Raw genomic sequence first — 55,443 nt, forward strand, 5'->3', positions numbered from 1 at the left:
TGTCCCGGCGCGGTGACCTCGCCGAGAATGAAGAACGGACGGTAGGCCTCGACCTCGACGGCGACATAGGGTTCGCGGATGTAGCCGGCGCGCAGCTTGCCGGTGACGGCGCGGGCGAGCTCGGCGGGCGTGAGGCCGCGGGCATGCACCGTGCCGATCAGCGGCATGGTGATGGCGCCGCCGGCATCGACCGCATAGGAATTGGTGAGGCCGTCCTGGCCGTAGACCACAATGCGCAGGCGATCACCGGCATCGAGGCGGTAGTCGGCGCCGGGGGCAAAGGCGATCGGCGTCACGGCGACATTCGGCGCGCCATAGGCGGGCTGGTCGAAGCCGGCGACCGGCGGCGGCACAGTCATGCACCCCGACAGCGTGATCGCGACAAGCCAACTGAGGATGAAAGCGCGGGCGGCGCGCATCGGAGAATCCATTGCGAAAAATACGCGCCGATTAAGGGCTTCCATGGTTAACAAAGCATGACCTTGCGGTGTCCTTGCACCAAAATCGGCCGCACCGCGCAGCTTCCGTCCGCTTGCGGCCCAACGGCGCCCGGCGCGATGCCGCACGACGCAAATTAACGCGCCAGCAACCTTAATGGACTGTAATCGCCGCCGTCGGGGTGAGTCTGACAGTGCTGCGCGAGTGGGAGTCTGCAATGCGTTTGGCGTTCTGGCGTCGTCGTGAGATCGGTGCTGCGCCCATCGAGGCCGCAACCGCATCCGGACCGGGGCTGTCTCAGTTGGGCTTCACGCCGGGACGTGAGCTGCCCGCCGCCGCGGAGCCGGACGGTCTTGACCTGCGCGTGATCGGCCAGGCCCTGATGCGGCGCAAATTCTGGATTCTCGGGCCGACGCTGCTGGCGGCGGGCCTGTCGATCGTAGCTGTCAACCTGGTGACGCCGCGCTACAAGTCGGAAGCCCGGATCCTGATCGACGGCCGGGAAAACGTCTTCCTGCGCCCGAACGGCGAGCGCGCCGAAGAGCGCACGGCGCTCGATCCCGAGGCCGTGACCAGCCAGGTGCAGCTCGTGTTGTCGCGCGATCTTGCGCGCGACGTGATCAAGGAGAACAAGCTCGCCGAGCGGCCGGAGTTCGATCCGGTGCTGAAGGGCGTCTCGCCGCTGAAGTCGCTGCTCGCGCTGTTCGGCATCATCCGCGATCCATTCAAGATGACGCCGGAGGAGCGGGTGCTCGATGCCTATTATGAGCGCCTGGCCGCTTTCGCGGTCGACAAGTCGCGGGTGATCGCGGTCGAATTCCAGTCGCAGGATCCTGATCTCGCAGCGCGCGTCGCCAATTCCATCGCCAATGGCTATCTCGTGCTGCAGCAGGCGGCGAAGCAGAACCAGGCGCGCTCCGCCGGGCAGTGGCTGTCCGGCGAGATCGACAGCCTGCGCCAGAAGGTGGCCGAGGCCGAAGCCCGCGTCGAGGACTTCCGCTCCAGGTCGAGTCTGTTTGTCGGCACCAACAACACCACGCTGTCCAACCAGCAGCTCGGCGAGATCAACAGCCAGCTGACGAGCGCGCGGGCGCAGAAGTCGGACGCCGAATCCAAGGCGCGGCTGATCCGCGAGATGCTGCAGAGCGGCCGTCCCATCGAGGCGTCGGAAGTCCTCAATTCCGAGCTGGTGCGTCGTCTGACCGAGCAGCGCATCACCTTGCAGGGCCAGCTCGCCGAGCAGTCTTCGACGCTGCTCGACGGCCACCCGCGCATCAAGGAGCTGAAGGCGCAGATTGGCGACCTCGACCGCCAGTTGCGTGACGAAGCCAGCAAGATCTCGCGCTCGCTGGAAAACGATGCGCGCATCGCCGGCGCGCGGGTCGACAGTCTGACGGCCAGCCTCGACCAGATGAAGCGTCAGGCGTCGTCGACCAACGGTCAGGACGTGCAACTGCGCGCGCTGGAGCGCGAAGCCAAGGCGCAGCGCGACCTGCTGGAGTCCTACCTCGCCAAGTATCGCGAGGCGACCGCGCGCGAAAGCATCGACACCGGGCCGAGCGACGGCCGCATCATCTCCCGGGCGATTGTCACCAATGTGCCGGCCTATCCGAAGAAGATGCCGATCGTGCTGATCGCGACGCTGGCGACGCTGATGCTGTCGGCAGGCTCGATCGCGTCCGGTGAGCTGCTGCGGATGACGGCGCCGCGCACGGTGGTCGCGGTGTCCGGATCCGAGGCTCTCGCCCGCACCGTCGCCGAGCCGCGCTTCGCGGCACCGCCATCGCAGGCGCTGCCACCCCAGGCCATGCACCATATCCACCTTGCCGAAGGGGCGTCCCTGGCCGCGCAGCTGCAGCCGGTGGCGCCGCCGCTGCCCCCGGTCTCGCATCCGGGCCTGGCGGCACCCGTCCCCGAGATCGAGCGCGTGGCGCGCGACCTGCAGGTCGCCGGCGTGTCGGCCCGCAAGATCACCATGATCGGCGTCGGCCAGAACGAGAACGTCACCCTCACCGCGCTGACGCTGGCGCGACTGCTGTCACGCAAGGGCAAGGTGGTGCTGGTCGAGCTGTCACTGTCGTCGCCGACGGTGGGGGCGGTGTCCAGCGATCCGATGGCGCCTGGCCTGTCCGATCTGATGCTCGGCTCGGCGAATTTCGGCCAGATCATCTCCCGGGACCGCCTGTCGCAAGTGCATCTGGTCGGCGCCGGCCGCGCCTCCAGAGACCGCACGCTGCTGCAGTCGCCGCGCCTCGCGCTCGCCGTCGATGCGTTGTTGCGGGTCTACGATCATGTGCTGCTCGACGCCGGCACCGCGGCCGACCTGCCGGCGGCGCTGCTGTCCAGCAATGCTCAGGCGGTGGTGATCCCCGATCCGGCGATGGACGCACCGGCGCGGGCGTTCATGGCCGAACAGCTGCGGGCGACCGGCTTCCTCGGCGTCACCATGCTGAGCGGGCCAGCCGATCCGCTCGATGACGGCCGGCCGGCGGTGGCGGCCGCCTGAGACCTGCCACGACACCACGGTGAAAATCCGGTGTTCGGCGCGACCGGACGCCGCTGGAGCGGCCCGGTTTTCACATCGCCGATTCAGTGGCGCAGGGTGCTGCGCACGCGCTGGGCAAGCTGGGCGAGCGCCGGGGTCTGCTTGACCGCGCGCTTGGCGCGCGCCACGGCGGAGAGGGCGAAGGCAGCGGCGCGGCCCTTGGTCGACAGCGGCAGGAAGCTGTCGAAGATCGGTTCGTCGTCCTTGCAGAACAACAGCTTGTAGTCGTCCGAGCCGATCCCGAGATCGATCGAGGTGTAGTCCTGGCCGGCGTAGTGGTCGATGATGTTGCGCAGCAGGATCAGGCCCGGGCTGAACTTGGCGCTGGCCGAGATGGTGTAGGTGTTGAACATCATCGAGAAGCGGGCGCCGTCGGCGACGCCGGCGAAGATCGCAATGACCTCCTCGTCGCATAGCAGCGCGTGGATCTCGATGGTGCGGCCATCGCCCCAGCGGGCGTTGCAGGCCGCGACGATGAAGTCCCGGACGCCGGGTTCGGCGAAGACGTTGGGCAGCTTCTGGATCGCCATCCGCTGCGGCTTGATCGTGAAGAACGCCTCGATGGTGCGGCGGACMTCGTCGTCGGTTCGCGCGATCAGGTAGCGGTACCCCGGGAGCCCCTGCAGCTTGCGTTCCTTGCCCTTGAGGCGGCGCCGGAACGAGTTGCTGATCCGATCGGCTGGCTGGGAGCCCGGCACCATCGTCAGCAGCGGACAGCTGTTGACGGAGGGCTGCGACGCGAGCAGGGCCAGCGGATTGGTGATGTCGAGCCAGCGCATGGGCTGCCGCGCGAGCGCCAGCAGGTCGGCCTTCGCCGTGTGCGTGCGGAGCAGTTCGAGCACGCGGGCGAGCTCGCTCCGATCGGCGGACGCCGCGAAATCGTGCGCCAGCAGCGGCATGTTGAAGGTCGCATGCTTGCCGCCGAGGAAGCTGGCGATGCGGATGCCGCCCTCGTTGTGCAGTCCGAGCGGCAGCAGCAGCAGCGGGCGCGAAGCACTGTCGTAGGCGACGACGATGAAAGGGGTGACGCCCTCGCGGCTACCCACATGGGCATGCCATGCGGACAAGAAGTCGAAGCGCTGGAATGGCGTGAAGCGGTGGCCGTGGGTCTCCATGGCGCGCCAGGTCGCCTCGGCCTCCGCCATGGATCGGAACACGTCGATCCCTGCCACTCGCGCGGTGGTGGACATTGTCTCACCATGCCCCGTGTCGTTGTCCATCACTGCAGCCACGGGCATCGCTGGACCCTGTCAGAATTCCATAATTTCCGGATCGTCCAGACCTTTGCAAATAATTGTCAACAAACGGTAAGGACAATGCAACGGGGAGCGGTTCTGGAGCACCGCTCGAAGCGAGGGGATCGATCGTGGTGCTGTCGTCGCAGGCGCCGAAAGCGCTGGCGCTCGAGTTTGCCTGCTGCAGCGGGGCGGTGCGGTTGCTGGAGATGCGCCGCCGCGGCACCGGCGCCATGCTCCGGTTTCAGCGCGTTCAGCCGCTGACGCGCGGCGGTTTCCAGCCGTCTCGCGCCATCATCATTGCGCCCGAGCGGCTCGAGCGGTTGCTCGGTCGGCTGCGGCGGCGGGGCGTCGAGCTTGTGACGGTCGACGAGGCGGTGCGGCGGATTGCTGCTCCGGCTGCGTCGCGGCGGTTCGTCTGTCTGACATTCGACGGCGCCTATCGCGATGTCCTGCACCATGCAGCGCCGGTGCTCGCGCGGCACCGGGTACCGTTCGCCGTCTATGTCCCGACCGCGTTCGTCGACGGCATCGCCGAGCTATGGTGGCTGCCGCTCGAGCGGGTGATCGCCAGGAACGAGCGCATCAGCCTGATGCTCGACGAGCGCGAGCGTCACTTCGATGCCGGGCTGGTGGAGCAGAAGTGCGCGCTCTACGATCTGTTGGCCGGCTGGTTGCAGGGATTGGCGCCGGCGGAGCGCTCCCTGGCGATCCGCGATCTCTGCACGCGCTACATGGTCGATCTTGCCGCGCTGTCGCGTGCGGCGGTGATGGACTGGAATGAGGTGCGGGCGCTTGCGGCCGATCCGCTGGTGACCATCGGCAGCGCGACCGTCCATGGTGCCGCGCTGGACCGCCTCGACGATGCGCAGGCGCTGCGCGAGATGCGGATGGGGCGCGAGGTCGCGGAGGCCGCGCTCGACCGGTCGTTGCCGCACTTCGCCTATCCATCCGGTTCGATCGGCGCGCGCGAGGTCGCGCTTGCGGCGCAGGCGGGCTTTGCCAGTGCCGTCACCTTGCAAGGCGGCCTGATCCGGCCGGATGGCGGGTCCAGCCCTCTGGCGTTGCCCCGCATCGGATGGGACGGGCGGCGCCCGTCACTGCGCGCCCTGCGCGCACGGCTGGCAGGCCTCGGCAGCTAGCGGCCCCGGCGCGGGGAAGGGCGGATCAGGTGGTCCTGTCCGGACGCGACATCCAGCTCACGATCGGCATCGCCGGCAGCACCCAGCCAAGTCCGGCGACGACGTAGTAGACGAGCTGGACCAGCCGCGATTGTGCGATGAACGGGGCCTGCGCAAATGCCATCGCGAGCAGCGACCAGACGATCACCAGAACCAGCAGAATGATCGTTCCCAGCAGCTTTCGGAGGCGAATTTTCATGACGGAAATGTGCGTTCCTGCACTGGTGAGGGCGGATTTGACCGCTTTTCGGGCCCGGGCGGCGCGACTATAAGGGCCGCACGTACCCGATCAAGGTGATGATGTCCACATGTCCGACAGCGCCGTTTCCCCCCGATATCTTGCGCCCATGCGGATCTGGCTGGCGGCGGTCGCCGCGCTGATCCTCGCCATGGTGCTGGTCGGCGGCGCCACCCGGCTCACCGAATCCGGCCTCTCGATCGTCGAGTGGAAGCCGGTCACCGGCACGTTGCCGCCGCTGACCGCAGACGGCTGGAATGCGGCCTTCGAGGCCTACAAGAAGATCCCGCAGTACCGCGAGCTCAACCACGGCATGAGCCTTGCGGAATTCAAGGAGATCTTCTGGTGGGAATGGAGCCATCGCCTGCTCGGCCGGGTGATCGGCGCGGCCTACCTGCTGCCGTTCCTCTGGTTCCTGTGGCGCGCCACGCTCAGTGGCGAGCTCAAGCGGCGGCTGTGGGTCATCTTCGCGCTCGGCGGCCTGCAGGGCGCGGTCGGCTGGTGGATGGTGGCGTCCGGGCTGACGGAGCGGGTCGAGGTGTCGCAGTATCGCCTTGCGGCGCATCTGATGCTGGCGCTGGTGATCTATTCGGCGATCGTCTGGACGTTGCGGCGGTTGCGGCCGGGCACGCCGGTGGTGGCGCCGCCGCGGCTGCGCGTCACTGCGATCGTGCTGCTTGGCCTGGTCTATCTGCAGCTCTATTTCGGCGCGCTGGTTGCCGGCCTGCGCGCGGGCCGGGCGTTCAACACCTGGCCGCTGATCGACGGCGCGTTCATTCCCGACGCCGCGCGGCTGTTCTTCGAGCAGCCGTGGTGGCGCAACTTCTTCGACAACACCCTGACGGTGCAGTTCTGCCACCGCATGCTGGCCTACACGATCTGGATCGTCGCCATCCTGCATGTGATCGATGCGATCCGCAGCCGGGCCGGCACCGCTGTCAACGGCGCGCTGTGGCTGGTGATCGCGGTGACGCTGCAGGCGGCGCTGGGCATTCTGACGCTGCTGCACATGGTGCCGATCGGCCTTGCGCTCGCGCACCAGGGCGTCGCCATCGTCGTGCTGACGCTGGCGCTGCTGCAATCTGAGCGCCTTGCCGCCGGGCAGCCGGTGGCGCAGTCGACGCCAATCGGCGCGGCGATCGGGCAGCGCGGCTGACGCCGTCCTTGGTCATTCGCTGAAACGCAAACGCGGCGCCGGATACCGGCGCCGCGTTTCGTCTGTCCGGATGGTCGCGCGCAGCGCGATCAGGCGTTCAGCGCCTGATCGAGATCGGCGATGAGATCTTCCTTGTCCTCGATGCCGACCGACAGGCGGACGACATCCGGGCCGGCGCCGGCCAGCGTCTTCTGGGCATCGTCGAGCTGGCTGTGGGTGGTCGAGGCCGGGTGGATGACCAGCGAACGGGTGTCGCCGACGTTGGCGAGGTGCGAGAACAGCTTGACGTTCGACACCAGCTTGACGCCGGCGTCATAGCCGCCCTTGAGGCCGAACGTGAACACCGCGCCGGCGCCCTTGGGCGCGTATTTGCGGGCGAGGTTGTGGTAGCGGTCGCCAGGCAGGCCGGCGTAGTTGACCCAGGCGATGGCCGGGTGGGTCGACAGCCATTCGGCGACGGCCTTGGCGTTGTCGGAGTGCTTCTGCACCCGCAGCGCCAGCGTCTCGATGCCGTTGAGGATCAGGAAGGCATTGAACGGCGAGATCGCCGGGCCGAGGTCGCGCAGGCCGAGGACGCGTGCGGCGATGGCGAAGGCGAAGTTGCCGAACGTCTCCTGCAGCCGGATGCCGTGATACTCGGGGCGCGGCTCGCTGAGCGTCGGATAGCGGCCGTCGCGCGACCAGTCGAAGGTGCCGGCGTCGACGAGAATGCCGCCGATCGAGTTGCCATGGCCGCCGAGGAACTTGGTGAGCGAATGCACCACGATATCGGCGCCGTGGTCGATCGGCCGGATCAGGTAGGGCGTCGCGAGGGTGTTGTCGACGATCAGCGGCACGCCGGCGCGGCGGGCGATGGTGGCGATCGCCTCGATGTCGGTGATGCCGCCGCCGGGATTGGCGATCGATTCAATGAAGATCGCCTTGGTCTTCGGCGTCACCGCCTTCTCGAAGCTCTCGATGTTATCCGGGTCGGCCCACACCACGTTCCAGCCGAATTTCTTGAACGCGTGGTTGAACTGGTTGATCGAGCCGCCATAGAGCTTGCGCGCGGCGACGAACTCGTCGCCCGGCTGCAGCAGGGTGTGGAACGCGAGGAACTGGGCGGCGTGGCCCGATGCGGTGGCAAGGCCGGCCGTGCCGCCCTCGAGCGCGGCGACGCGCTCTTCCAGCACCGCGGTCGTCGGATTGCCGATGCGGGTGTAGATGTTGCCGAACGCCTGCAGGCCGAACAGCGAGGCGGCGTGGTCGGCGTCATTGAAGACGAACGACGTGGTCTGATAGATCGGCGTCGCACGGGCCCCCGTCGTCGGATCCGGCTGGGCGCCGGCGTGAATCGAGAGCGTGGAAAATCCGGGAGGGCGTTCGGTCATCATGAATCCTTGGTTGACGCGAAATCGGCAGATCGTCGGTGCAATGACGCGCGGCGAAGCCGCACGTCCGCCATGCTGCGGGGGCGGGTGGGGCCCCGTCAAGCCGGCGCCGCAGCTATAGCAAAAATCGCAAGGCTTTGCTGCGTGGCGTGTTGACCGCAAAACAAATCGCGTGCGGATCGCCGCGGCGGCAGGCGGGCCGTGCTGCCCGCAGCCGGTGGCGGATGCGCGGCGCTGCCGCTGCGAGACTGTCGCTACTGGTCCTTGGTGGTCTGGCTGGCGCGGTCGGCGGCGGTGGTGGCTGCTCCCGTGACGCTCTGGCGGTTGAGCGACAGCCGCATGCCCTGTGTCGGCGCCGGCGCACGCCGCGCGCTGAGGGTGCGCGAGTTGACGCCCATCCACTGGATCTCGGCGCTGAGACGGCCGTATTCGATCTTCGGGCAGCGGTTCATCACCACCTTGATGCCGTGCGCCTCGGCCCTCGCCGCGGCGGCATCATCGCGCACGCCGAGCTGCATCCAGATCACTTTCGGCAAAGGCGACAGCGTCAGCGCCTCCTCGATGATGGGGGCGACATGCGCCGAGGCGCGGAAGATGTCGATCATGTCGATGGGGCGGTCGATGTCGCGCAGCGAGGCCACGAACGGCCTGCCGACGAGGCTCTTGCCGACCTGCCCCGGATTGATCGGGATCATGTCGTAGCCGCGCTCGGCGAGATATTTGAACGCAAAGTAGCTCGGACGCACGTTGACCGGCGAGGCGCCGATCATCGCGATGGTCTTCACCGCATTGAGGATGCCGCGGATGTAGTTGTCGTCGTAGGTGTCGTGATTCATTCTTGCTTGCATCGGCCGGTGTTCACCGGTCCTCCCAGGTCGGCGCGCGTTTCTCGATGAAGGCATTGATGCCTTCCTCGGCGTCGCGTGCCAGCATGTTTTCGGTCATCACCTCCGCGGCGTAGCGGTAGGCGTCCGCCAGTGGCATCTCGATCTGGCGGTAGAAGGCCTCCTTGCCGATCTTCACGGTGTGGGCGGACTTCGCCGCGACGCGCCGGGCGAGGGCGATCGCCGCGTCGCGCTCGGTGCCCGCCGGCACGACGTCATTGACAAGGCCAAGCTCCTGCGCACGTGCCGCCGGCACCGCCTCGCCGGTGAGCAGCATGTGCATGGCGTGCTTGCGCGGCACGTTGCGCGACAGCGCCACCATCGGGGTGGAGCAGAACAGGCCGATATCGACGCCGGGGGTCGCGAAGCCAGCGCGCTCGGAGGCGACCGCAAGGTCGCAGCTCGCCACCAGCTGGCAGCCGGCCGCGGTCGCAAGGCCCTGGACCGAGGCCACCACGGGCTTCGGCAGCCGCACCACCGCCTGCATCATCGCGCTGCAGGCGTTCATGATGGTCGCGAAGTAGGCACGGCCGCGATCGGGATCGCCGCGCCGCGCGGTCAGTTCCTTGAGGTCGTGCCCCGACGAGAACACCGGGCCGTTGGCCGCGATCACCACGGCCCGTACGGTGCGGTCGTCCCGCGCGTCGTTCAGCGCGCCGTGGAGCGCAGCGATCAGCCCTTCCGACAGGCAGTTGCGCGCGGACGGGCGATTCAGGGTCAGAATGGTGACAGAATCAATCGTTTCGCGGGTGAGGATGTCGGATTGTGGGACTTGCATGGCTGGTCGCGAAGCGGTCATCGGCGTGTCACAAGGCTATTCATCGCCGGCACCCTAATGTAGACCGGGAGGCAAGGCGAGGCGAAAGCCACGCGAGAAGGGCAGGATTGAAGAATTATGGTCGCAGCGAAGATGACTGTCGCCGAGCTGGAGCAGTTTCTGCAACGGGAGTTTCCCCAGGCCTTCAGCAACGGGGACATCGTGATCGAAAGTGCCGATGGCGAGACCTGCCTGCTGCGCCAGACCTACAGCGAGCGCATGTTGCGCCCGGGCGGGACGGTGTCCGGACCGACGCTGATGGCGCTCGCCGATTTCGCCATGTACGTCGTGCTGCTGTCGGCCATCGGGCCCGTGGGCCTTGCCGTCACCACCAATCTCAACATCAATTTCCTGCGGAAGGGCCAGCCCGGCCAGGACGTGATGGCGGCCGCCCGTCTGCTCAAGCTCGGCAAGCGCCTCGCGGTCGGGGAGGTGAACCTGCTGTCTGGCACGTCGCCGGACCCGATCGCCCACGTCACATCCACTTACTCTATTCCGTCTGCAGCTGTTTCGCAGCGGTAATATCGCACCATATTTTTAATTCATTGAATTTACAGGTGTATTTTTGACGTTGGGGCGTTGACGCTGACGGGCTCTTTCTCTAGAAACCGGGCCAGCGCGGCGCATGCCGCCGCAACCTGTTTTTCAATTGGACATCTCACATGACAACGTTTTCGGCGAAGCCGGCCGAGGTCGAGAAGAAGTGGGTGCTGATCGACGCCAAGGGTCTGGTCGTCGGCCGCCTCGCGACCCTCGTCTCGATGCGCCTGCGCGGCAAGCATCGGCCCACCTACACCCCCCATGTCGATGATGGCGACAACGTCATCATCATCAACGCGGACAAGGTCGTGCTGACCGGCCGCAAGCGCGAGAAGAAGGTGTACTACCATCACACCGGCTTCATCGGCGGCATCAAGGAGCGCACCGCGCGCTCGATCCTCGAAGGCCGCTTCCCGGAGCGCGTCCTGGAGAAGGCCGTTGAGCGCATGCTGCCGCGTGGTCCGCTGGGCCGCAAGCAGCTCGGCAACCTGCGCGTTTACGCCGGTGCGGAGCACCCGCACGAGGCGCAGCAGCCGGAAGTCATCGACATCGCATCACTGAATCGCAAGAACACGAGGGTCGCGTAATCATGGCCGAGTCCATTCAATCGCTCGACCAGCTGTCGTCGCTGAAGGTGACGACGACCGCCGAGGCTCCGAAGTACGTCAAGAAGGTCGACAAGTTCGGTCGCGCCTATGCCACCGGCAAGCGCAAGGACGCGGTCGCCCGTGTCTGGATCAAGCCGGGTTCCGGCAAGATCGTCGTCAACACCCGCGAGTTCGAAGTCTACTTCGCTCGCCCGGTGCTGCGCATGATGATCGAGCAGCCGCTCAGCATCGCGGCCCGCGCCGGTCAGTATGACGTGATCTGCACCGTGTCCGGCGGCGGCCTGTCGGGCCAGGCGGGCGCCGTGCGCCACGGCCTGTCCAAGGCGCTGACCAACATGGAGCCGGAGCTCCGCGGCGTCCTCAAGAAGGGCGGCTTCCTCACCCGCGACTCGCGCGTCGTCGAGCGCAAGAAGTACGGCCGCGCCAAGGCCCGCCGCAGCTTCCAGTTCTCGAAGCGCTGATATTTTGTTGTTGCGCCGTTCGGCGCGGCAAACCGGAAAAGGGCAGCCTCGGCTGCCCTTTTTTGCGTTTGGGGTGGCCTTGCGCGGCCGCGCGGAGCGGGTTTTGCCTTCGAAGGACTGTTCTTGGTTTCAAATTGATTGCTGAAAACCGCGCGGTTTTTGCGAAAACTGCGGGGCGCCGGAAAACCATTTCCGAACACCACGCCGGTAAAATCGGCTGCAGAAGAAGGGGCCTATGCAGCTCCATCCGCTTTGGAAAGCCTTTCGTCTCTGGCTGGTGGGCAAGTATGTCGTTGGATATCTCGACACTCTATCTCGTTGCGGCTCTGGTCGCGGCAATGCTCGGCGCGTTGCTTCTGTTCTTCTGGCGTCAGGAACGAATTCCGGCGCTCGGCTGGTGGGGAGCGGCCTATCTTCTCGGGTCGGTGTCGATCGGGGTCTGGGTCCTCGCCGGTGCCAGACTTGGCGGAGCGGTGCTGCTGGCGGTCAACGTCATCGGCTTCGTGGCCTGCGGCATGGTCTGGACGGCCGCGCGCGTGTTCCACGGCCGCCGGCCGAACTGGTTCGGCCTGTGCGGCGGCGCCGCGGTCTGGACCGCGACCGTCCTGGTGTTCGGCGACGAGCAGTTTCTCGAGACAGTGGTGAGCGCCGCGATCGTTGCCGCGTACGCCGCGGTCACGGCCAGCGAACTGTGGTCGGAGCGGCGCAGCTCGATGCGGTCGCGCTGGCCGGCGCTGGCGATTCCGGTGCTGCACGGCATGGTGCTGATGCTGCCGATCGCGCTCGGTGGGCTGCTGTCGTCCCGTGACGATGCGTTCCGGGCCAATAGCGTTTGGGTCATCATCTTCGCCATCGAGCTCGTGCTGTATGCCGTGGGCACGGTGTTCATCATCTTCATGATGGTCAGCGATCGCACCGTGCGGGCGCACAAGGCCGCCGCGTCGATCGATCCGCTCACCGGGCTGCTCAATCGCCGCGGCTTCAGCGAGGCAACCGGGCGCATGATCGAGCGCGAGGCCAAGGCCGGCCGGCCGGTCACGGTGATGATCTTCGACATCGACCACTTCAAGTCGATCAACGACCGTTTCGGCCATCCCGCAGGCGACGAGGTGTTGAAGCTGTTCGCGGCGGTGATCACCGCCAACCTGCGCATCACCGACCTGATCGGCCGCATCGGCGGCGAGGAGTTCGCGGCGATGCTGCCCTGTGCGATCGACGAGACGCTGCTCGCTGCCGAACGCGTGCGTCACGCGTTCCAGGGCTGCGGCATCGAGGTCGACGACGCGCCGGTCGAGACCACGGTCAGCATCGGCGTGGCGGGCGGCCCGCCGGACACCGAGCTCGACGTGCTGCTGGCGAGCGCCGACACCGCGCTCTACCGGGCCAAGCGCGGCGGCCGTAACCGAGTCGAGGTCGCGACCGAAGAGCCGCTGTCGCTGGAGGAGAGCCGCCGCCAGCAGGCCGCGCAGACTGCGCCGCGCAAGGCGAGTGTGGTGCGTCAGACCGGCAGCGTGGTCGGCGCCGCACAGTAATTCGCCTCCTCCGCGAAAAGCTAACGGGGCGTTTACCATGTCGCCCCTAGCATCAGCGCATGTTGACGCGCATCGATCCACAACGCCACGCCGCCCTGAACGCGCTGGAAGCCAGCATCACGTCCGCACGGGCAGGTTTCGCCTGCCTGTTTTCGTCGTCCGACGAGTATGAGCGCGCCCTGATCGACGAGCGTCGCGCCGCGGGACGCTATGGGCGCCATGCGCCGCCGTCGAGCCGCTGGCCGGTGGTGTTGTTCGTCGGGCTCGCGCTGATGGTGGCGGGTCTGGCGCTGCTGATGGTCTGACCCGGGGTCCCTGCCGCCCGGGCCGTTTCGACCCTGCGTGCTTCCGAATTTGTTTGTCGCTGCGGGCCCGAGCCGCTATGGACGTCGTCCGACAGCAATCGACGCGCCGCGGAGGGGCATCCAGATGATCACCGAAATCGCTCAGATCGAGGTCAAGCCGGGTAGCGAGGCGGATTTCGAGGCGGCCGTGGTCAAGGCCAAGGCTGCGTTCGGCCGCGCCAGGGGCTTTCATGGCTTCGAGCTGCATCGCTCGATCGAGAAGCCGCAGCGTTATCGCCTCGTCGTGAAGTGGGAGACGCTGGAAGCTCACACCGTCGACTTCCGTGGCTCCGAGAATTTCGCCGAATGGCGCGCACTGGTCGGGCCGTTCTTCGCGTCGCCCCCGGAGGTCGAGCACACGCAGACGGTCGTCACCACCGCCTGACGCCGGCGGCTCAGGCTGCCGCAGCCCTCGCGCCGGTGTCGGCTGCGGGTTTGCCGTCGGCTTCGCCATAGACGTGCTTGAGCACCACCTTGGTCACCGCGATCAGGGGGAGTGCCAGCGCGAGGCCCCACAGCCCGAACAGCACGCCGAGGAAAATCTGTGACGCGAACAGCGTTGCCGGCGGGATGTTGATGGCATGCCGCTGGATCAGCGGGGTAAGGATGTTACCCTCCAGGAACTGCAGCGACGCATAGAGGCCGAATGCGCTGATCACGGCCGTCCAGCCCGAGCCCAGGCTCGCCAGCACGATGATGATGCCGGCAATGAACGAGCCGACCGTCGGGATGAAGGTCAGCAGGCCGGCCTGGAAGCCGAGCACCAGCGCCCCGGGAATGCCGATGATGGTCAGCCCGGTCCATGCGATCAGGAAAATGACACTCATGGTGGTGATCTGGCCGAGCAGCCAGCGCCGCAGGGTTTCGGCGACGTCGTCGACGAGCCGCGCCGCATAGGCCTTGTGCCGTCTGGGGACGAAGCTGAGCATGCCGTTGCGGTAGACGTCCGGCTGCAGCGCCAGCATCACGCCCAGCAGGACCACGACGAAGATGTTGCCGACGGTGCCGAACACGCCGAGCAGCAGCTTTGCGGTCTGGCCGAGCACGGCGGTGGTGCCCGAAGCGATGGTGCCGGCGCTCGGCAGTTCGGGCTTGGTGCGCGGCGTGCTGTCCGTGGCCGGCGTGGTCGACGGCCCGAGGGCCGTCGCCGGATCGAGGAAGCTGGTGTCGATGCCGTGCTGATCGAGGAACGACTTCACCGTGCCGACCTGGGAACGGATCGTCGTGGTGAGGGCGCTCGCCTGCTGGGCGATGGTGGCGCCGCCGAGCACGACGACGCTGGAGATGATGCCGGTCAGCAGCGCGCAGACGAGGGCCAGCCGCAGCAGGTAGGGGCCGCCGATCAGGCGCCCCAGCAGGTGGCTGAGCGCATTCAGGAACACGCCAAACAGGATGCCGGCAAAGATCAGGAACAGTGTCGCGGCGGCGTACCATACCAGCGCGAGGAACGCGGCGAAGGCGACGATGACGCAGCCACCGAGGGCGATCGACCGCGCCAGGGAGGGGGGCTGCGGCGCGGGATCGGCGGATGCGGGGGTCATTCGTCACCTCGTGAAGCGGGCGGCCATTCTTCGCCGAACGCGCGGCAGGGATCAAGCGCCCTTGCCGGAACCGGCACGGCCCGCCTGCAGGGCTGCCAAAAAAAGAAAGGCGCCCGCGAGGGCGCCTTTCGCACGTCCGGGACGGAGCCCGACGACGCTTAGTTCGAGTAGTACATCTCGAACTCGACCGGATGCGGGGTCATCTCGAAGCGAGCGACCTCGGTCATCTTGAGCTCGATGTAGCTGTCGATGAAGTCGTCATCGAACACGCCGCCGGCCTTGAGGTAGGCGCGATCCTTGTCGAGGCTCTCCAGCGCTTCGCGCAGGCTGCCGCAAACCGTCGGGATCTCCTTGAGCTCTTCCTTCGGCAGGTCGTACAGATCCTTGTCCATGGCAGCGCCCGGATCGATCTTGTTCTTGATGCCGTCGAGGCCGGCCATCAGCATCGCGGCGAAGGCGAGATAGGGGTTCGCCATCGGATCCGGGAAGCGGACCTCGACGCGCTTGGCCTTCGGCGAGGTGGTGTAGGGGATGCGGCAGGACGCGGAGCGGTTGCGCGCCGAGTAGGCGAGCAGCACCGGCGCCTCATAGCCCGGGACCAGACGCTTGTAGGAGTTGGTCGACGGGTTGGTGAAGGCGTTCAGCGACTTGGCGTGCTTGATGATGCCGCCGATGTAGTGCAGGCAGGTCTCCGAGAGGTCGGCATACTTGTTGCCGGCGAACATCGGCTTGCCTTCCTTCCAGATCGACTGGTGCACGTGCATGCCCGAGCCGTTGTCGCCGTAGACCGGCTTCGGCATGAAGGTGGCGGTCTTGCCGTAGATGTGCGCGACCTGATGGATGCAGTACTTGTAGATCTGCATCTGGTCGGCCATCAGCGTCAGGGTATCGAACTTCATGCCGAGCTCGTGCTGGGCCGACGCCACCTCGTGGTGGTGCTTCTCGACCTTGACGCCCATCTTGGCCATGGCGCCGAGCATTTCCGAGCGCATGTCCTGCACGCTGTCCTGCGGCGGCACCGGGAAGTAGCCGGCCTTGGTGCGGATGCGGTGGCCGAGGTTGCCGCCCTCATACTCGGTGTCCGAGTTGGTCGGCAGTTCGACCTGGTCGAGCTTGAAGCCGGTGTTGTAGGGGTTCGCCGCGTAGCGCACGTCGTCGAACACGAAGAACTCGGCTTCCGGGCCGACGAACACGGTGTCGCCGATGCCGAGTGCCTTGACCTGGGCTTCCGCCTTCTTGGCGATGCCGCGCGGGTCGCGGTTGTAGGGCTCGCCGGTGGTCGGCTCGAGCACGTCGCAGGTCAGCACCAGGGTGGTTTCGGCGAAGAAGGGGTCGATCGACGCGGTCACCGGATCCGGCATCAGGCACATGTCGGACTCGTTGATCGCCTTCCAGCCCGCAATCGACGAGCCGTCGAACATGATGCCTTCAGCGAAGGTCTCTTCCTCGATCATGCTGACGTCGAAGGTGACGTGCTGCCACTTGCCGCGCGGATCGGTGAAACGGAAGTCGACGTACTTGACGTCGTTGTCCTTGATCGTCTTCAGGACGTCTTTGGCGGTCTTCATGAGTACCCCTTGTCTGTACGGGCCTTGGTCGTGATGAGACGGCCGCAGCGGGCGGCCGTGTGGTGGGAGGGAAGTCGAAATTGTCGGGTTAGATGGCGTCCAGGCCGGATTCTCCAGTTCTGATGCGAATGGCTTCTTCGATGTTGGAAACGAAAATCTTGCCGTCGCCGATCCGGCCAGTCTGTGCGGCACGGCGGATAGCATCAATTGCCTTCTCGACCAACTCGTCGGAGATGACAATTTCAATTTTCACCTTGGGCAGGAAATCGACGATGTATTCTGCGCCCCGGTACAGCTCCGCATGCCCTTTCTGGCGGCCGAAGCCCTTGGCCTCGGTGACCGTGATGCCCTGAAGTCCGACCTCCTGAAGCGCCTCTTTCACCTCGTCGAGCTTGAAGGGTTTGATGATCGCCTCGATTTTCTTCACTGAACGTCTCCCCGGCACTCCGAAGCTGCAGAGCGGGCCTGTGCTCTCGCTGTCGTCTGAGGCGCGCGTGCACGACAACGCGCCAATGGAGCCCTCCTGTAAGCAGGGTCTGTGCCAAGTTGGAAAGCGCTGAAAAACGAGAATAGTATCAGTGTATTAAGGCGAACGGGCGAGCCTTGGTTGAGGCGCTGATGGGATGGTTTGCACAAAAAGAGTGCTTATTGCCTATTTATTATTCAGTCGCGGCCATTTTTAACGGCCGGCTGGATTAAGTTTCAGCGGATTGCCTGAGGATGAGGCGGTTCGGGAAAGGAGAGATCATGGAATTGCTGACGCCGACCGAGATGGCGCGCGCCGATGCACTGACCATTGCTGCCGGAACCGACGGCTTCACTCTGATGCAGGCCGCCGGTCACGCGGTGGCGGAGGCGGCGATGCGGATTGCGCCGGAGGGGTCGGTCGTGGTGGTGGCCGGGCGCGGCAACAATGGCGGCGACGGTTTTGTCGCGGCGACCGAGCTTGCCGCGCGCGGGCGCGATGTCCGGGTGATCCTGCTGTGTCGCCGCGAGAGCCTGGCAGGTGATGCTGCGCGCGCCGCGGCGGCCTGGCCGGGGGCGGTGGAGTCCTGTGATCCGATGGCCATCGGCCGGCCCGCCCTGATCATCGATGCGCTGTTCGGGGCAGGGCTCGACCGACCGGTGAAGGGCGACCCGCTTGCCATGATCGGCGCGATGAACAGCAGCGGTGCGCCCATCCTTGCGGTGGACCTGCCGAGCGGCATCCATGGCGCGACCGGAGCGGTGATGGGGGCGGCGGTGCGTGCAACCGCGACCGTGACGTTCTTCCGCCGGAAGCCCGGCCATCTGCTGCTGCCGGGGCGGCTGCACTGTGGGCCGGTCGGCCTCGTCGACATCGGGATCTCGCCGTCGGTAATCGATGCGATCCGCCCAGTGACCTTCGAGAATGTGCCGGCGCTCTGGCAGGCCATGTTCCCGGTGCCCCGGATCGACGGCCACAAGTATGGGCGCGGGCATGCGGTGGTGGTGTCCGGCGGACTGGCCGCCACGGGCGCCGCCCGTCTCGCCGCCCGCGGGGCGCTGCGGGGCGGGGCCGGTCTGGTGACGGTGGCGTCCCCCCGCGAGGCGCTGCCGGTCCACGCGGCGGCGCTGACGGCGATCATGGTCCGCCCCAGCGATACGGCCACCGATCTAGCCGGCCTGCTGATCGATCAACGGCTCAATGCCTGTGTCGTCGGGCCGGGAGCTGGACTAGGGGCGCCGACCCGCGCTCTGGCCCTCGCGGCCATCGGCCCCGGACGCGGCGTCGTGCTCGATGCCGATGCGCTGACGAGCTTCGCCGAGGCTCCTGAAGTGCTGTTCGAGGCAATTCAGAAGCAACGTGATCCACAGGTTGTCCTCACCCCGCATGACGGTGAATTTTCAAAATTATTCAATGGTATAAAGTCAAATCAAAAAGTTAATTCGAAGCTTGATGATGCGCGGGCGGCGGCCGCCATGTCCGGAGCCGTGGTGGTGTTGAAGGGACCGGACACGGTGGTCGCCGGCCCGGATGGCTGCGCGGCGATCACGGCCAACGCGCCACCCTGGCTTGCAACCGCCGGGTCCGGCGATGTCCTGGCCGGCATCATCGCGGGCCTGTTGGCGCAGCGGGTTCCTGCCTTTGCAGCGGCGTGCATGGCGGTCTGGTTGCATGGCGAGGCGGGACGGGAGGCCGGGCCCGGCCTGATCGCGGAGGACCTGCCGGAGGCGCTCCCGGCGGTGCTGCGACGGATCTACGCGGTTCTCGGCGCGACCTGAGGGCCGCCTCAGTCCACCGCGTACCACTGCACGAGCCGCGGTGCGGACCAGTCCGTGCCGGCGGTCTCGAGCAGCCAGGCGCCGGGCGTTGCCGCGAAGGCGATGCGATGGGTCTGCTGCGCGTCCAGGATGAGGGTGTCGAGCCAAAACGGCTTCCAGCCGTCGTCGAGCCGGTCGAGCAGGCGGAATGGGCCTCCGTGGAGGCGGAACATCACCGCGCTTGAGGTGCGGTTGATCAGGGCCAGCACCACCACCCGGCCACGTTTTGTCCGGAATACGGGGGCGCGGGTCGCCGAGAAGCTCGCCGGCGATGCCCAGCCGGCCGCTTCCGTGCTTGTCCTGACGTCGAGCGGCAGGTCGACCCGTAGCGCATTCCGCAGATCAAGCTTCTCAGGTAACCCATTGGAAGGGAATGGTTCCGTGGCCAGCAAGGGGGCTGTGAGAGGCCGTGGCTTGTCGCCGTAGACCAGCCGGGCGAGCGGCCGGGGCGCCGTGCCATCGTGCAGCTGGATGGCAAAGATTCCGGAGGGTGCGCCGGTCATGTCCACAACGGCATCGATCCGCGTCCCCGGCGCCAGCACGACCTGGCTGTTGCGGGCGATGAACGGTTCGGCCGGCTGGCCGTCGATCGCCATCACCCGGACGTCGTGGTTGTCAATTTTGAGTGCGATTACAGCGCGCTGGCAGCCATTGATGATGCGAAACCGGAGCCGTTCGTTTTGTGCGACGGCAAGGTCGAGGCTGGGCCTGCCGTTGATCGTGAACAACACGGGCGTTGCGGCCGGGTCGCGGCCCGGCGCGGTGGCGGTGCCGTCGGCGGCCAGGCGCCAATCCTCGATCAGCAGCACCTGGTCGCGGTCGGCAGCGACGGGCACCGCTTCCCGGGCGATGAGTGGCCGGACCGGCAGCGCCCGGGCCCCTGCATCACCCAGCAGGCGGGTGTCGAGCAGCAGGGTGCCGGCCTGCCGGAGCGACAGGTTCAGCTTGGTGGTGGCGCCGGGGGCCGTCGGCGGACGGGCGAGCAGGGGTTCATGGGCTGCCGCGCCGAGCAGGCCGCGAATATCGGCGGCGACTGGAATCGGCAGGTCGTTGGTCAGCGCGAGCTCGAACTCGCCCTGGGGGAGAATCAGTGGCTCGATGCCGTCCACGAACGCCCACGTCGGGGACGGCGGCTGATTGTCGCGTAGCGGCCGTGTTCCAGGCTGCAGGCGCAGTGCCACCGTCCGGGTCTGAGTCCGCGTGGCGGGGAATCCGAAGCCGGCGGCCAGCGCCGTGCCGGCAAGGCCGGCAATCAGGGTGCGGCGGGAGAGGGGGAGGCTGCGGACCATCATGGGGCCATGCGGACCATGTTCCGCGGGCGCTGTCCAGCCGCGTGCCGCCCTCCGGGGTGTTCTCGCGGCGAGGGGCCGAAACGGCCATTTTTTTGCTGCGAAGGGATGCGCCCATGTTATAAGCCCGCCGCTCGCGGCATCGCCGCTGGACGTGATGCGCCTCGCGGGCGTGGCGGAATTGGTAGACGCGCTGGATTTAGGTTCCAGTGACGAAAGTTGTGGGGGTTCGAGTCCCTCCGCCCGCACCATCAGCGCCACGTTTTGCGGTCGAGATGTTTGGCGGACGAGACTTGGGTATCCCGGACATCCGTCCGAAGGAACGCCGATACAGGCCGATGCCGCGTATCGATATTTGATTGCAACGAACCGGTCGTCGACCGGCGTAAGGAAGAAGATTGACGCTCATGCAGGTGAAAGAGACTGTCGCCGACGGCCTGAAGCACGAATTCCAGGTGAGCCTTCCGGCCGCCGAAATCGATGCCAAGGTCGATGCCCGCCTTGCCGACATGAAGGACAAGGTCCGTATCAACGGCTTCCGCCCGGGCAAGGTGCCGGTCGCGCATCTCAAGAAGGTCTATGGTCGTTCGGTCGCGGCCGAGACGCTTGAGCAGATGATCCGCGACACCAACGCGCAGATCTTCAGCGAGCGCGGCTTCCGTCTCGCTACCGAGCCGAAGGTGACGATGCCGACCGAGGAGAAGGAAATCGAGGCGATCCTCGCCGGCGCATCCGATCTCAACTATTCGGTCGCGATCGAGGTCGTGCCCGCGATCCAGCTCGCCGACTTCAAGACCTTCAACATCGAGAAGCCGGTCGCCGACGTCAGCGACGCCGACGTCGACGAGGCGATCAAGCGCATCGCCGACCAGAACCGCCCGTATGAGGCCAAGGGCGACGGCGCCAAGGTCGAGACTGGTGACCGCGTCACCGTGTCGTTCAAGGGCACCATCGACGGAACGGCGTTCGACGGCGGCACCGCCGAGGACATCCAGGTGGTGATCGGCTCGGGCAGCTTCATTCCGGGCTTCGAGGAGCAGCTCGTGGGCATCGGCGAGGGCGAGACCCGCACGCTCAAGGTGTCGTTCCCGACCAACTATGCCGCGGCGAATCTCGCCGGCAAGGCAGCTGAGTTCGAGACCACCGCGACCAAGATCGAGGCCGCCAAGGACGCGGTGATCGACGACGAGTTCGCCAAGACGCTCGGCCTCGAATCGCTCGACAAGCTCAAGGAAATCATGCGCGAGCGCCTGACCCAGGAGTTCGCCGGTGCGACGCGCCAGCGCGTCAAGCGCATCCTGCTGGATCGCCTCGACGAGGCTCACCGCTTCGATCCGCCGCCGTCGCTGGTCGACGAAGAGTTCAACCTGATGTGGAACTCGATCAAGGCGGAGATGGAGTCGGGCGGCAAGACCTTCGCCGACGAGAACACCACCGAGGACGCGGCCAAGGAAGAGTACCGCAAGATCGCCGACCGCCGCGTGCGCCTCGGCCTCGTGCTCTCCGAGATCGGCGACAAGAACAAGATCACCGTGACCGACGACGAAGTCAGCCGTGCGGTGGTCGATCGCGCCCGCCAGATGCCGGGCCGCGAGAAGGAAGTGTGGGACTTCTATCGCAAGAACCCCAACGCGCTCGCCCAGCTCCGCGCGCCGATCTACGAGGACAAGGTCGTCGACTTCATCCTCGAGCTCGCCAACGTCACCGACAAGAAGGTGTCGCGCGAGGAGCTCTACAAGGACGACGACGAGAAGAGCGCGGCGTGATTTCGGGCCCGATCATGCGGTCGGGCTCCATTAAGCTTAACCTGAGAAACGGCGCGCGGACCCCGCGCGCCGCTTTGCTGCGTACCGCCGAATCGGCTTCAAGTAGGCCTGCCCGCGGGGGCCGGCCTGGCCGGAGCCCGGCGCGGCGCAACCGTTTCCCGGCGCGCGTCCGCGCCGATCTTGCCGCCGGACAACCGGCTCATATCTGTACCCCCTGCATCACGGGGCGTTCGCGCGACGCAAGGCCATGCCGGCCGGCGACGCCGCGGGTGCCTCGGCCAACCTCCAGGTGATTCATGCGCGATCCGGTAGAAACCTACATGAACCTCGTTCCGATGGTGGTCGAGCAGACCAACCGCGGTGAACGGGCGTACGATATCTTCTCGCGCCTCCTGAAAGAGCGCATCATTTTCCTCACCGGACCGGTCGAGGATGGCATGGCGTCGCTGATCGTCGCGCAGCTGCTGTTCCTCGAAGCCGAGAATCCGAAGAAGGAGATCTCGATGTACATCAACTCGCCGGGCGGCGTGGTGACGTCGGGTCTGGCGATCTACGACACCATGCAGTTCATCCGCCCGCCGGTGTCGACGCTGTGCACCGGCCAGGCCGCGTCGATGGGCTCGCTGCTGCTGACCGCGGGCGAGAAGGACATGCGTTTCGCGCTGCCGAACGCGCGCATCATGGTCCACCAGCCGTCCGGCGGCTTCCAGGGCCAGGCGACCGACATCATGCTGCATGCCCAGGAGATCCTGAGCCTCAAGAAGCGGCTCAACGAGATTTACGTCAAGCACACCGGCCAGCCCTACAAGGCGATTGAGGAAGCGCTCGAGCGCGACAAGTTCCTGACCTCCGACATGGCCAAGGAGTTCGGCCTGATCGACAAGGTGGTCGAGAAGCGCACCGACGAGCCGACCCCGGCGAAGCCTGCCGGCTGAGAGGTGGGGTAGGACGTCCGGCTGGCGGCCTGGCCGCCGGTCGGGTGTTGTTCGGCGTCGGGGCGGGCGCGCGCAGCGTTCCGGCGTGGCGCCGGGCGCATGCGATTCATTACTTGGCGCGAGTTCCGCTGGTGCGTCAGTGGCATTCGCGCAACGCGACGTGGAATTTGCCGGGGAATAAGACCACGGCTGCCGTGCAAATGTCCCAAATCACGGTAGTTTCACGTCGTCAGGGCTTCCATCCGATTAGCGAATTCTTGATAGTCGGCTGGCACCATGGCTCGATGGCGCATATCAGGTAGTATCCCCATGAGGGCGAGATATTCCCGATTCGTGCGACATCTGGATTGAAGGGCCTTTTCTGGTACGGTTTTTGCTCCTATCTAGGTAGACTTGAAGGTGTGCCAGGGCGGGGCGGTCCAGAAAAGATCGATAGACGGAGACAGGAATGAGCAAGGTCGGTACGAGCGATTCCAAGAACACCCTGTATTGCTCGTTCTGCGGAAAGAGCCAGCACGAAGTCCGCAAGCTGATCGCCGGTCCGACCGTCTTCATCTGCGATGAGTGCGTTGAACTCTGCATGGATATCATCCGTGAGGAGAACAAGTCCTCGCTGGTGAAGTCGCGCGACGGCATCCCGACGCCGAAGGAAATCTGCAAGGTTCTGGATGACTATGTCATCGGCCAGCAGCATGCCAAGAAGGTGCTCTCGGTCGCAGTGCACAATCACTACAAGCGGCTGAACCACCAGACCAAGCACACCGATGTCGAACTGGCGAAGTCGAACATCCTGCTGATCGGTCCGACCGGCTCGGGTAAGACGCTGCTGGCGCAGACGCTGGCGCGTATTCTCGACGTGCCCTTCACCATGGCGGACGCGACGACGCTGACCGAAGCCGGCTATGTCGGCGAGGACGTCGAGAACATCATCCTCAAGCTGCTGCAGGCGGCCGACTATAATGTCGAGCGCGCGCAGCGCGGCATCGTCTACATCGACGAAATCGACAAGATCTCGCGCAAGTCCGACAACCCCTCGATCACCCGCGATGTGTCGGGCGAGGGCGTGCAGCAGGCGCTGCTCAAGATCATGGAAGGCACGGTTGCCTCCGTGCCGCCGCAGGGCGGCCGCAAGCATCCGCAGCAGGAGTTCCTGCAGGTCGACACCACCAACATCCTGTTCATCTGCGGTGGTGCGTTCTCCGGCCTGGAGAAGATCATCTCCGCGCGCGGCCGTTCCACCTCGATCGGCTTCGCCGCCCAGGTGATGGCGCCGGAAGATCGCCGCACCGGCGAAATCTTCCGCGAGGTCGAACCTGAGGACCTGCTGAAGTACGGCCTCATTCCGGAGTTCGTCGGCCGTCTGCCGGTGGTCGCGACGCTGGAGGATCTCGACGAGGCCTCGCTGAAGAAGATCCTGCAGGAGCCAAAGAACGCACTGGTCAAACAGTACCAGCGGCTGTTCGAAATGGAGAATATCGAGCTCACCTTCGCCGACGAGGCGCTGGGCGCGATCGCGCGCAAGGCGATCGAACGCAAGACCGGCGCGCGCGGGTTGCGTTCGATCATGGAAGGCATCCTGCTCGAGACCATGTTCGAGCTGCCGGGCCTCGAGGGTGTCGAGGAGGTGGTGATTTCCCGCGACGTCGTGGAAGCGACCGCGCGGCCGCTCTACATCTACGCCGACCGCTCCGACCGGGCGGTGGAGACGAGCGCCAGCGCCTGAGCGCGACCCGGGCGCGGCCTGTGCCGCGTCTCATGCGCTGCAAGGTCCCTTAGTATGACGGTCCGCTAACCATGCGGGCCGTCTTTTTTTGTCGCATCCGGCACGACTTTTTGCTCTGCTGTCGCTGTGCGACGTTCACTTGACACCCCGGTCACCCGTAGCCACCTAATGGCAGTTGCGGCGTGAAAACGGGTTCAGATTCGCCGTATCGACGACCCCGGACAGGCAGGGGATCGCGCCGCGATCGATGGCTCAAGAGAGCCCTTGTTCTGTCCGGAACACTGGCACCCTGTGGTGGCTGCGCCGGCTTGGCGGGCTGCGTGCAGGGGGGCGAAACATAAGGATGACGGGCATGACTGCCTCAAAGTCTCGGCCAACAATTGCTTACGGCGAAGCGCATTCCTATCCGGTGCTGCCGCTTCGTGACATCGTGGTTTTCCCCCACATGATCGTGCCGCTGTTCGTCGGCCGCGAGAAGTCGATCCGCGCGCTCGAAGAGGTGATGAAGAACGATGCCCTGATCATGCTGGCGACGCAGAAGAACGCGTCGGACGATGATCCGAGCCCGGACTCGATCTACGAGATCGGAACGCTGGCGAGCGTGCTGCAGCTCTTGAAGTTGCCCGACGGCACCGTGAAGGTGCTGGTCGAGGGCCTCGAGCGTGCGCGCGTCTCCAAGTACACCGATCGCTCCGAATATTATGAGGCGACTGCGGAAGCGCTGGCCGACACCGACGCCAAGAGCGTCGAGGCGGTGGCGCTGGCACGCTCGGTGGTGTCCGACTTCGAGAGCTACGTGAAGCTCAACAAGAAGATCTCCGCCGAGGTGGTGGGGGTGGTGCAGCAGATCACCGACTTCGCCAAGCTCGCCGACACCGTCGCCTCGCATCTCGCGGTCAAGATCTCCGACCGCCAGAACATCCTCGAGACGCTGTCCGTGTCCCAGCGCCTGGAGAAGGTGCTCGGGCTGATGGAGAGCGAGATCTCGGTGCTGCAGGTCGAGAAGAAGATCCGTTCGCGCGTCAAGCGCCAGATGGAGAAGACCCAGCGCGAGTACTATCTCAACGAGCAGATGAAGGCGATCCAGAAGGAGCTCGGCGACGACGAAGGTCGCGACGAGCTGGCCGACCTGGAAGACAAGATCAAGAAGACCAAGCTCTCCAAGGAAGCGCGCGACAAGGCCCAGCACGAGCTCAAGAAGCTGCGCCAGATGTCGCCGATGTCCGCGGAAGCGACGGTCGTGCGCAACTATCTCGACTGGCTGCTGTCGATCCCGTGGGGCAAGAAGTCCAAGGTCAAGAAGGACCTCAATGCCGCGCAGGAAGTGCTCGATGCCGATCACTATGGCCTGGAGAAGGTCAAGGACCGCATCGTCGAGTATCTCGCGGTGCAGTCGCGCGCCAACAAGCTGACCGGTCCGATCCTGTGCCTCGTCGGCCCTCCGGGCGTCGGCAAGACCTCGCTCGGCAAGTCGATCGCCAAGGCGACCGGCCGCGAGTTCGTGCGCGTGTCGCTCGGCGGCGTGCGTGACGAGGCGGAGATCCGCGGTCATCGCCGGACCTATATCGGTTCGATGCCCGGCAAGATCATCCAGTCGATGCGCAAGGCCAAGAGCTCGAACCCGCTGTTCCTGCTCGACGAGATCGACAAGATGGGCGCCGACTTCCGCGGCGATCCGTCGTCGGCGCTGCTCGAGGTGCTCGACCCCGAGCAGAACTCGACCTTCAACGACCACTATCTCGAGGTCGACTACGATCTCTCCAACGTGATGTTCATCACGACCGCGAATACGCTGAATATTCCCGGGCCGCTGATGGACCGCATGGAGATCATCCGCATCGCGGGTTACACCGAGACCGAGAAGGTCGAGATCGCGCGCAAGCATCTGATCCCGAGCGCGGTCGCCAAGCACGGTCTGGACTCCAAGGAGTTCTCGATCGACGACGCGGCGCTGCTGCTGCTGATCCGGCGCTACACCCGCGAGGCGGGCGTGCGTAATCTCGAGCGCGAGCTGTCGACGCTGGCCCGCAAGGCGGTGAAGGAGCTGACGCTCACGAGCAAGAAGTCGGTGGTCGTCACCGAGAAGAACATCGAGGAATTCCTCGGTGTGCCGAAGTTCCGCTTCGGCGAGATCGAGAGCGACGACCAGGTCGGTGTGGTCACCGGTCTTGCATGGACCGATGTGGGCGGCGAGCTGCTCACCATCGAAAGCGTCATGATGCCCGGCAAGGGCCGCATGACGGTCACCGGCAACCTGCGCGACGTGATGAAGGAATCGATCTCGGCGGCGGCCTCTTATGTCCGCTCGCGCGCGATCACCTTCGGCATCGAGCCGCCGCTGTTCGACCGCCGCGACATCCACGTGCACGTGCCGGAAGGCGCGACGCCGAAGGATGGCCCGTCGGCCGGCGTGGCGATGGCCACCACCATCGTGTCGGTGCTGACCGGCATCCCGATCCGCCATGACATCGCCATGACCGGCGAGATCACGCTGCGGGGCCGGGTGCTGCCGATCGGCGGCCTCAAGGAGAAGCTCCTGGCGGCGGCGCGGGGCGGCATCAAGACGGTGCTGATCCCGGACGAGAACGCCAAGGATCTCACCGAGATCCCGGACTCCATCAAGAGCGGCCTGGAGATCATCCCGGTGTCGCGCATGGACGAGGTGATCAAGAACGCGCTGGTCCGCCAGCCGCAGCCGATCGAGTGGGAGGAGGACACCTCCCGCCCCCCGGCCGCGGACTCGGACGAGGCGCCGGGCCTGACGGCACACTGATCGCGTGATCCGAAGTCATGAACGAAACGGCGCCTTCGGGCGCCGTTTCTTTTTTTCGGGCTCGATGCGGCGGTTGCGGCAGGCGGTTTCAGCAGACCCTCCCGGTGCAAACGGGACGCTCCGGCTTGCGTTTGCCGGCCGGGCAGGGCAAAACACCGCCCATGGGCGGTTAGCTCAGCTGGTTAGAGCATCTCGTTTACACCGAGAGGGTCCGCGGTTCGAATCCGTGACCGCCCACCATCAAACTTCCGGACAAGTCTGTATTCTCGACCTGCGCGGCGATCCGGCCGGGATCGCGTGCTCTCGACTTGAGCGCCAGAAGATCGATCACGTCGACAGTGACTTCGCCGCTGGCGCGTGATGAAGTCGATCTCCAGGCCAGCATGGAGATCGCGATGGCGTTTCGTGTCTTGATGATCGGCGGCACAGGTCAGGTCGGATCTGCCGTGGTGCGCGCGCTCGCTGCCGAACCGTCCTGCGTCGAGGTCGTGATGGTCACGCGCAGGACGGTTGCTTCGACACTGGCGCCTCGTGTGCGTCAGGTGGAGCTCGACACAGCGGCATCGCGTTTTCCGGACGATGTCGCCGGGCTTGCACAAGCGCTGGTCGCGCAAGGCGATCCCGTCTATGGCGCAAGCTGCGTCGGTGTCGGCAAGGGCAGTGCGACATGGAGCGAGGAAGCACTGAAATCCCTCGAAATCGGTGTTGTCGGCGGCTTTGCCCGCGGCTGTCGCGCCGGCGGGATCTCGCGATTCGCGCTGCTCTCTGCGGCGGGAAGCTCCGCGACGAGCTGGTTTCGCTTTGCGCGCATCATGGGGTTGAAGGAAGAAGCCGTCCGGGACATCGGCTTCCAGCGTCTCGCGATCTTTCGGCCGGGTGTTATCGCAGGCAATGTTCACACTCCGGGCTATTTGGCGCGGCTGGGGCGCCTGCTGCCGGGACCGTTCGGCACGATCGAGCAGGACGATATCGGGCGCGCGTTTGCCGCTGAGTTGGCCGACAGCGCGGCGCCCGGCGGGGTCGTGTATCTGGAGAACGCAGCGATGAGGCAGGCTGCACGCCGCAAGCCCGGTCGTCACGTTTGAGCAGGATGCGCGCGCGAGCGCCGTGCGGTTGAAGATCCCGGGCGATCCGAACCGGCGCGCGTGTCGCATTGACAGCCCAGGCTCTGCGGCGCACGGCAGGTCGGCCGATGCCGATCCGGGGACCTGCTTTCGTCATGACCATTGCTAGCGATGCCCGCTTCTGGGACCGGGCTTCACGGAAGTATGCGAGCGGCCCGGTGGCCGATCAGGCCGGATACCAGCGCACGCTGGATCGCACCTGCACCTTGCTGCGACGCGGCGACAACATCCTGGAGCTCGGCTGCGGTACCGGAACGACGGCGCTTCTGCTGGCTGTTCATGTGCAGGCGTACCTTGCGACCGATATTTCCGCCGCGATGATCGCGATCGCCGACGACAAGCTTTTGGCGCATCCGACACCGGGTCTGGTGTTTCGCGTCGCGACCGCGCAAGCGCTCGCGCGCGACGCGGCGCCGTTCGATGCTGTGCTGGGCTTCAACTATCTTCACCTCGTCCGCGATCTGCCCGACACGTTGCGATGCATTCATGCGCTGCTTGCGCCGAACGGTCTGTTCATCACCAAGACGCCGTGCGTCGGCGACATGAACCGGCTGATCCGCCTGGTGCTGCCCATGATGCGCGCTGTCGGCAAGGCGCCCCATGCCGGTATTTTCGGCGCGGCGGAGCTGAGGCGGCATATCAGTGCCGCGGGCTTCGAAGTCGTCGTGACCGAGAACCACGCGACCAAGGGCGATGACAACCGCCCCTACATCGTCGCGCGCAAGACGTAGGGGATCGCCGCCGTAAACCCTGTTTGCCGCTTACGCGTAAACCCTGATACCGGGCCCAGTGTCGCTGCCTATAGTGCCGCGTCGGAGGGGATGCATCGACGCGAGGTCGGAACCATGGCGGCGGTATCCTATGATCGGCAGACCATCAATTCCCCGAACCCGCTGGCGCGCTTTGCCCATCGCAGCCGCCTGGTGCGATCGGTCGCGCTGGTGGAGCAGCATCTGCCACTGCACGGCACCGTGGTCGACTTCGGCGCCGGGACGGGGCTGCTGCTGAGTTCCCTCGGCGACCGGCGTCCGGACGCGGGGCTGTTCGCCATCGAGCCCTATATGCCGCCGGCCGGCGATGCGCGGCTGCACTATGTCCGGGAGTTCGCCGCTCTGCCGGCCAGGCCGGACGTCATCTCCGCCTTCGAGGTCTGCGAGCATCTCAGCGATGTGGAGATCTCGCGGTTCCTGTGGGAGGCGTGGGAGGCTCTGAATAGCGACGGCCGGCTGATCGTTTCAGTCCCGATCATGGTCGGTGGCGCCTTGCTGCTGAAGGAGCTCAACCGCGCCATCTTGTTCCGGCGTGGCTCGGATTACTCGCCGTCGGAACTGGTCGCCGGGACTCTCGGGCGCACGGTGCCGCGCCCGGCCGACCGCGGACCGACCCACAAGGGGTTCGACTTCCGCTGGCTGCGCGAGCGGCTGCGGCAGCGCTTCGTCGTGGAGGAACAGATCCTGTCACCGCTGCCGCTGCCGTGGTGGGCGAACTCGCAGATCTTCTTCGTGTGCAGGAAAGCTTGAGAACCTCGGATCATGGCCGCTGCCCGATTTGGCAGCGGCCGCCGGGGATGGTCGGTCTCAGCGCTGCTCGATGCGGACGCCACCTTGATAGTAGACGCCGGGGCGGCTCGGCGTGACGATGACCGCATCGGGACGGGGACCACCGCGTCCCGCACCAGGGCCTGGACCGCGGCCCCAATCACCGCGCCGATTCCAGTCTCCGCGACGATCCCAGTCGCCGCGCCGGTCCCAGTCACCACGGCGTCCCCAATCGCCACGCCGATCCCAGTCTCGGCGCTCGTCGTGACGATAGTAGCGGCGGCCGAAGTATTCGCGGTCGGAATGGTAGTCGCCGTCGCGATCGTACCAGCCGACCGCGATCGCACCGGCCGGGACAGCCGCGACCGCGCTCCCGATTTGCGCCTGGAAGGCATGCGCGGGCAGCGCGACCACGGTCAGCCCGAGCAAGGTTGCGGCGAGGGTGAATGCTTTCACGGAAATCTCCATCACTGACGCGAGTCACAGGTCGCGTGCGCTCAATCAAGCCATGATCGATGGCGGCATTGAGTCCGAACGATTGCACCAGCCTGCGGCGAAAGCACGCAAGCGCCGCCCGCGCGCCGGCGGCGTTGACGTCGCAATGCCCGGGGGAACCCGCCCGCTGCCGTCAGGCGTTCTCTTCCCAGATCATCGCAAGGTGCACGATGGTCTGCGCCGCCTTCTCCATGTCCTGCACGCTCACCCACTCCAGCCGCGAGTGGAACGCGTGTTCGCCGGCGAAGATGTTGGGGCAGGGCAGCCCCATGAACGACAGCCGCGAGCCGTCGGTGCCGCCGCGGATGCTGGTCCGCACCGGCGTCAGGCCGGCCCGGCGGATCGCCTCGACGGCATGGGCGGTGATCTGCGGATGACGGTCCAGCACCTCCTTCATGTTGCGGTACTGCTCCCTGATCTCGATCCGGTAGGACGAGCGCGGGAAGTCGCGCATCACGTCCTTCACGATGCGCTCCAGCAGCGCTTCCTTGTCGTGCAGCCCTGCCGTGGAGAAGTCGCGCACGATCAGGCTGAGTTCGGCGCTGTCGAGGCCGCCGGACAGGCGCGTGACATGCAGGAAGCCGTCGCGCCCCTCGGTGGTCTCCGGCGAGCAGGTGTCCTTCGGCAGGCCCTCGACGATGCGTGCCGCGATCTTGATGGCGTGCTCCATCTGGCCCTTGGCGAAGCCTGGATGGGCGCTGAGGCCCTGGATGAACACCGTGGCGGAGTCCGCCGAGAACGTTTCGTCCTCGAGGTGGCCGGCGCTTTCGCCGTCGATGGTGTAGGCGAATTCGGCGCCGAGCTTCTTCAGGTCCACCTTGTCGACGCCGCGGCCGATCTCCTCGTCCGGCGTGAACAGGATCTTGATGACGCCGTGCGGGACCTGCGGGTTGGCGATCAGGAAGCGCGCCGCCTCCATGATCTCGGCGACGCCGGCCTTGTTGTCGGCGCCGAGCAGGGTCGTGCCGTCGGTGGTGATGATATCGTTGCCGATCTGGGTGGCGAGCGCCGGATGGGCGGCGGCGCGGATCACCTGCGACGGGTCGGCCGGCAGCACGATGTCGCCGCCCTGGTAGTTGCGCACGATCTGCGGCTTGACGTCCTTGCCCGTGCAGTCGGGCGAGGTGTCCATGTGCGAGCAGAAGYAGATCACCGGCACCTGCTTGGCCGAGGTCGGCGGAATGGTGGCGTAGACGTAGCCGTGATCGTCGAGATGGGTGTCAGACAGGCCCATCTCCCTCAGCTCCTGCGCGAGCAGGCGCCCGAGGTTCTTCTGCTTGTCGGTGGAAGGACAGGTGGGGGAGTCCGGATCGGACTGCGTGTCGATGGCGACGTAGCGCAGGAAGCGCTCGGTGATCGACGGGGCGAAGGCAAAGGGAAGAATGAAGGGAGGAGTCACGAGAGGGCAACCGCCGCAGCGGCTGAGGGTCATTCCGGGACCGTCGCTGCGACCGGCCCCGAAACGATGTTAGCGCAGAAGTGGCCTTTTCTCAGACCGCTTCCTTCAATTCCTTGGAGGCGCGGAACGCGACCTTCTTGCTGGCCTTGATCTGGATCTGCTCGCCGGTGGCCGGGTTGCGACCGGTGCGGGCGGCACGCTTGCGGACCTGGAGGATGCCGAGGCCGACGATGCGGATGCGCTCGCCCTTCTTCAGGTGCTTGGTGATCTTGCTGACCATGTCGGAGAGAATCGCCTCGGTCTGCTTCTTGGAGAGCTCGTGGTCCTCCGCGAGGGCGGCCGCGAGATGCTTGAGCGTGACAGTGGCGGGGGTCGCTGCTTTCTTCGCCATATCTGGCCCTCCTGGGTTGGTGGCACGTCAAAAAAAGGCAGTTGAATCGCGGCTTAAATGATTCGACAGCGGCCTGACTACGCCGCTCGGCCCGTAAAACGGCCGATTTTGCGCCCGCGGCTCAGGAACGCCTGTCAAAACCGGGCCAAACGCACGCTGACGACGAGCGACGGCCGCAGGTTCAAGACCCTTGAATGGAGATCGGAATGGGAGGGGCAGAACGAGAATAACCCGGCCAATTCGGCCAGACTGAACCGCACAAATCGAAATTTCAGCTAAGTGCTTGATTTCGCTGGCGCGAGAGACGGGGCTCGAACCCGCGACCTCCGGCGTGACAGGCCGGCGCTCTAACCAACTGAGCTACTCCCGCATCGGGGGAACAGCGCCCCGCCGCGATGGATGTGGGACTTAAAGGGGCCGGTCGCGCAAGTCAAGTTCAAGTCTGCCCGATCATGTTGAGAAATCGCGGAAAAGTTTTACCGCCCGGCTCGGGAGATCAGCCGGGCGCTGGCCGGTCTCGTGGCGCGCAAGCTGGTCGCCAAGGAGATCAATCCCCGGGATACCCGCGAGGTGCTGGTGTCGCTGACCAAAGCCGGGCTCTCAGCGCATGACAGGATTGTCGAGGGCGCGATGGAGCGCCAGCGCGACCTGCTCGCGGGAATCGACCCCGCGCTGGCGCAGCCCCTTCTGGCGGCGATCGACGTTCTGACCGAAAAGGCCGCGGCAATGCTGGAGGCGGAGCGCCAGGTCGAGAATAAATAATTGTGACACAGGGGCTTGGCGGGGAGGGAAAAGGCTTGTCCCCATCTGCACTTCATGATGGAAACCCTCAAAATACCTTGTCTTGCCACCCCTGTTGCACTGCGCTAATCCAGAACCATTCCAAAGTTTCGCGAATCCGCGGAACGGTTTTCCGCTGAAATCGAGGTTGCCGATGGGCGGCATCTTGCAGAGCTATCTACCCCTTGTTGTATTCATCGGCGTCGCGGTGGTGATCGGGCTGGCGTTGCTGATCGCCCCCTTCATCGTTGCCTATCAGCAGCCGGACGCGGAAAAGCTGTCCGCCTATGAGTGCGGCTTCAACGCCTTCGACGACGCGCGCATGAAGTTCGACGTGCGCTTCTACCTGGTCGCCATCCTGTTCATCATCTTCGACCTCGAGGTCGCGTTCCTGTTCCCGTGGGCGGTGGCCTTCGGCAAGCTCGGCGCCGCCGGCTTCTGGTCGATGATGGTGTTCCTGGGCGTGCTGACCGTCGGTTTCGCCTATGAATGGAAGAAAGGGGCGCTGGAATGGGATTGATCCAGCCCGCAGTTGCGCCGGCCGCCACCGGTATTCTTGATCCGCGCACCGGGAAGCCGGTGGGGGCGGACGACCACTTCTTCCTGGAAGTGAACAACGAGCTTGCCGACAAGGGCTTCTTCGTCACCGCGACCGAGGACCTCATCACCTGGGCGCGCACCGGCTCGCTGATGTGGATGACCTTCGGGCTCGCTTGCTGCGCCGTCGAGATGATGCAGATGTCGATGCCGCGCTACGATGCCGAGCGCTTCGGTTTCGCGCCGCGTGCGTCGCCGCGTCAGTCCGACGTCATGATCGTCGCAGGCACGCTGACCAACAAGATGGCCCCGGCGCTGCGCAAGGTCTACGACCAGATGCCGGAGCCACGCTACGTCATCTCGATGGGATCGTGCGCCAACGGCGGCGGTTACTATCACTACTCCTACTCGGTGGTGCGCGGCTGCGATCGCATCGTGCCCGTCGACATCTATGTGCCCGGCTGCCCGCCCACCGCGGAAGCGCTGCTGTACGGCGTCATGCTGCTGCAGAAGAAGATCCGGCGCACCGGCACGATCGAACGCTAGGTTTCAAACGGTTTAAGGCCTGCAGGAATGGACGACGCGAAGCTCGACGCCTCCCAACGCGATGCCTCCAAGCTTGATGCCTCCAAGCTTGATGCCTCCAAGCTCGATGCTTTGGGGCAGGCGATTGTCGCAGCGCTGCCTGGCGCCGCGCTCGCGTATGACATCGCGTTCGACCAGGTCAACGTAACGGTGGAGACCGGCAAAATTGTGGAGGTCGTGCGGCTGCTGCGCGACGATCCGCGTTTCCGCTTCGTCAACATCATCGACGTCACGGCGGTGGACTATCCGGGACGCGAGCTGCGTTTCGACGTCGTCTACCACCTGCTGTCGCCGTCGCGGAACGAGCGGGTGCGGCTGCGCGCCCATGCCGGCGAGACGACGCAGGTGCCGTCGATCATCGACGTGTTTCCGGGCGCCGACTGGTTCGAGCGCGAGACCTACGACCTCTATGGCGTGATCTTCACCGGTCATCCCGACATGCGCCGCCTGCTGACCGACTACGGCTTCGACGGTCACCCGCTGCGCAAGGACTTCCCGCTGACCGGCTTCGTCGAGGTGCGTTACGACGACCAGGAGAAGCGCGTGGTGTACGAGCCGGTGCGGCTCAACCAGGAATTCCGCAAGTTCGATTTCATGTCGCCGTGGGAAGGCGCGGACTATCCGCTGCCGGGCGACGAGAAGGCCGCCGGCGGAAAGGCAGGCAACTGATGGCTGAGGCATCGCTCCGCAATTTCACGATCAACTTCGGGCCGCAGCATCCGGCGGCCCACGGCGTGCTGCGCCTCGTGCTCGAGCTCGATGGCGAGGTGGTCGAGCGCGTCGATCCGCATATCGGCCTTTTGCATCGCGGCACCGAGAAGCTGATCGAGCAGAAGACCTACCTGCAGGCGATTCCGTATTTCGATCGTCTCGACTACGTCGCGCCGATGAATCAGGAGCATGCGTTCTGCCTCGCGGCGGAAAAGCTGCTCGGCATCACCGTGCCGCGGCGCGGCCAGCTGATCCGCGTGCTGTACAGCGAGATCGGCCGCATCTTGTCGCATCTGCTCAACGTCACGACGCAGGCGATGGACGTCGGCGCGCTCACCCCGCCGTTGTGGGGCTTTGAAGAGCGCGAGAAGCTGATGGTGTTCTACGAGCGCGCCTCGGGCAGCCGCATGCACGCCGCGTTCTTCCGCATCGGCGGCGTCCATCAGGACCTGCCGCCGGCGTTGATCGACGACATCTGGAACTGGTGCGATCCGTTCATCAAGGTCGTCGACGACCTCGAGACGCTGCTCACCGACAACCGCATCTTCAAGCAGCGCAACGTCGACATTGGCGTGGTGACGCTGGAGCAGGCGTGGGAGTGGGGCTTCTCCGGCGTCATGGTGCGCGGCTCGGGCGCGGCCTGGGACCTGCGCAAGTCGCAGCCCTACGAGTGTTACGCCGAGATGGATTTCGATATCCCGATCGGCAAGAACGGCGACTGCTACGACCGCTACTGCATCCGCGTCGAGGAGATGCGCCAGTCGGTGCGCATCATGAAGCAGTGCATCGAGAAGCTGCGCGCGCCGGACGGGCAGGGTCCCGTCGCCGTCGAGGATCACAAGATCTTCCCACCGCGCCGCGGTGACATGAAGCGCTCGATGGAAGCGCTGATCCATCACTTCAAGCTCTACACCGAAGGCTTCCACGTGCCGGCCGGCGAGGTCTACGCCGCGGTCGAGGCGCCGAAGGGCGAGTTCGGCGTCTACCTCGTCGCCGACGGCAGCAACAAGCCCTACAAGTGCAAGATTCGCGCGCCTGGGTTTGCGCATCTGCAGGCGATGGACTTCATCTGCAGGGGGCATCTGCTGGCGGACGTGTCGGCGATCCTCGGCTCGCTCGACATCGTGTTCGGCGAGGTGGACCGGTGATCGCGTCCACGTTTCCTGCCTTCGACTGCAACCTGCGCGCCGCACGGCGCTCGTTGAGAGACTGAGTCCCATGTCCGTCCGCCGTCTGGCACCGAAAGAGCTGCAGCCCGCGAGCTTCGAGTTCACCGCGGAAAATCTCGCCTGGGCGAAGGCGCAGATCGCGAAATATCCCGAAGGCCGCCAGGCCTCGGCGGTGATCCCGATCCTGTGGAAGGTGCAGGAGCAGCACGACGGCTGGGTGTCGGAGCCGGCGATCCGCGCCGTCGCCGACCTGCTCGACATGCCCTACATCCGCGTGCTCGAGGTCGCGACCTTCTACACCATGTTCCAGCTGCAGCCGGTGGGCAAGAAGGCCCACGTCCAGGTCTGCGGCACCACGCCGTGCCAGCTGCGCGGCGCCGGCGACCTGATCAAGGAATGCCAGCACCGCATCCATCACGATCCCTTCCACCTGTCCGCCGATGGCGATTTCAGCTGGGAAGAGGTCGAGTGCCTCGGGGCCTGCGTCAACGCACCGATGATGATGGTCGGCAAGGACACCTACGAAGACCTGACGGTCGAGAGCTTCAACAAGGTGCTCGACGGCTTCGCCGCCGGCAACCCGCCGAAGCCCGGTCCGCAGAGCACCCGTCCGTCGTCCGCCCCGATCAGCGGACTGACCTCGTTGAAGGATAAAGTGTGATGCTGGACGACAAGGACCGCATCTTCCGCAATCTCTACGGCCTGCATGACTGGGGCCTGGAAGGCGCACGCGCCCGTGGCGCCTGGGACGGCACCAAGGCCATCCTCGACAAGGGCCGTGACTGGATCATCAACGAGATGAAGGCGTCCGGCCTGCGCGGCCGCGGCGGCGCAGGCTTTCCGACCGGCCTGAAGTGGTCGTTCATGCCCAAGCAGTCCGACGGGCGGCCGCACTATCTCGTCGTCAATGCCGACGAGTCCGAGCCCGGCACCTGCAAGGACCGCGAGATCCTGCGCCACGATCCGCACCTCTTGATCGAAGGCTGCCTGATCGCCAGCGCGGCGATGGGCGCCCATGCCTGTTACATCTATGTGCGCGGCGAGTTCATCAGGGAGCGCGAGCACCTGCAGGCGGCGGTCGATCAGGCCTATGACGCCAAGCTGATCGGCAAGGACAACGTCCACGGCTATCCGTTCGACCTCTACGTTCATCACGGTGCCGGCGCTTACATCTGTGGCGAAGAGACCGCGCTGCTGGAGAGTCTGGAAGGCAAGAAGGGCCAGCCGCGCCTCAAGCCGCCATTCCCGGCCAACATGGGCCTCTATGGCTGCCCGACCACGGTAAACAACGTCGAGTCGATCGCGGTGGCGCCGGACATCCTGCGCCGCGGCGCCGGCTGGTTCGCCTCGATCGGCCGCGCCAACAATGTCGGCACCAAGCTGTTCGGCATTTCCGGCCACGTCAACATGCCGTGCGTGGTCGAGGAAGCCATGGGCATCCCGTTCCGCGAGCTGATCGAGAAGCACGGTGGCGGCATCCGCGGCGGCTGGGACAACCTGCTCGCCATCATTCCCGGCGGGGCGTCGTGTCCGCTGATCCCGGCGGCGGACTGCCAGGAACTGATCATGGACTTCGACGGCACCCGCGCCGTGAAGTCGAGCTTCGGCACCGCCGGCGTGATCGTGATGGACAAGTCCACCGACATCATCCGCGCCATTGCCCGCATCAGCTACTTCTTCAAGCATGAGAGCTGCGGCCAGTGCACGCCGTGCCGCGAGGGCACCGGCTGGATGTGGCGCGTGCTGTCGCGCATGGCCGAGGGCCGCGCCCACAAGCGCGAGATCGGCATGCTGCTCGAAGTCACCACCCAGGTCGAAGGCCACACCATCTGCGCGCTCGGCGACGCCGCGGCCTGGCCGATCCAGGGACTGATCCGGCATTTCCGGCCGGAGATCGAACGGCGCATCGACGAGTACTCCAGCAAGGCGAGCATCGACGATGCCGGCGTTCTCGATCCCGCGCACATGATCGCGGCGGAGTGAACGGCGATCATGATCAAGCACACGGTTGCAACAGGCCGGCGCGAGCGCGCCGGTCGGCAAGTTGAGGAAGTCGTGAGGCAATGACGAAGCTTCTCATCGACGGCAAGGAAATCGAGGTTCCGGCGGAGTACACGCTGCTGCAGGCCTGTGAGGCCGCCGGCGCGGAAATTCCGCGGTTCTGCTACCACGAACGGCTGTCCATCGCCGGCAACTGCCGCATGTGCCTCGTCGAGGTGAAGGGCTCGCCGAAGCCGGTGGCGAGCTGCGCCTGGGGCGTGCGCGACTGCCGGCCTGGTCCGAACGGCGAGCCGCCGGAGGTCTCAACCCGCTCGCCGATGGTCAAGAAGGCCCGCGAGGGCGTGATGGAGTTCCTGCTGATCAACCATCCGCTTGACTGCCCGATCTGCGACCAGGGCGGCGAGTGTGACCTGCAGGACCAGGCGATGGGCTACGGTGTCGACACCAGCCGCTTCGCCGAGAACAAGCGCGCCGTCGAGGACAAGTATCTCGGCGCGCTGGTCAAGACGTCGATGACCCGCTGCATCCAGTGCACGCGTTGCGTGCGCTTCACCACCGAGGTGTGCGGCGTGCCCGAGATGGGTGCGACTGGCCGCGGCGAGGACGTGGAGATCACCTCCTACCTCGAGAGCGCTCTGACCTCCGAGCTGCAGGGCAACCTCGTCGACATCTGCCCGGTGGGCGCGCTGACCTCCAAGCCCTACGCGTTCGCCGCGCGGCCCTGGGAGCTCGGCAAGACCCAGTCGGTCGACGTGATGGATGCGGTCGGCGCGGCGATCCGGATCGATACCCGTGGCCGCGAGGTGATGCGCATCCTGCCGCGCGTCAACGAGGCGGTGAACGAGGAGTGGATCTCCGACAAAACCCGTCATGTCGTCGATGGCCTGCGCACCCAGCGCCTCGACCGGCCGTACCTGCGTGACAATGGCAAGCTGCGCCCGGCCACCTGGCAGGAGGCGTTCGCCGCCATCGCCGCCAAGACGAAGGGCCGCGACGGCAAGCGCATCGGCGCCATCGCGGGCGACCTCGCCGCGGTGGAGGAGATGTTCGCGCTGAAGGAGCTGCTCGGCAAGCTCGGCTCGGCCAACCTCGCCACCCAGCATGGCGCGTTCGACGGCAAGGCGGGGCGGGCGTCCTACATCTTCAACCCGACCATCGCCGGCCTCGATCAGGCCGACGCGCTGCTGATCGTCGGCAGCAACCCGCGCAAGGAAGCGGCCGTGCTCAACGCCCGCATCCGCAAGCGCTGGCGTACCGGTCAGCTCAAGGTCGCGGTGATCGGCGACAAGGCCGACCTGACTTACAACTATGACTATCTTGGCGCCGGCGCCGATACCCTGGCCGAGCTCGCTGCGGGCAAGCTCGCTTTCGCCGAGGTGCTCAGGAATGCCAAGGCACCGATCGTGCTGGTCGGCGCGGGCGCGATCGACCGGGCCGACGGTGCGGCCGTCGTGGCGCAGGCGGCCAAGCTCGCCGTCGACATCGGCGCGCTCAAGGACGGCTGGAACGGCTTTGCCGTGCTGCAGTCGGCGGCGTCCAGCGTCGGCGCGCTCGACATCGGCTTTATGCCGGGCGAGGGCGGTCTCGACGCGGCACGGATGACCGCTGCCGGCGCGCTCGACGTGCTGTTCCTGCTCGGCGCCGACGAGGTCAAGGTCGCCGACGGCGCCTTCGTGGTCTACATCGGCACCCATGGTGACCGCGGCGCACACCGCGCCGACGTCATCCTGCCGGGCGCGGCCTACACCGAGAAGAGCGGCCTGTTCGTCAATACCGAGGGCCGGGTGCAGATGGCGGCCCGCGCCGCGTTCCCGCCGGGCGATGCCCGCGAGGACTGGGCGATCCTGCGCGCGCTGTCCGATGTGCTCGGCGCGCGGCTGCCCTACGACTCCCTCGGCGCGCTGCGCCAGGCCATCTTCAAGGCCGTGCCGCACCTGATGCGGGTCGGCCAGATCGAGCCGGCGGATGCCGCCGGGGTTCGCACGCTGGCGTCGCGTGGCGGCAGCATCGACAAGGCCGGTTTCCACTCGCCGGTCGAGGATTTCTACATGACCAATCCCATCGCCCGGGCGTCCGCCGTGATGGCCGAGTGTTCGCGCCTCGCCGCGGGCCGCGTTCTGACCGCAGCGGAGTAAGTCGATGACCTTCGCCGAATTCTGGACCAGCACGTTGTGGCCGCTGATCATCATGGTGGCTGAGAGCGTCCTGCTGCTGGTCGTCCTGCTGGTCGGGATCGCCTACATCCTGCTCGCCGACCGCAAGATCTGGGCGGCGGTGCAGATCCGCCGCGGCCCGAACGTGGTCGGCCCATGGGGCCTGCTGCAGTCGTTCGCCGACCTCCTCAAGTTCGTCCTCAAGGAGCCGGTGATCCCGGCCGGCGCGAACAAGGGTGTGTTCCTGCTCGCGCCGCTGGTGTCCTGCGTGCTGGCGCTTGCCGCCTGGGCGGTGATCCCGGTCGATCTCGGCTGGGTGATCGCCGACATCAATGTCGGCGTGCTCTACATCTTCGCGATCTCGTCGCTGTCGATCTACGGCATCATCATGGCCGGCTGGGCGTCGAACTCGAAGTATCCGTTCCTCGCCGCGCTGCGCTCGGCAGCGCAGATGGTGTCTTATGAGGTCTCGATCGGCTTCGTCATCATCTGTGTGCTGCTGTGCGTCGGCTCGCTGAACCTGACCGCGATCGTCGAGGCGCAGAACACCCGGTTCGGCCTGTTCGGCTGGTACTGGCTGCCGCTGCTGCCGCTGTTCGTGATCTTCTACGTCTCGGCGCTGGCCGAGACCAACCGGCCGCCGTTCGACCTCGTCGAGGCGGAGTCCGAGCTCGTTGCCGGCTTCATGGTCGAATACGGCTCGACGCCGTACATGATGTTCATGCTCGGCGAGTACGTCGCCATCGCCACCATGTGTGCGATGGGGGCGATCCTGTTCATGGGCGGCTGGCTGCCGCCGTTCCCGGTCGCTCCGTTCACCTGGGTGCCGGGCGTGATCTGGTTCGTGCTCAAGCTGCTGTTCATGTTTTTCCTGTTCGCGATGGCGAAGGCGATCGTGCCCCGCTATCGCTACGACCAGCTGATGCGGCTGGGCTGGAAGGTATTCCTGCCGATTTCGCTGGCCATGGTGGTTATTGTCGCGGCGTTCCTGCAGTTCGTCGCGCCGCTAGTGAGGCTGTGATGAGTGTCGCAACCGCAACCCGTTCGCTGCTGCTCAAGGAATTCGTTTCGGCGTTCTTTCTCGCCATGCGCTATTTCTTCAAGCCGAAGCCGACGCTGAATTATCCGTTCGAGAAGGGCCCGATCTCGCCGCGCTTCCGTGGCGAGCATGCGCTGCGCCGCTACCCCAACGGGGAAGAGCGCTGCATCGCCTGCAAGCTGTGCGAGGCGGTGTGTCCGGCGCAGGCCATCACCATCGAGGCCGGCCCGCGGCGCAACGACGGCACCCGCCGCACCGTGCGCTACGACATCGACATGGTGAAGTGCATCTATTGCGGCCTGTGCCAGGAAGCGTGCCCGGTCGACGCCATCGTCGAGGGGCCGAACTTCGAGTTCGCCACCGAGACCCGTGAAGAGCTTTTCTATGACAAGGCCAAGCTGCTCGCGAACGGCGATCGCTGGGAACGTGAAATCGCCAAGAGCATCGCGCTCGATGCGCCGTACCGGTGAGGTGACAGAATGATCCTTCCGGCACTTTTCTTCTACCTGTTCGCGGGGGTCTGCGTCGCCTCCGCCGTGATGGTGATCGCCGCGCGCAATCCCGTCCATTCGGTGCTGTTCCTGATCCTGGCGTTCGTCAACGCCGCGGGGCTGTTCATGCTGATGGGCGCCGAGTTCCTGGCCATGATCCTGATTGTGGTCTATGTCGGCGCGGTCGCGGTGCTGTTCCTGTTCGTGATCATGATGCTCGACGTCGACTTCGCCGAGCTCAAGCAGGGCTTCATCGAGTACCTGCCGGTCGGCCTGCTGGTCGGTGCGATCTTCCTCGCCGAACTGCTGCTGGTGGCCGGCGGCTGGGTGATCAGCCCGACGCTGACCAAGACCGTGGCGGCGCCGATCCCGGCGAACGTGTCCAATGCCGAGGCGCTCGGCCTCGTGCTCTATACGAAGTATGTGCATTACTTCCAGCTGGCCGGTGCGGTGCTGCTGGTCGCCATGATCGGCGCCATCGTGCTGACGCTGCGCCACAAGGCGAACGTCAAGCGGCAGAGCATCCCGGTGCAGAACGCCCGCACCAAGGCGCTCGCCATGGAGGTGCGCAAGGTGGCGCCGGGGCAGGGCCTGCAGGACGCCGATGCGGAAGGGTGGGTGCGATGACGATCGGGCTCGGACACTATCTCGCGGTCGCCGCGATCCTGTTCACGCTGGGCATTCTCGGCATCTTCCTCAACCGCAAGAACGTCATCGTCATCCTGATGTCGATCGAGCTGATCCTGCTCGCCGTCAACATCAACCTGGTGGCGTTCTCGACGTTCCTCAACGACATTGTCGGGCAGGTGTACGCGCTGCTGGTTCTGACCGTTGCGGCGGCGGAAGCGGCGATCGGCCTGGCCGTGCTGGTGGTGTTCTATCGCAACCGCGGTTCGATCGCGGTCGAAGACATCAATCTGATGAAGGGCTGACGGCGGATGATTCAGGCCATTGTTTTCCTGCCACTGCTGGGCGCGATCCTTGCCGGTCTGATCGCGCTGTTCGGGGCGCATGCGCGCAACCCGAGCGGTGACGACATGGATCACGGCGACGCCCACGGCGCTCATGCCCATGCGGCGCATGACGATCACGGCCACGACGACCATGGTCATGACGACCATGGCCCGGTCGAGCCGCCGGCGGCGGGCTCGCGCGCGGCCGAAGTGATCACCACCGCGCTGCTGCTGATCTCGGCGGCGCTGTCCTGGGTGACCTTCGTCGACGTCGGCTTCGGGCACCACGACGCCCGCGTCGTGCTGCTGCCCTGGATCAACTCCGGCGAACTCAACGTCTTCTGGACGCTGCGCGTCGATACGCTCACCGCCGTCATGCTGGTGGTGGTGAACACCGTGTCGGCGCTCGTGCACCTGTATTCGATCGGGTACATGCACGAGGACCCGAACCGGCCGCGGTTCATGGCCTACCTGTCGCTGTTCACCTTCGCCATGCTGATGCTGGTGACCTCCGACAACCTGGTGCAGATGTTCTTCGGCTGGGAAGGCGTCGGTCTCGCCAGCTACCTGCTGATCGGCTTCTGGTTCCAGAAGCCGACGGCCAACGCCGCCGCCATCAAGGCGTTCGTGGTCAACCGCGTCGGCGACTTCGGCTTCTCGCTCGGCATCTTCGCGATCTTCGCGCTGGTCGGGTCGACCGATTTCGACACCATCTTCGGCGCCGCGCCGGGCCTCGTCGGCAAGACCATTCATCTCTTTGGCCACGACTTCGACGCGCTGACGCTGACCTGCCTGCTGCTGTTCATGGGCGCGATGGGCAAGTCGGCCCAGTTCCTGCTGCACACCTGGCTGCCGGACGCGATGGAAGGCCCGACCCCGGTCTCGGCCCTCATTCATGCCGCGACCATGGTAACCGCGGGCGTGTTCATGGTGGCGCGGCTGTCGCCGCTGTTCGAGCTGGCGCCGACGGCTCAGGCCTTCGTCATGCTGATCGGCGGCACCACGGCGCTGTTCGCGGCGACCATCGGCCTCGTGCAGAACGACATCAAGCGCATCGTCGCGTACTCGACCTGCTCGCAGCTCGGCTACATGTTCGTCGCGCTCGGGGCAGGGGCCTACTCGGTCGGCATCTTCCACCTGTTCACCCATGCCTTCTTCAAGGCGCTGCTGTTCCTGGGCTCGGGCTCGGTGATCCACGCGATGCACCACGAGCAGGACATCCGCAACATGGGTGGCCTGAAGAACCGCATTCCCTTCACCTACAGCGTGATGGTGATCGGCACGCTGGCGCTGACCGGCTTCCCGCTCACGGCCGGCTACTTCTCGAAGGACAAGATCATCGAGTCGGCATTCGTGGCCCACAACCCGTTCGCGCTTTATGCCTTCCTCGCGACCGTGATCGCCGCCGGCCTGACGTCGTTCTACTCCTGGCGTCTGATCTTCAAGACGTTCCACGGCGAACCGCACGATCGTAAGCACTACGACGCGGCGCACGAGAGCCCGCTGGTGATGCTGATCCCGCTGGCGGTGCTGGCGGCCGGCTCGATCCTCGCAGGCTATCCGTTCGTGGAGCTGTTTGCGGGGCATGGCGTCGAGGAGTTCTTCCGCGAGTCGCTGAAGATGAAGCCCCACATCCTCGATGAGATGCACCACATCCCCGAGGCTGTCGCCTATCTGCCGACGGCGATGATGGCGATCGGCTTTGTGGTGGCGCTGGTGTTCTACATCAGCAAGCCGTACCTGCCGGTCGAGCTCGCCAACGACCATCCGCTGCTGTACCGCTTCCTGCTCAACAAGTGGTACTTCGACGAGCTCTACGACTTCCTGTTCGTGCGCCCGGCGAAGCGGCTCGGCACTTTCCTCTGGAAGAAGGGCGATGGCGCGATCATCGACGGGCTCGGCCCGGATGGCGTCGCCGCGCGGGTGCTCGACATCACCCGTGGCGCGGTCCGCCTGCAGACCGGCTACCTCTATCATTACGCCTTCGCGATGCTGATCGGCGTCGCGGGTCTTATCACCTGGTTCATTTTCGGTCTCGGGGGCCAATAATGACAACCTGGCCCGTTCTATCGGTCGTCACCTTCCTGCCGCTCCTCGGCGCGATCCTGGTCTATCTCAGCCGCGGCGACGACGAGGCCGCCAAGGGCAATGCGCGCTGGATCGCGCTCTGGACCACGCTGGTCACCTTCGCGGTGTCGCTGGTGCTGGTCTGGCGCTTCGATGCCACGCAAGCCGGCTTCCAGTTCGAGGAGAAGGGTCCCTGGCTCGCCCAGGCGATCAACTACCACATGGGCGTCGACGGCATTTCGCTGCCGTTCGTCATCCTGACCACCGCCCTGATGCCGTTCTGCATCGTCGCCAGCTGGAAGTCGGTGACGGTGCGGGTGCGCGAATACATGATGGCGTTCCTGGTGCTGGAAACGCTCATGGTCGGCACCTTCTCGGCGCTCGACCTCGTGCTGTTCTACCTGTTCTTCGAGGGCGGCCTGATCCCGATGTTCCTGATCATCGGTGTCTGGGGCGGTCCGCGCCGGGTCTACGCCAGCTTCAAGTTCTTCCTCTACACGCTGCTCGGCTCGGTGCTGATGCTGCTCGCCATCATGGCGCTGTACTGGAATGCCGGCACCACCGACATCCCGACGCTGATGCACACCGCGGTGCCGCGCAGCCTGCAGACCTGGGCATGGCTGGCGTTCTTCGCCTCGTTCGCGGTGAAGATGCCGATGTGGCCGGTGCATACCTGGCTGCCGGACGCCCACGTCGAGGCGCCGACCGCGGGGTCGGTGATCCTCGCCGCCATCCTGCTGAAGATGGGCGGCTACGGCTTCCTGCGCTTCTCGCTGCCGATGTTCCCGCTGGCGTCGCATGACTTCGCGCCGCTGGTCTACACGCTGTCGGTGATCGCGATCGTCTACACCTCGCTGGTCGCCCTCATGCAGGAGGACATCAAGAAGCTGATCGCGTACTCGTCGGTCGCGCATATGGGCTTCGTCACCATGGGCATCTTCGCGGGCACGACGCAGGGCGTCGCCGGCGGCGTGTTCCAGATGGTGTCGCACGGCATCGTGTCGGGCGCGCTGTTCCTGTGCGTCGGCGTCGTCTACGACCGCCTGCATACCCGCGAGATCGCGGCCTATGGCGGCCTCGTCAACCGCATGCCGCTCTATGCCTTCGCCTTTATGGTGTTCACCATGGCCAATGTCGGCCTGCCGGGCACGTCGGGCTTCGTCGGCGAATTCCTGACGCTGCTGGGGACGTTCAAGGTCAGCACCGCGACCGCGTTCTTCGCCACGCTGGGGGTGATCCTGTCGGCGGCCTATGCGCTGTGGCTCTACCGCAAGGTGGTGTTCGGCGCGCTGACCAAGCCGTCGCTGGCCTCGATCAAGGACCTCACCCTGCGCGAGGGCGTGATCCTGATGCCGCTGGTGGCGCTGACCATCCTGTTCGGCGTCTATCCCAAGCCGGTGCTCGACATGTCGTCGGCGTCGGTCCAGCAACTCGTGACCAATTACAGCCAGGCGATCACGGCCGTGAAGGCCGCCGCGCTGCCATGACCGTGTCGACGGATCGGGATTGAACCTCATGACTTTCGCCGGATATTCCCTGCTTCCCGTCGTGCCGGAGATCGTGCTGGCGCTTGGGGCGATGCTGCTTCTGATGATCGGTGCCTATCGCGGCCCGCAGACCACGGGCGCGATCGGCTGGCTTGCGCTGCTTCTGCTGGTCCTGACCGGTGCGCTGGTGCTGTGGCTGCCGTCCGGCAAGCTCGTGACGTTCAATGGCAGCTTCGTCGTCGACGACTTCGCACGCTTCCTGAAGATCCTGGCACTGATCGGCTCGGGCACGACGCTGCTGTTGTCGCGTGAGTTCCTGTCGGTGCCGTCGCGGCGGATGTTCGAGTTCGCGATCCTGATCCTGCTGTCGACCGTCGGCATGCTGATCCTGATCTCGGCCGCCGACCTGATCATGCTCTATCTCGGCCTCGAGCTGATGTCGCTGGCGCTCTATGTGGTGGCGGCGAGCCATCGTGACGATGCCAAGTCCACCGAGGCGGGCCTCAAGTACTTCGTGCTCGGCGCGCTGTCGTCCGGCATGCTGCTGTACGGCGCCTCGCTGATCTACGGCTTCAGCGGCACGGTCAGCTTTGCCGGCATCGCGGCCGCCGCCAAGGGCGGCAGCACCGGCGTGGTGTTCGGCATCGTATTCCTGCTCGCGGGCCTGTGCTTCAAGATCTCCGCGGTGCCGTTCCACATGTGGACGCCGGACGTCTACGAGGGCGCACCGACCCCGGTGACGGCGTTCTTTGCCTCGGCGCCGAAGGTCGCCGCGCTCGCGGTGTTCACCCGCGTGACGCTGACCGCGTTCCCGGGCGTGACCCACCAGTGGCAGCAGATCGTGGTGTTCGTCGCCATCGCGTCGATGGCGCTGGGTTCGTTCGCGGCGATCGGTCAGAAGAACATCAAGCGCCTGATGGCGTATTCCTCGATCGGCCACATGGGCTTCGCACTGGTCGGCCTTGCGTCCGGCACGCCGGAAGGGGCACAGGGCGTGCTGATCTACATCGCCATCTACGTGGCGATGACGCTGGCATCGTTCTCGGTCATCCTCGCCATGAAGCGCAACGGCCAAGTCGTTGAGAACATTTCGGATTTCGCCGGGCTCGCGCGCACCAACCCGCTGCTGGCGTTCTTCTTCGCCATGCTGCTGTTCTCGCTCGCCGGCATTCCGCCGCTGGCCGGCTTCTTCGCCAAGTTCTATGTGTTCCTGGCGGCGATCAAGGCCGGCCTGTTCACGCTGGCGGTGATCGGCGTGCTGACCAGTGTCGTCGGCGCGTTCTACTATCTCAGCATCATCAAGACGATGTACTTCGACGAACCGGTCGGCGCGGTCGATCCGGTCCGCGGCGAGCTGCGCACCGTGCTGGCGATCGCCGGCACCTTCAACATCCTGTTCTTCGCCTATCCGGCGCCGCTGGTGAGCGTGGCGACGGCCGCGGCGAAGTCCTTGTTCTGAGATGGTGTTCGCGCTCGGTCCCGCAGCCCGTTCGGCAGGTTACCGGCTAGAGGCGTTCGAGAGCATCGGATCGACCAATGCGGAAGCACTGGCACGGGCCCGCGCCGGTGAGCGCGGGCCGCTTTGGCTGGTGACGCCGCAGCAGACCGCCGGCCGCGGCCGGCGCGACCGGGCCTGGATCTCGCCGCGCGGTAACCTCGCCGCCAGCGTCGTCGAGGTGATCGACGTTGCGCCGCCGGTTGCCGCGACGTTGGGGTTCGCCGCCGGGCTCGCGCTCGAGCAGGCCCTGCAGGCGGTCAGCGTCGAGGCACGGCTGCGCTCGCCGGACTCGACCGACACCGTGTTCACGCTGAAATGGCCCAATGACGTGCTGGCCGGCGGCCGCAAGCTGTCCGGCATTCTGCTCGAGGCCGAGCTTGTTGCGTCGCGGCAGCTCGCTGTCGTCGTCGGGATTGGCGTGAATGTGGTGGCGGCGCCCGAAGGCACGCCATACCCTGCGGCGGCGCTGCATGCGCTCGGCATTCATGTCGGGGCGGAGGAGCTGTTCGGCGCGCTGTCGGAGGCCTGGGCGCGGTTGCGCGCGGTCTGGGACAACGGCCGCGGCTTCGGCGAGATCCGCCGGCAGTGGCTGGAACGGGCTTCCGGGCTCGGCCAGCCGGTGTCGGTGAGGACCGGGGGCGCGCCGCTGACCGGCCGTTTCGAGACCATCGACGACACCGGCTGCCTGATCGTGGTCACGGACGATGGGGCCAAGGTGCCGGTGACCGCCGGCGATGTCTATTTCGGGGCGGCCGCCTCGTCAGGAGCTACATGATGGCGCGACCCGACGAACTGACTTTCGCGCCGCTCGGGGGTGTCGGCGAGATCGGCATGAACCTGTCGATCTACGGCATCGGCAACCGTCATCAGCGCAGCTGGCTCGCCGTCGACCTCGGCGTGTCGTTCGGCGACGAGGAGCACCTGCCGGGCATCGACCTCGTGATGCCCGACATCCGCTTCCTGGAGCAGGAGCGCAAGAACCTCGTCGGCATCGTGCTGACCCACGCCCACGAGGACCATTTCGGCGCCATCATCGACCTGTGGCCGCGGCTGCGGGTGCCGATCTATGCCACCGCGTTCAGTGCGGGCCTGTTCGAGGCGAAATGCGCCGCGGAGCGCAACGCGCCGGAGATTCCTGTCACGGTCGTGCCGTCGGGCGGGCGCATTGACTTGGGTCCGTTCAACGTCGAGTTCATTCCGGTGGCGCATTCGATCCCGGAATCCCATGCGCTCGCCATCCGCACCTCGGCCGGCACCGTGTTGCACACCGGTGACTGGAAGATCGATCCGACCCCGATCATCGGCAAGCCGACCGACGAGAAGCGGCTGCGCGAACTCGGCGACGAGGGCGTGCTGGCGCTGGTCGGCGATTCCACCAACGCGGTGCGCGACGGCCGTTCGCCGTCGGAAACCGAGGTGGCCGCGGCGATCACTGCGATCGTCAAGCAGGCCAGGGGGCGCGTCGCCGTGACGACCTTTGCGTCCAACGTCGCCCGTATCCGCGCCGTGGCCGACGCGGCGCGGGCCGCCGACCGCGAGGTCGTGGTGGTCGGCCGCGCCATGGAGCGTGTGGTGCAGGTGGCGCGCGAGACCGGCTACCTCGACGGCGTCGCGGAGTTCCGCAGCGCCGAGTACTACGGCCATTTCCCCCCGGACAAGGTGCTGGCGCTGTGCACCGGCAGCCAGGGCGAGCCGCGCGCAGCGCTCGCCCGCATCGCCAACGACGACCACCCGCTGGTCACCCTCAACAGGGGCGACTGCGTGATCTTTTCCTCGCGCACCATTCCGGGCAACGAGAAGGCGGTCGGCGCCATCATCAACTCGTTCGTCGAGCAGGGCGTCGAGATCATCACCGACCGCACCCATCTCGTCCACGTCTCCGGCCATCCGCGCCGCGACGAGCTGCGCGACATGATTTCCTGGGTGCGTCCGCAGGTGCTTATCCCCGTGCATGGCGAGGCGCTGCACCTGTCGGAGCATGCCAAGCTCGCCCGCGCCGCCGGCGTGCCCAAGGTGATCACCTGCAAGAATGGCAATCTGCTGCGTCTCGGACCCGGCGATCCGGCCGTGATCGACGATGTGCCGTCGGGGCGCATCTACAAGGACGGCAAACTGCTCGAGGACCAGAAGGCCCGCGCCGTGGTCGAGCGGCGGCGGATGTCGTTTGCCGGCTGCGCGTTCGTCGCGCTCGCGCTGACCGAGAAGGGTGAGCTCGCGGACGATCCCGAAGTTGATCTGATGGGTATTCCGGAAAACAATGCCGAGGGTGAGGTGATCGCCGACGAGGTGTTCGATCTCGTGGTGTCGACGGTCGAAAACCTGCCGCGGGCCCGCCGGCGGGACGCGGATGCCGTGTCGGAATCGATTCGCCGCGCCGTGCGCGCCTCGATCGCCGAGCAGTGGGGCAAGAAGCCCCTCTGCGTCGTGCATGTCTTGATGGTCTAGGCTGCGACGCGGCTCCGGCGCGTTGGTGGCCGGTGCTCGTCAGCAAGCAACAGGGAGGATGTCATGCTCGGCCGTCTCAACCATGTCGCCATCGCGGTGCGCAATGCGCAGAAGGCCGCGAAGATCTATGGCATCGCATTCGGCGCCGAGATCTCCGAGGCGGTGCCGCTGCCGGAGCATGGCGTGATCACCGTGTTCGCGACGCTGCCGAACACCAAGATCGAGTTCATCCAGCCCTATGGCGATGCCTCGCCGATCGCCAAATTCCTCGAGCGCAATGCCGACGGCGGCATCCACCACGTCTGCTACGAGGTGCCTGACATCATCGCCGCGCGCGACACGCTGCTGCGCGAGGGCGCGCGGGTGCTGGGCGACGGCGAGCCCAAGATCGGCGCCCATGGCAAGCCGGTGCTGTTCCTCCACCCGAAGGACTTTTCGGGTGCTCTTGTCGAAATCGAGCAGGCCTGACGTTCCGTGTCGATCTCGTCCGCGATTGCGATCTATTTCGTGCTGTGGTGGGTGGTGCTGTTCGCGGTGCTGCCGTTCGGCGTGCGCAGCCAGGTCGAGGAGGGCACCTCCGCGGCACCGGGCTCCGATCCCGGCGCGCCGGTGTTGCCGCGCATGGCCAGGAAGCTGCTGTGGACCACGCTGATTTCGTTGGCGCTGTTCACCGCCGGTCTGTGGGCCTACAAGGCCGGCTACCTGAACGTCGAGCGCCTGACAAAGATGATGGGGATACCGCTGTAGGGTGGTGCCTGCCGCGGCAGGCACGTCACATCCTTGACACGTTGACGTCGTAACTCCCGCCCTGTCAGGGTTACTGTCGACAAGACAAAAAAAAGCAGGGCCCATGCCCTGCTTCAAAAATTGTGTCGACCCTATTGTCCCCGAAAGCGTTGAGGTTTGGTGCTGTTGGACGGGGCGACGCTGCTTCGGCGCGTCAGGGCTCCTCCCGAGACTTGGACCACCAAGCTTCAGCCTCACGGCCAGCTTGAAGCATCACGCTAGCTGATCATTTTTGATTTGTCACTCTTTTCGGCAACAAATGTCTAAAACATCGGCTGGACGTAAATCTTCGTTTCAAACGGCTGATGGATCGCGCCAAAATACAACCGGAAGGCGAAAATTCCACTGGAGCGCGAGGGGTGGTCCGGTGATCCCAGGGCCTTGAACGGCTGCGCCGCCGGCCCGGCGCCCGCTCGATCCCATCAGGAGAATCACAGCTGCACGATGCAGCCGGAGCGCCCACCAGGCTGGCCGCGGCGCTGGCGATCCCTGCCAAAACGCGGTTTTCCGGCCGCAAACGCTTGTGTTTTGAGCCCCGATCCGGTTTCACTGCCTGTATCCCTGTCCCAAACGATTCTTGAGTGTTCCCATGCGATTGTCGCGTTTCTTTCTGCCCATCCTCAAGGAGACGCCGAAGGAGGCGGAGATTGCGTCGCACCGCCTGATGCTGCGCGCGGGTATGCTGCGCCAGCAGGCCGCGGGCATTTACTCCTGGCTGCCGCTCGGCCTGCGGGTGCTGGCCAAGATCGAGCAGATCGTCCGTGAGGAGCAGAACCGGGCCGGCGCCATCGAGCTCTTGATGCCGACACTGCAGCTCGCCGATCTCTGGCGCGAGAGCGGTCGCTATGACGCCTACGGTCCGGAGATGCTGCGCATCCAGGACCGCCACAAGCGCGAACTTCTCTACGGTCCGACCAACGAGGAGATGATCACCGAGATCTTCCGCAGCTATGTCCGCTCCTACAAGAGCCTGCCGCTCAACCTCTACCACATCCAGTGGAAATTCCGCGACGAGCAGCGCCCGCGCTTCGGCGTGATGCGCGGCCGCGAATTCCTGATGAAGGACGCCTATTCCTTCGACATCGACCAGGATGCGGCGCGGCTGTCCTACAACAAGATGTTCGTCGCCTATCTGCGCACGTTCGCGCGGATGGGGCTGCAGGCGATTCCGATGCGGGCCGAGACCGGTCCGATCGGCGGCGACCTGTCGCACGAGTTCATCGTGCTGGCCGACACCGGCGAGTCCGGCGTCTACTGCAACAGCGATGTGCTCAAGCTGCCGGTGCCGGGCGAGGACGTCGACTACGGCGGCGATCTGACTCCGATCATCCGGCAGTGGACCGAGCTCTATGCGGCGACGGAGGACGTCCACGACGCCGCGCGGTTCGACAGCGAGGTTCCCGAGGCCAAGCGGCTGCACACCCGCGGCATCGAGGTCGGCCAGATCTTCTATTTCGGCACCAAGTACTCCGAGACCATGAAGGCGCTGGTGATGGGCCCGGACGGCACCGAGCGGCCGATCCATGGCGGCTCCTATGGCGTCGGTGTGTCGCGCCTGCTCGGCGCGATCATCGAGGCCTTCCATGACGAGGCGGGCATCAAGTGGCCGGAGACCGTGGCCCCGTTCCGCGTCGCGCTGCTCAACCTCAAACAGGGTGGCGGCGACACCGACGTTGCCTGCGACAGGCTCTACGCGGCGCTGACCGCCAAGGGCGTCGACGTGCTCTATGACGACCGTGAGGAGCGGCCGGGCGCCAAGTTTGCGACCGCCGACCTGATCGGCATCCCCTGGCAGGTGATGGTCGGCCCGAAGGGCCTCGCCGAGGGCAAGGTCGAGCTCAAGCGCCGCAGCGACGGCGAGCGCGAACTGCTGACGCCGGACGACGTCATTGCCCGGCTGACCGCATGAGTTTCTCACCGCGTGAGGCGCGGTGCCGAGGGTGTGCGACCAGAATTAGCCCCAATCGTGTGAAATCCGTGCGATGGATACGCCGATGAGTGAGCCAGTCCGAACCGCCCCCTTCGCCGCCTTCGAGTGGATGTTGTCGATGCGCTACCTGCGGGCGCGTCGCAAGGAGGGATTCATCTCGGTCATCGCCGGCTTCTCGTTCCTCGGCATCATGCTGGGTGTGGCGACCTTGATCATCGTCATGGCGGTGATGAACGGCTTCCGCACGGAGCTGCTCGACAAGATTCTCGGCCTCAACGGCCATATCGCGGTGCAGCCGCAGGAATCGCCGTTGACCGACTGGAAGGACGTCGCCGAGCGGATCAACACCGTGAACGGCATCCGTTTTGCCGCCCCCGTGGTCGACGGGCAGGCGCTGGGATCCTCGCCCTATGGCGCCGCCGGCGTGTTCGTGCGCGGCATCCGCGCCAAGGACCTCGACAACGTCACCTCCGTCGCCAAGAACATCAAGCAGGGCACGCTGGAGGGATTCGACGAGGGGCAGGGGATCGCGATCGGCCGTCGGCTTGCCGACCAGCTTTCCGTCCATGCGGGTGACAGCGTGACGCTGGTGGCGCCGCGCGGTGCCGTGACGCCGATGGGGACGACGCCGCGGATCAAGCCCTACAAGGTCGCGGCGGTGTTCGAGATCGGCATGTCGGAATACGACGCGACTTTCGTGTTCATGCCGCTCGCCGAGGCGCAGGCCTATTTCAACCGCAGCAACGACGTGACCGCGATCGAGATCTATACCGACAATCCCGACAAGGTCGAAACCTACCGCAAGGCGGTGATCGAGGCGGCCGGGCGGCCGATCTACCTGATCGACTGGCGCAGCCGCAACGCCACCTTCTTCAATGCACTGCAGGTCGAGCGCAACGTCATGTTCCTGATCCTGACCCTGATCGTGCTGGTCGCGGCGCTCAATATCGTGTCCGGCCTGATCATGCTGGTGAAGGACAAGGGCAGCGACATCGCGATCCTGCGCACCATGGGCGCGTCGCAGGGCGCGGTGATGCGGGTGTTCCTGATCACCGGCGCGGCGATCGGCGTGGTCGGCACCCTGGTTGGATTTCTGGTCGGGCTCGTGATCTGCCTGAACATCGAGGCGATCCGCCAGTTCCTGTCGTGGCTGACCAACACTCAGCTGTTCCCGCCTGAACTGTATTTCCTGTCCAGGCTGCCCGCCCAGGTCGATGTCGCCGAGACGGCGGCGGTTGTGATCATGGCGCTGACGCTGTCGTTCCTGGCGACGCTCTATCCGTCATGGCGGGCGTCGCGGCTCGATCCCGTCGAAGCGCTTCGGTACGAATAGGGCGGCTGCGATGGCTCAGGGGGACAAGGACGACGTACCGGTGATCTACCTGCACGACATCCGCCGGCAATACCGGCAGGGTGAAGCGGTGCTCACCATTCTCGATGGCGCCAAGCTCGCGCTGTGGCCGGGGCAGTCGGTGGCGCTGGTGGCGCCATCGGGCTCGGGCAAGTCGACGCTGCTGCATATCGCCGGGCTGCTGGAAAGCCCCGATGAAGGCGAGGTCTATGTCGGCGGCACTGCCACCTCGACGCTGTCGGACGCGGACCGCACCCAGCTGCGCCGCACCGACATCGGGTTCGTCTACCAGTCGCACCGGCTGCTGCCGGAATTCACCGCGCTCGAGAATGTCATGCTGCCGCAGATGATCCGCGGCCTGAAGCGCGGCGAGACCATCCAGCGTGCCAAGGAGATCCTGGCTTATCTCGGGCTTGGTGAGCGCATCACCCACAGGCCGGCGGAGTTGTCCGGCGGTGAACAGCAGCGCGTCGCGATCGCGCGGGCGGTCGCCAATGCACCGCGGGTGCTGTTCGCCGACGAGCCGACCGGCAATCTCGATCCGCACACTGCCGATCACGTCTTCCAGGCGCTCATGCAACTGGTGAAGGCGACGCGGGTGTCGATGCTGATCGCCACCCACAACATGGAGCTCGCGGGCCGCATGGATCGGCGCGTGTCGCTGCAGGACGGCCACGTCGTCGAGCTGGATTAGCGGGCGGGCAACGCCAGGCAGTGACGGCGGGGCGTCCGCCGCCGGGCCGCTTCGAAAAATGCCGTCAGGATGTGCGTGGCAGGATTCGGTCAGTCGCGGTGACGCGCGCGATGGCGCCGCCGCGGCGGCGGGGCGCCGTCGTCGCGGGCATCGGCAGCCGGATCCGCGACGCCATGTGCGCCGAATGGATAGGCGGGATTGTACAGGCAGGTCGCGCCGATCCCGGAAGCGCTGGCATTGCACTGTGCCAGCGAGACAAAGCGGCAGCTGACGAGATCGTCCCGCCAGTGCAGGCAGATCGGAAAGATCTGCGACTGGGCCGATGCCGGCATCGCGGCGAAGGCAAGGCCGAAGGCCGCCGCTGCCAGCACCGCACGCATCATCGTCCGCCTCGCGGGCTCCACGCCGCGATGCTCAGTAATATTCCCGGTACCAGTGCTTGCGCTTGCCGCGGGGGCGCGGCGCGGGCTCGTCGACATAGGCGGCGCGGCCGGCGTAGGCGGGGTTGGCGAGGCAGGTCGCGCCGAGCCCCGAGGCAGACGCAGCGCACTGGCCGAACGTGCTGTAGCGACAGTCCATCCGGTCGTACGGA

The 55,443-nt window shown here is 65.9% G+C and carries 54 protein-coding genes and 3 tRNA genes (1 of these 57 only partly in view); 41 read left to right on the forward strand and 16 right to left on the reverse strand.

The features are described 5' to 3' along the window. Positions 1-419, reverse strand: a 419-nt coding sequence (locus AB4Z37_RS23380) for a polysaccharide biosynthesis/export family protein (protein WP_441519146.1), incomplete at its 3' end; no start/stop codon positions are given. 236 nt (positions 420-655) lie between these two features. Between AB4Z37_RS23380 and AB4Z37_RS23385 the strand changes: the two genes are divergently transcribed. Then, positions 656-2,944, forward strand: a complete 2,289-nt coding sequence (locus AB4Z37_RS23385) for a GumC family protein (protein WP_441519147.1) — start codon at positions 656-658, stop codon at positions 2,942-2,944. 83 nt (positions 2,945-3,027) lie between these two features. Here the strand turns inward: AB4Z37_RS23385 and AB4Z37_RS23390 are convergent, their stop codons facing one another. Continuing rightward, positions 3,028-4,221, reverse strand: coding sequence for a GNAT family N-acetyltransferase (locus tag AB4Z37_RS23390; RefSeq protein ID WP_441519148.1), 1,194 nt, complete (start codon positions 4,219-4,221; stop codon positions 3,028-3,030). A 128-nt stretch (positions 4,222-4,349) separates the two neighbouring features. On the opposite strand from AB4Z37_RS23390, the gene AB4Z37_RS23395 reads away from it, so the two are divergent. Then, complete coding sequence (locus AB4Z37_RS23395) at positions 4,350-5,360, forward strand: polysaccharide deacetylase family protein (protein ID WP_441519149.1); 1,011 nt, start codon at positions 4,350-4,352, stop codon at positions 5,358-5,360. Between the two features lie 25 nt (positions 5,361-5,385). On the opposite strand, the gene AB4Z37_RS23400 is transcribed toward AB4Z37_RS23395, so the two are convergent. After that, positions 5,386-5,598 (reverse strand): DUF2842 domain-containing protein, encoded by a 213-nt coding sequence (locus AB4Z37_RS23400; protein ID WP_441519150.1) that lies wholly within the window; start codon positions 5,596-5,598, stop codon positions 5,386-5,388. A 148-nt stretch (positions 5,599-5,746) separates the two neighbouring features. Here AB4Z37_RS23400 and AB4Z37_RS23405 point away from each other — a divergent pair, with 148 nt between their 5' ends. Next, positions 5,747-6,793 (forward strand): COX15/CtaA family protein, encoded by a 1,047-nt coding sequence (locus tag AB4Z37_RS23405; RefSeq protein WP_441519151.1) that lies wholly within the window; start codon positions 5,747-5,749, stop codon positions 6,791-6,793. 89 nt (positions 6,794-6,882) lie between these two features. On the opposite strand, the gene AB4Z37_RS23410 is transcribed toward AB4Z37_RS23405, so the two are convergent. From AB4Z37_RS23410 to AB4Z37_RS23420, 3 genes are all read right to left on the reverse strand, one after another. Then, positions 6,883-8,163 carry an O-acetylhomoserine aminocarboxypropyltransferase gene (locus AB4Z37_RS23410; RefSeq protein ID WP_441519152.1) on the reverse strand — a complete coding sequence of 427 codons (1,281 nt, stop codon included), beginning with the start codon at positions 8,161-8,163 and terminating at the stop codon, positions 6,883-6,885. A 254-nt stretch (positions 8,164-8,417) separates the two neighbouring features. Continuing rightward, the gene (locus AB4Z37_RS23415; RefSeq protein WP_441519153.1) at positions 8,418-8,999 is read right to left on the reverse strand and encodes a CoA-binding protein; all 582 of its coding nucleotides are present in this window, start codon (positions 8,997-8,999) and stop codon (positions 8,418-8,420) included. A gap of 22 nt (positions 9,000-9,021) precedes the next feature. Next, positions 9,022-9,825: an enoyl-CoA hydratase gene (locus AB4Z37_RS23420; protein ID WP_441519154.1), complete on the reverse strand. Its 804-nt coding sequence runs from the start codon at positions 9,823-9,825 to the stop codon at positions 9,022-9,024. A gap of 117 nt (positions 9,826-9,942) precedes the next feature. Here AB4Z37_RS23420 and AB4Z37_RS23425 point away from each other — a divergent pair, with 117 nt between their 5' ends. The 6 genes from AB4Z37_RS23425 (at position 9,943) to AB4Z37_RS23450 (ending at position 13,734) form a co-directional block, all read left to right on the forward strand. Further along, on the forward strand, positions 9,943-10,386 hold the full coding sequence (locus AB4Z37_RS23425) for a PaaI family thioesterase (RefSeq protein WP_441519155.1): 444 nt from the start codon (positions 9,943-9,945) through the stop codon (positions 10,384-10,386). Between the two features lie 140 nt (positions 10,387-10,526). Then, positions 10,527-10,991, forward strand: a complete 465-nt coding sequence (gene rplM, locus AB4Z37_RS23430) for a 50S ribosomal protein L13 (protein WP_441519156.1) — start codon at positions 10,527-10,529, stop codon at positions 10,989-10,991. Between the two features lie 2 nt (positions 10,992-10,993). Next, positions 10,994-11,473, forward strand: coding sequence for a 30S ribosomal protein S9 (gene rpsI, locus AB4Z37_RS23435; protein WP_441519157.1), 480 nt, complete (start codon positions 10,994-10,996; stop codon positions 11,471-11,473). 287 nt (positions 11,474-11,760) lie between these two features. After that, entirely contained in the window at positions 11,761-13,005 is a 1,245-nt protein-coding gene (locus AB4Z37_RS23440) for a diguanylate cyclase (RefSeq protein WP_441519158.1), read from the forward strand. A gap of 59 nt (positions 13,006-13,064) precedes the next feature. Further along, entirely contained in the window at positions 13,065-13,310 is a 246-nt protein-coding gene (locus tag AB4Z37_RS23445; protein WP_441519159.1) for a hypothetical protein, read from the forward strand. 124 nt (positions 13,311-13,434) lie between these two features. Then, positions 13,435-13,734, forward strand: a complete 300-nt coding sequence (locus AB4Z37_RS23450) for an antibiotic biosynthesis monooxygenase family protein (RefSeq protein WP_441519160.1) — start codon at positions 13,435-13,437, stop codon at positions 13,732-13,734. Positions 13,735-13,744: 10 nt separating this feature from the next. Here the strand turns inward: AB4Z37_RS23450 and AB4Z37_RS23455 are convergent, their stop codons facing one another. The 3 genes from AB4Z37_RS23455 to AB4Z37_RS23465 form a co-directional block, all read right to left on the reverse strand. After that, positions 13,745-14,890: an AI-2E family transporter gene (locus tag AB4Z37_RS23455; protein ID WP_441519161.1), complete on the reverse strand. Its 1,146-nt coding sequence runs from the start codon at positions 14,888-14,890 to the stop codon at positions 13,745-13,747. A gap of 158 nt (positions 14,891-15,048) precedes the next feature. Continuing rightward, positions 15,049-16,458 carry a type I glutamate--ammonia ligase gene (glnA, locus tag AB4Z37_RS23460; protein ID WP_441519162.1) on the reverse strand — a complete coding sequence of 470 codons (1,410 nt, stop codon included), beginning with the start codon at positions 16,456-16,458 and terminating at the stop codon, positions 15,049-15,051. An 88-nt stretch (positions 16,459-16,546) separates the two neighbouring features. Then, a complete protein-coding gene (locus AB4Z37_RS23465; protein WP_027537227.1) occupies positions 16,547-16,885 on the reverse strand; it encodes a P-II family nitrogen regulator in 339 nt (112 codons plus the stop codon). A 320-nt stretch (positions 16,886-17,205) separates the two neighbouring features. On the opposite strand from AB4Z37_RS23465, the gene AB4Z37_RS23470 reads away from it, so the two are divergent. After that, positions 17,206-18,702: an NAD(P)H-hydrate dehydratase gene (locus AB4Z37_RS23470; RefSeq protein ID WP_441519163.1), complete on the forward strand. Its 1,497-nt coding sequence runs from the start codon at positions 17,206-17,208 to the stop codon at positions 18,700-18,702. 8 nt (positions 18,703-18,710) lie between these two features. On the opposite strand, the gene AB4Z37_RS23475 is transcribed toward AB4Z37_RS23470, so the two are convergent. Then, positions 18,711-20,033 (reverse strand): multicopper oxidase family protein, encoded by a 1,323-nt coding sequence (locus tag AB4Z37_RS23475; RefSeq protein WP_441519164.1) that lies wholly within the window; start codon positions 20,031-20,033, stop codon positions 18,711-18,713. 163 nt (positions 20,034-20,196) lie between these two features. On the opposite strand from AB4Z37_RS23475, the gene AB4Z37_RS23480 reads away from it, so the two are divergent. From AB4Z37_RS23480 to AB4Z37_RS23520, 9 genes are all read left to right on the forward strand, one after another. Then, positions 20,197-20,281 (forward strand) — tRNA-Leu (locus tag AB4Z37_RS23480). A 156-nt stretch (positions 20,282-20,437) separates the two neighbouring features. Further along, a complete protein-coding gene (tig, locus tag AB4Z37_RS23485; protein ID WP_441519165.1) occupies positions 20,438-21,796 on the forward strand; it encodes a trigger factor in 1,359 nt (452 codons plus the stop codon). A gap of 296 nt (positions 21,797-22,092) precedes the next feature. Continuing rightward, on the forward strand, positions 22,093-22,731 hold the full coding sequence (locus AB4Z37_RS23490) for an ATP-dependent Clp protease proteolytic subunit (protein ID WP_441519166.1): 639 nt from the start codon (positions 22,093-22,095) through the stop codon (positions 22,729-22,731). A gap of 448 nt (positions 22,732-23,179) precedes the next feature. Continuing rightward, complete coding sequence (gene clpX, locus AB4Z37_RS23495; RefSeq protein WP_441519167.1) at positions 23,180-24,454, forward strand: ATP-dependent Clp protease ATP-binding subunit ClpX; 1,275 nt, start codon at positions 23,180-23,182, stop codon at positions 24,452-24,454. 352 nt (positions 24,455-24,806) lie between these two features. Continuing rightward, positions 24,807-27,227 (forward strand): endopeptidase La, encoded by a 2,421-nt coding sequence (gene lon / locus AB4Z37_RS23500; protein WP_441519168.1) that lies wholly within the window; start codon positions 24,807-24,809, stop codon positions 27,225-27,227. Positions 27,228-27,390: 163 nt separating this feature from the next. Then, positions 27,391-27,467 (forward strand) — tRNA-Val (locus AB4Z37_RS23505). A gap of 98 nt (positions 27,468-27,565) precedes the next feature. Next, the gene (locus AB4Z37_RS23510; RefSeq protein WP_441519169.1) at positions 27,566-28,312 is read left to right on the forward strand and encodes an NAD-dependent epimerase/dehydratase family protein; all 747 of its coding nucleotides are present in this window, start codon (positions 27,566-27,568) and stop codon (positions 28,310-28,312) included. A 134-nt stretch (positions 28,313-28,446) separates the two neighbouring features. Further along, on the forward strand, positions 28,447-29,082 hold the full coding sequence (locus tag AB4Z37_RS23515; protein ID WP_441519286.1) for a class I SAM-dependent methyltransferase: 636 nt from the start codon (positions 28,447-28,449) through the stop codon (positions 29,080-29,082). Positions 29,083-29,196: 114 nt separating this feature from the next. After that, on the forward strand, positions 29,197-29,871 hold the full coding sequence (locus AB4Z37_RS23520) for a class I SAM-dependent methyltransferase (protein ID WP_441519170.1): 675 nt from the start codon (positions 29,197-29,199) through the stop codon (positions 29,869-29,871). Positions 29,872-29,928: 57 nt separating this feature from the next. On the opposite strand, the gene AB4Z37_RS23525 is transcribed toward AB4Z37_RS23520, so the two are convergent. The 4 genes from AB4Z37_RS23525 to AB4Z37_RS23540 all read right to left on the reverse strand — a co-directional run bounded on the left by AB4Z37_RS23525 (position 29,929) and on the right by AB4Z37_RS23540 (position 32,544). After that, complete coding sequence (locus AB4Z37_RS23525) at positions 29,929-30,345, reverse strand: hypothetical protein (RefSeq protein WP_441519171.1); 417 nt, start codon at positions 30,343-30,345, stop codon at positions 29,929-29,931. A 172-nt stretch (positions 30,346-30,517) separates the two neighbouring features. Beyond that, positions 30,518-31,783, reverse strand: a complete 1,266-nt coding sequence (pepT, locus tag AB4Z37_RS23530; protein WP_441519172.1) for a peptidase T — start codon at positions 31,781-31,783, stop codon at positions 30,518-30,520. A gap of 91 nt (positions 31,784-31,874) precedes the next feature. Further along, a complete protein-coding gene (locus AB4Z37_RS23535) occupies positions 31,875-32,174 on the reverse strand; it encodes an HU family DNA-binding protein (RefSeq protein WP_441519173.1) in 300 nt (99 codons plus the stop codon). Between the two features lie 293 nt (positions 32,175-32,467). Next, a tRNA-Asp gene (locus AB4Z37_RS23540) sits at positions 32,468-32,544 on the reverse strand. A gap of 149 nt (positions 32,545-32,693) precedes the next feature. Here AB4Z37_RS23540 and AB4Z37_RS23545 point away from each other — a divergent pair. The 22 genes from AB4Z37_RS23545 to AB4Z37_RS23650 all read left to right on the forward strand — a co-directional run bounded on the left by AB4Z37_RS23545 (position 32,694) and on the right by AB4Z37_RS23650 (position 54,851). Further along, positions 32,694-32,936: a hypothetical protein gene (locus tag AB4Z37_RS23545; protein WP_441519174.1), complete on the forward strand. Its 243-nt coding sequence runs from the start codon at positions 32,694-32,696 to the stop codon at positions 32,934-32,936. Positions 32,937-33,108: 172 nt separating this feature from the next. After that, positions 33,109-33,474, forward strand: a complete 366-nt coding sequence (locus AB4Z37_RS23550; protein ID WP_441519175.1) for an NADH-quinone oxidoreductase subunit A — start codon at positions 33,109-33,111, stop codon at positions 33,472-33,474. Further along, positions 33,444-34,037, forward strand: a complete 594-nt coding sequence (locus AB4Z37_RS23555) for a NuoB/complex I 20 kDa subunit family protein (protein WP_441519176.1) — start codon at positions 33,444-33,446, stop codon at positions 34,035-34,037. Before AB4Z37_RS23550 ends, AB4Z37_RS23555 begins: the two co-directional genes overlap by 31 nt. A gap of 27 nt (positions 34,038-34,064) precedes the next feature. Beyond that, entirely contained in the window at positions 34,065-34,745 is a 681-nt protein-coding gene (locus AB4Z37_RS23560) for an NADH-quinone oxidoreductase subunit C (RefSeq protein ID WP_441519177.1), read from the forward strand. Beyond that, positions 34,745-35,935 carry an NADH-quinone oxidoreductase subunit D gene (locus AB4Z37_RS23565; RefSeq protein ID WP_441519178.1) on the forward strand — a complete coding sequence of 397 codons (1,191 nt, stop codon included), beginning with the start codon at positions 34,745-34,747 and terminating at the stop codon, positions 35,933-35,935. The genes AB4Z37_RS23560 and AB4Z37_RS23565 overlap by 1 nt, the downstream gene beginning before the upstream one ends. Before the next feature lie 70 nt (positions 35,936-36,005). Next, positions 36,006-36,617, forward strand: a complete 612-nt coding sequence (gene nuoE / locus AB4Z37_RS23570; RefSeq protein WP_211970564.1) for an NADH-quinone oxidoreductase subunit NuoE — start codon at positions 36,006-36,008, stop codon at positions 36,615-36,617. Beyond that, positions 36,617-37,939: an NADH-quinone oxidoreductase subunit NuoF gene (gene nuoF / locus AB4Z37_RS23575; protein ID WP_441519179.1), complete on the forward strand. Its 1,323-nt coding sequence runs from the start codon at positions 36,617-36,619 to the stop codon at positions 37,937-37,939. The genes nuoE and nuoF overlap by 1 nt, the downstream gene beginning before the upstream one ends. A gap of 80 nt (positions 37,940-38,019) precedes the next feature. Continuing rightward, positions 38,020-40,092: an NADH-quinone oxidoreductase subunit NuoG gene (gene nuoG, locus AB4Z37_RS23580; RefSeq protein ID WP_441519180.1), complete on the forward strand. Its 2,073-nt coding sequence runs from the start codon at positions 38,020-38,022 to the stop codon at positions 40,090-40,092. A 4-nt stretch (positions 40,093-40,096) separates the two neighbouring features. Then, complete coding sequence (nuoH, locus tag AB4Z37_RS23585; protein WP_441519181.1) at positions 40,097-41,131, forward strand: NADH-quinone oxidoreductase subunit NuoH; 1,035 nt, start codon at positions 40,097-40,099, stop codon at positions 41,129-41,131. Continuing rightward, positions 41,131-41,619: an NADH-quinone oxidoreductase subunit NuoI gene (gene nuoI / locus AB4Z37_RS23590; RefSeq protein ID WP_211970560.1), complete on the forward strand. Its 489-nt coding sequence runs from the start codon at positions 41,131-41,133 to the stop codon at positions 41,617-41,619. The genes nuoH and nuoI overlap by 1 nt, the downstream gene beginning before the upstream one ends. A 9-nt stretch (positions 41,620-41,628) precedes the next feature. Continuing rightward, positions 41,629-42,267 carry an NADH-quinone oxidoreductase subunit J gene (locus AB4Z37_RS23595; RefSeq protein ID WP_441519182.1) on the forward strand — a complete coding sequence of 213 codons (639 nt, stop codon included), beginning with the start codon at positions 41,629-41,631 and terminating at the stop codon, positions 42,265-42,267. Beyond that, positions 42,264-42,572 carry an NADH-quinone oxidoreductase subunit NuoK gene (gene nuoK, locus AB4Z37_RS23600; RefSeq protein WP_441519183.1) on the forward strand — a complete coding sequence of 103 codons (309 nt, stop codon included), beginning with the start codon at positions 42,264-42,266 and terminating at the stop codon, positions 42,570-42,572. Before AB4Z37_RS23595 ends, nuoK begins: the two co-directional genes overlap by 4 nt. A 6-nt stretch (positions 42,573-42,578) precedes the next feature. Beyond that, positions 42,579-44,642 carry an NADH-quinone oxidoreductase subunit L gene (nuoL, locus tag AB4Z37_RS23605; protein WP_441519184.1) on the forward strand — a complete coding sequence of 688 codons (2,064 nt, stop codon included), beginning with the start codon at positions 42,579-42,581 and terminating at the stop codon, positions 44,640-44,642. Continuing rightward, positions 44,642-46,147, forward strand: a complete 1,506-nt coding sequence (locus AB4Z37_RS23610; protein ID WP_441519185.1) for an NADH-quinone oxidoreductase subunit M — start codon at positions 44,642-44,644, stop codon at positions 46,145-46,147. Before nuoL ends, AB4Z37_RS23610 begins: the two co-directional genes overlap by 1 nt. A 28-nt stretch (positions 46,148-46,175) precedes the next feature. After that, positions 46,176-47,606 carry an NADH-quinone oxidoreductase subunit NuoN gene (gene nuoN / locus AB4Z37_RS23615; protein ID WP_441519186.1) on the forward strand — a complete coding sequence of 477 codons (1,431 nt, stop codon included), beginning with the start codon at positions 46,176-46,178 and terminating at the stop codon, positions 47,604-47,606. A 1-nt stretch (position 47,607) separates the two neighbouring features. Next, entirely contained in the window at positions 47,608-48,420 is an 813-nt protein-coding gene (locus AB4Z37_RS23620; RefSeq protein ID WP_441519187.1) for a biotin--[acetyl-CoA-carboxylase] ligase, read from the forward strand. Further along, the gene (locus tag AB4Z37_RS23625; protein WP_441519188.1) at positions 48,420-50,090 is read left to right on the forward strand and encodes a ribonuclease J; all 1,671 of its coding nucleotides are present in this window, start codon (positions 48,420-48,422) and stop codon (positions 50,088-50,090) included. Before AB4Z37_RS23620 ends, AB4Z37_RS23625 begins: the two co-directional genes overlap by 1 nt. A 63-nt stretch (positions 50,091-50,153) precedes the next feature. After that, complete coding sequence (gene mce / locus AB4Z37_RS23630; protein WP_441519189.1) at positions 50,154-50,558, forward strand: methylmalonyl-CoA epimerase; 405 nt, start codon at positions 50,154-50,156, stop codon at positions 50,556-50,558. A gap of 6 nt (positions 50,559-50,564) precedes the next feature. Next, positions 50,565-50,837 carry a DUF1467 family protein gene (locus AB4Z37_RS23635; RefSeq protein ID WP_441519190.1) on the forward strand — a complete coding sequence of 91 codons (273 nt, stop codon included), beginning with the start codon at positions 50,565-50,567 and terminating at the stop codon, positions 50,835-50,837. Positions 50,838-51,465: 628 nt separating this feature from the next. After that, positions 51,466-52,785, forward strand: coding sequence for a proline--tRNA ligase (gene proS, locus AB4Z37_RS23640; protein WP_441519191.1), 1,320 nt, complete (start codon positions 51,466-51,468; stop codon positions 52,783-52,785). Positions 52,786-52,858: 73 nt separating this feature from the next. Beyond that, complete coding sequence (locus AB4Z37_RS23645) at positions 52,859-54,139, forward strand: lipoprotein-releasing ABC transporter permease subunit (protein WP_441519192.1); 1,281 nt, start codon at positions 52,859-52,861, stop codon at positions 54,137-54,139. Between the two features lie 10 nt (positions 54,140-54,149). Beyond that, positions 54,150-54,851, forward strand: coding sequence for an ABC transporter ATP-binding protein (locus AB4Z37_RS23650; protein WP_441519193.1), 702 nt, complete (start codon positions 54,150-54,152; stop codon positions 54,849-54,851). 89 nt (positions 54,852-54,940) lie between these two features. Here AB4Z37_RS23650 and AB4Z37_RS23655 read toward each other — a convergent pair whose 3' ends face one another. Further along, a complete protein-coding gene (locus AB4Z37_RS23655; RefSeq protein ID WP_441519194.1) occupies positions 54,941-55,234 on the reverse strand; it encodes a DUF3551 domain-containing protein in 294 nt (97 codons plus the stop codon). Positions 55,235-55,265: 31 nt separating this feature from the next. Next, positions 55,266-55,443, reverse strand: the 3' portion of a protein-coding gene (locus tag AB4Z37_RS23660) for a DUF3551 domain-containing protein (protein WP_441519195.1). Its footprint extends 110 nt past the window's final position; 178 of the gene's 288 nt are visible here — the last part of the coding sequence; its start codon lies beyond the right edge, outside the window; its stop codon occupies positions 55,266-55,268.

The sequence above is a fragment of the Bradyrhizobium sp. 2TAF24 genome (genome assembly GCF_052115025.1).
Lineage (GTDB): Bacteria > Pseudomonadota > Alphaproteobacteria > Rhizobiales > Xanthobacteraceae > Bradyrhizobium_A.

Excerpts from the sequence above, each read along its gene's own strand:
- AB4Z37_RS23385 (WP_441519147.1), top strand. The coding sequence starts at position 656 with ATGCGTTTGGCGTTCTGGCGTCGTCGTGAGATCGGTGCTGCGCCCATC.
- AB4Z37_RS23400 (WP_441519150.1), bottom strand. The coding sequence starts at position 5,598 with ATGAAAATTCGCCTCCGAAAGCTGCTGGGAACGATCATTCTGCTGGTT.
- AB4Z37_RS23405 (WP_441519151.1), top strand. The coding sequence starts at position 5,747 with ATGCGGATCTGGCTGGCGGCGGTCGCCGCGCTGATCCTCGCCATGGTG.
- AB4Z37_RS23410 (WP_441519152.1), bottom strand. The coding sequence starts at position 8,163 with ATGACCGAACGCCCTCCCGGATTTTCCACGCTCTCGATTCACGCCGGC.
- AB4Z37_RS23415 (WP_441519153.1), bottom strand. The coding sequence starts at position 8,999 with ATGAATCACGACACCTACGACGACAACTACATCCGCGGCATCCTCAAT.
- AB4Z37_RS23420 (WP_441519154.1), bottom strand. The coding sequence starts at position 9,825 with ATGCAAGTCCCACAATCCGACATCCTCACCCGCGAAACGATTGATTCT.
- AB4Z37_RS23425 (WP_441519155.1), top strand. The coding sequence starts at position 9,943 with ATGGTCGCAGCGAAGATGACTGTCGCCGAGCTGGAGCAGTTTCTGCAA.
- rplM (WP_441519156.1), top strand. The coding sequence starts at position 10,527 with ATGACAACGTTTTCGGCGAAGCCGGCCGAGGTCGAGAAGAAGTGGGTG.
- rpsI (WP_441519157.1), top strand. The coding sequence starts at position 10,994 with ATGGCCGAGTCCATTCAATCGCTCGACCAGCTGTCGTCGCTGAAGGTG.
- AB4Z37_RS23440 (WP_441519158.1), top strand. The coding sequence starts at position 11,761 with ATGTCGTTGGATATCTCGACACTCTATCTCGTTGCGGCTCTGGTCGCG.
- AB4Z37_RS23445 (WP_441519159.1), top strand. The coding sequence starts at position 13,065 with ATGTTGACGCGCATCGATCCACAACGCCACGCCGCCCTGAACGCGCTG.
- AB4Z37_RS23450 (WP_441519160.1), top strand. The coding sequence starts at position 13,435 with ATGATCACCGAAATCGCTCAGATCGAGGTCAAGCCGGGTAGCGAGGCG.
- AB4Z37_RS23455 (WP_441519161.1), bottom strand. The coding sequence starts at position 14,890 with ATGACCCCCGCATCCGCCGATCCCGCGCCGCAGCCCCCCTCCCTGGCG.
- glnA (WP_441519162.1), bottom strand. The coding sequence starts at position 16,458 with ATGAAGACCGCCAAAGACGTCCTGAAGACGATCAAGGACAACGACGTC.
- AB4Z37_RS23470 (WP_441519163.1), top strand. The coding sequence starts at position 17,206 with ATGGAATTGCTGACGCCGACCGAGATGGCGCGCGCCGATGCACTGACC.
- AB4Z37_RS23475 (WP_441519164.1), bottom strand. The coding sequence starts at position 20,033 with ATGATGGTCCGCAGCCTCCCCCTCTCCCGCCGCACCCTGATTGCCGGC.
- tig (WP_441519165.1), top strand. The coding sequence starts at position 20,438 with ATGCAGGTGAAAGAGACTGTCGCCGACGGCCTGAAGCACGAATTCCAG.
- AB4Z37_RS23490 (WP_441519166.1), top strand. The coding sequence starts at position 22,093 with ATGCGCGATCCGGTAGAAACCTACATGAACCTCGTTCCGATGGTGGTC.
- clpX (WP_441519167.1), top strand. The coding sequence starts at position 23,180 with ATGAGCAAGGTCGGTACGAGCGATTCCAAGAACACCCTGTATTGCTCG.
- lon (WP_441519168.1), top strand. The coding sequence starts at position 24,807 with ATGACTGCCTCAAAGTCTCGGCCAACAATTGCTTACGGCGAAGCGCAT.
- AB4Z37_RS23515 (WP_441519286.1), top strand. The coding sequence starts at position 28,447 with ATGACCATTGCTAGCGATGCCCGCTTCTGGGACCGGGCTTCACGGAAG.
- AB4Z37_RS23520 (WP_441519170.1), top strand. The coding sequence starts at position 29,197 with ATGGCGGCGGTATCCTATGATCGGCAGACCATCAATTCCCCGAACCCG.
- AB4Z37_RS23535 (WP_441519173.1), bottom strand. The coding sequence starts at position 32,174 with ATGGCGAAGAAAGCAGCGACCCCCGCCACTGTCACGCTCAAGCATCTC.
- AB4Z37_RS23550 (WP_441519175.1), top strand. The coding sequence starts at position 33,109 with ATGGGCGGCATCTTGCAGAGCTATCTACCCCTTGTTGTATTCATCGGC.
- AB4Z37_RS23555 (WP_441519176.1), top strand. The coding sequence starts at position 33,444 with ATGGAAGAAAGGGGCGCTGGAATGGGATTGATCCAGCCCGCAGTTGCG.
- AB4Z37_RS23560 (WP_441519177.1), top strand. The coding sequence starts at position 34,065 with ATGGACGACGCGAAGCTCGACGCCTCCCAACGCGATGCCTCCAAGCTT.
- AB4Z37_RS23565 (WP_441519178.1), top strand. The coding sequence starts at position 34,745 with ATGGCTGAGGCATCGCTCCGCAATTTCACGATCAACTTCGGGCCGCAG.
- nuoE (WP_211970564.1), top strand. The coding sequence starts at position 36,006 with ATGTCCGTCCGCCGTCTGGCACCGAAAGAGCTGCAGCCCGCGAGCTTC.
- nuoF (WP_441519179.1), top strand. The coding sequence starts at position 36,617 with ATGCTGGACGACAAGGACCGCATCTTCCGCAATCTCTACGGCCTGCAT.
- nuoG (WP_441519180.1), top strand. The coding sequence starts at position 38,020 with ATGACGAAGCTTCTCATCGACGGCAAGGAAATCGAGGTTCCGGCGGAG.
- nuoH (WP_441519181.1), top strand. The coding sequence starts at position 40,097 with ATGACCTTCGCCGAATTCTGGACCAGCACGTTGTGGCCGCTGATCATC.
- nuoI (WP_211970560.1), top strand. The coding sequence starts at position 41,131 with ATGAGTGTCGCAACCGCAACCCGTTCGCTGCTGCTCAAGGAATTCGTT.
- AB4Z37_RS23595 (WP_441519182.1), top strand. The coding sequence starts at position 41,629 with ATGATCCTTCCGGCACTTTTCTTCTACCTGTTCGCGGGGGTCTGCGTC.
- nuoK (WP_441519183.1), top strand. The coding sequence starts at position 42,264 with ATGACGATCGGGCTCGGACACTATCTCGCGGTCGCCGCGATCCTGTTC.
- nuoL (WP_441519184.1), top strand. The coding sequence starts at position 42,579 with ATGATTCAGGCCATTGTTTTCCTGCCACTGCTGGGCGCGATCCTTGCC.
- AB4Z37_RS23610 (WP_441519185.1), top strand. The coding sequence starts at position 44,642 with ATGACAACCTGGCCCGTTCTATCGGTCGTCACCTTCCTGCCGCTCCTC.
- nuoN (WP_441519186.1), top strand. The coding sequence starts at position 46,176 with ATGACTTTCGCCGGATATTCCCTGCTTCCCGTCGTGCCGGAGATCGTG.
- AB4Z37_RS23620 (WP_441519187.1), top strand. The coding sequence starts at position 47,608 with ATGGTGTTCGCGCTCGGTCCCGCAGCCCGTTCGGCAGGTTACCGGCTA.
- AB4Z37_RS23625 (WP_441519188.1), top strand. The coding sequence starts at position 48,420 with ATGGCGCGACCCGACGAACTGACTTTCGCGCCGCTCGGGGGTGTCGGC.
- mce (WP_441519189.1), top strand. The coding sequence starts at position 50,154 with ATGCTCGGCCGTCTCAACCATGTCGCCATCGCGGTGCGCAATGCGCAG.
- proS (WP_441519191.1), top strand. The coding sequence starts at position 51,466 with ATGCGATTGTCGCGTTTCTTTCTGCCCATCCTCAAGGAGACGCCGAAG.
- AB4Z37_RS23645 (WP_441519192.1), top strand. The coding sequence starts at position 52,859 with ATGGATACGCCGATGAGTGAGCCAGTCCGAACCGCCCCCTTCGCCGCC.
- AB4Z37_RS23650 (WP_441519193.1), top strand. The coding sequence starts at position 54,150 with ATGGCTCAGGGGGACAAGGACGACGTACCGGTGATCTACCTGCACGAC.
- AB4Z37_RS23655 (WP_441519194.1), bottom strand. The coding sequence starts at position 55,234 with ATGATGCGTGCGGTGCTGGCAGCGGCGGCCTTCGGCCTTGCCTTCGCC.